51 protein-coding genes and 3 pseudogenes (1 of these 54 only partly in view) are annotated in these 57,671 nt (G+C 49.8%); 46 read left to right on the forward strand and 8 right to left on the reverse strand.

Annotation, left to right across the window (positions count from 1 at the left end; translation table 11 throughout):
* Positions 1-140: 140 nt before the first annotated feature.
* From B4113_RS13305 to B4113_RS13315, 3 genes and pseudogenes are all read left to right on the forward strand, one after another.
* A pseudogene (locus tag B4113_RS13305) lies at positions 141-1,103 on the forward strand (5'-nucleotidase C-terminal domain-containing protein); the annotation flags it as partial.
* A 201-nt stretch (positions 1,104-1,304) separates the two neighbouring features.
* Positions 1,305-1,913, forward strand: coding sequence for a type IV toxin-antitoxin system AbiEi family antitoxin domain-containing protein (locus B4113_RS13310; RefSeq protein ID WP_061912557.1), 609 nt, complete (start codon positions 1,305-1,307; stop codon positions 1,911-1,913).
* Positions 1,914-2,162: 249 nt separating this feature from the next.
* The gene (locus B4113_RS13315; protein ID WP_235598011.1) at positions 2,163-2,825 is read left to right on the forward strand and encodes a nucleotidyl transferase AbiEii/AbiGii toxin family protein; all 663 of its coding nucleotides are present in this window, start codon (positions 2,163-2,165) and stop codon (positions 2,823-2,825) included.
* 454 nt (positions 2,826-3,279) lie between these two features.
* On the opposite strand, the gene B4113_RS13320 is transcribed toward B4113_RS13315, so the two are convergent.
* On the reverse strand, positions 3,280-4,026 hold the full coding sequence (locus B4113_RS13320; RefSeq protein ID WP_033022553.1) for a hypothetical protein: 747 nt from the start codon (positions 4,024-4,026) through the stop codon (positions 3,280-3,282).
* A 221-nt stretch (positions 4,027-4,247) separates the two neighbouring features.
* Here B4113_RS13320 and B4113_RS20655 point away from each other — a divergent pair, with 221 nt between their 5' ends.
* The 6 genes and pseudogenes from B4113_RS20655 to B4113_RS13345 all read left to right on the forward strand — a co-directional run bounded on the left by B4113_RS20655 (position 4,248) and on the right by B4113_RS13345 (position 11,074).
* On the forward strand, positions 4,248-4,739 hold the full coding sequence (locus B4113_RS20655) for a hypothetical protein (RefSeq protein ID WP_235598009.1): 492 nt from the start codon (positions 4,248-4,250) through the stop codon (positions 4,737-4,739).
* 18 nt (positions 4,740-4,757) lie between these two features.
* Positions 4,758-5,480 (forward strand): annotated as a pseudogene (locus B4113_RS21250) (CAP domain-containing protein); the annotation flags it as partial.
* A gap of 148 nt (positions 5,481-5,628) precedes the next feature.
* On the forward strand, positions 5,629-7,587 hold the full coding sequence (locus tag B4113_RS13330; protein WP_033022549.1) for a phosphodiester glycosidase family protein: 1,959 nt from the start codon (positions 5,629-5,631) through the stop codon (positions 7,585-7,587).
* A gap of 749 nt (positions 7,588-8,336) precedes the next feature.
* Positions 8,337-8,738 carry a hypothetical protein gene (locus B4113_RS13335; RefSeq protein ID WP_033022547.1) on the forward strand — a complete coding sequence of 134 codons (402 nt, stop codon included), beginning with the start codon at positions 8,337-8,339 and terminating at the stop codon, positions 8,736-8,738.
* A gap of 166 nt (positions 8,739-8,904) precedes the next feature.
* Complete coding sequence (locus B4113_RS13340) at positions 8,905-9,645, forward strand: hypothetical protein (RefSeq protein ID WP_033022545.1); 741 nt, start codon at positions 8,905-8,907, stop codon at positions 9,643-9,645.
* 31 nt (positions 9,646-9,676) lie between these two features.
* Positions 9,677-11,074 (forward strand): S41 family peptidase, encoded by a 1,398-nt coding sequence (locus tag B4113_RS13345; RefSeq protein ID WP_033022544.1) that lies wholly within the window; start codon positions 9,677-9,679, stop codon positions 11,072-11,074.
* A gap of 172 nt (positions 11,075-11,246) precedes the next feature.
* Here B4113_RS13345 and B4113_RS13350 read toward each other — a convergent pair whose 3' ends face one another.
* The gene (locus tag B4113_RS13350) at positions 11,247-12,140 is read right to left on the reverse strand and encodes an accessory Sec system S-layer assembly protein (protein ID WP_033022543.1); all 894 of its coding nucleotides are present in this window, start codon (positions 12,138-12,140) and stop codon (positions 11,247-11,249) included.
* 38 nt (positions 12,141-12,178) lie between these two features.
* Positions 12,179-14,572, reverse strand: a complete 2,394-nt coding sequence (gene secA2, locus B4113_RS13355; RefSeq protein WP_061912558.1) for an accessory Sec system translocase SecA2 — start codon at positions 14,570-14,572, stop codon at positions 12,179-12,181.
* 271 nt (positions 14,573-14,843) lie between these two features.
* On the opposite strand from secA2, the gene B4113_RS13360 reads away from it, so the two are divergent.
* From B4113_RS13360 to B4113_RS13420, 13 genes are all read left to right on the forward strand, one after another.
* Complete coding sequence (locus B4113_RS13360; RefSeq protein WP_033843032.1) at positions 14,844-15,926, forward strand: glycosyltransferase family 4 protein; 1,083 nt, start codon at positions 14,844-14,846, stop codon at positions 15,924-15,926.
* Positions 15,927-16,164: 238 nt separating this feature from the next.
* Positions 16,165-17,283 carry a DegT/DnrJ/EryC1/StrS aminotransferase family protein gene (locus B4113_RS13365; RefSeq protein ID WP_033843033.1) on the forward strand — a complete coding sequence of 373 codons (1,119 nt, stop codon included), beginning with the start codon at positions 16,165-16,167 and terminating at the stop codon, positions 17,281-17,283.
* Between the two features lie 118 nt (positions 17,284-17,401).
* Positions 17,402-18,139 (forward strand): LPS biosynthesis protein, encoded by a 738-nt coding sequence (locus B4113_RS13370; protein WP_033022559.1) that lies wholly within the window; start codon positions 17,402-17,404, stop codon positions 18,137-18,139.
* Positions 18,136-19,149, forward strand: coding sequence for a Gfo/Idh/MocA family protein (locus B4113_RS13375; RefSeq protein WP_033843034.1), 1,014 nt, complete (start codon positions 18,136-18,138; stop codon positions 19,147-19,149). Before B4113_RS13370 ends, B4113_RS13375 begins: the two co-directional genes overlap by 4 nt.
* A gap of 16 nt (positions 19,150-19,165) precedes the next feature.
* Entirely contained in the window at positions 19,166-20,479 is a 1,314-nt protein-coding gene (locus B4113_RS13380; protein ID WP_033843035.1) for a nucleotide sugar dehydrogenase, read from the forward strand.
* 17 nt (positions 20,480-20,496) lie between these two features.
* Positions 20,497-21,228 carry an acyltransferase gene (locus tag B4113_RS13385; RefSeq protein ID WP_033843036.1) on the forward strand — a complete coding sequence of 244 codons (732 nt, stop codon included), beginning with the start codon at positions 20,497-20,499 and terminating at the stop codon, positions 21,226-21,228.
* Position 21,229: 1 nt separating this feature from the next.
* A complete protein-coding gene (locus B4113_RS13390; protein WP_033843037.1) occupies positions 21,230-22,678 on the forward strand; it encodes a lipopolysaccharide biosynthesis protein in 1,449 nt (482 codons plus the stop codon).
* Positions 22,679-22,710: 32 nt separating this feature from the next.
* Positions 22,711-23,769: a non-hydrolyzing UDP-N-acetylglucosamine 2-epimerase gene (wecB, locus tag B4113_RS13395; protein ID WP_033843038.1), complete on the forward strand. Its 1,059-nt coding sequence runs from the start codon at positions 22,711-22,713 to the stop codon at positions 23,767-23,769.
* 12 nt (positions 23,770-23,781) lie between these two features.
* Complete coding sequence (locus B4113_RS13400; RefSeq protein ID WP_033843039.1) at positions 23,782-25,170, forward strand: O-antigen polymerase; 1,389 nt, start codon at positions 23,782-23,784, stop codon at positions 25,168-25,170.
* Positions 25,171-26,286, forward strand: coding sequence for a glycosyltransferase (locus tag B4113_RS13405; protein ID WP_033843040.1), 1,116 nt, complete (start codon positions 25,171-25,173; stop codon positions 26,284-26,286).
* On the forward strand, positions 26,283-27,365 hold the full coding sequence (locus B4113_RS13410) for a glycosyltransferase (RefSeq protein WP_033843041.1): 1,083 nt from the start codon (positions 26,283-26,285) through the stop codon (positions 27,363-27,365). The genes B4113_RS13405 and B4113_RS13410 overlap by 4 nt, the downstream gene beginning before the upstream one ends.
* Positions 27,362-27,628 (forward strand): hypothetical protein, encoded by a 267-nt coding sequence (locus B4113_RS13415; protein ID WP_033843043.1) that lies wholly within the window; start codon positions 27,362-27,364, stop codon positions 27,626-27,628. Before B4113_RS13410 ends, B4113_RS13415 begins: the two co-directional genes overlap by 4 nt.
* The gene (locus B4113_RS13420; protein ID WP_033843045.1) at positions 27,625-28,881 is read left to right on the forward strand and encodes a glycosyltransferase family 4 protein; all 1,257 of its coding nucleotides are present in this window, start codon (positions 27,625-27,627) and stop codon (positions 28,879-28,881) included. The genes B4113_RS13415 and B4113_RS13420 overlap by 4 nt, the downstream gene beginning before the upstream one ends.
* 323 nt (positions 28,882-29,204) lie before the next feature.
* On the opposite strand, the gene B4113_RS13425 is transcribed toward B4113_RS13420, so the two are convergent.
* From B4113_RS13425 to B4113_RS13445, 5 genes are all read right to left on the reverse strand, one after another.
* Complete coding sequence (locus B4113_RS13425) at positions 29,205-30,539, reverse strand: SpoIID/LytB domain-containing protein (protein WP_033843047.1); 1,335 nt, start codon at positions 30,537-30,539, stop codon at positions 29,205-29,207.
* Between the two features lie 2 nt (positions 30,540-30,541).
* On the reverse strand, positions 30,542-31,219 hold the full coding sequence (locus tag B4113_RS13430; protein ID WP_033022521.1) for an SH3 domain-containing protein: 678 nt from the start codon (positions 31,217-31,219) through the stop codon (positions 30,542-30,544).
* A gap of 215 nt (positions 31,220-31,434) precedes the next feature.
* Positions 31,435-33,660 carry an SH3 domain-containing protein gene (locus B4113_RS13435; RefSeq protein ID WP_061912559.1) on the reverse strand — a complete coding sequence of 742 codons (2,226 nt, stop codon included), beginning with the start codon at positions 33,658-33,660 and terminating at the stop codon, positions 31,435-31,437.
* A 239-nt stretch (positions 33,661-33,899) separates the two neighbouring features.
* Positions 33,900-34,904: an LCP family protein gene (locus B4113_RS13440; RefSeq protein ID WP_033022518.1), complete on the reverse strand. Its 1,005-nt coding sequence runs from the start codon at positions 34,902-34,904 to the stop codon at positions 33,900-33,902.
* A gap of 19 nt (positions 34,905-34,923) precedes the next feature.
* Entirely contained in the window at positions 34,924-35,574 is a 651-nt protein-coding gene (locus B4113_RS13445; protein ID WP_061912560.1) for a YigZ family protein, read from the reverse strand.
* A gap of 203 nt (positions 35,575-35,777) precedes the next feature.
* On the opposite strand from B4113_RS13445, the gene B4113_RS13450 reads away from it, so the two are divergent.
* The 24 genes and pseudogenes from B4113_RS13450 to B4113_RS13560 all read left to right on the forward strand — a co-directional run.
* On the forward strand, positions 35,778-36,941 hold the full coding sequence (locus tag B4113_RS13450; protein ID WP_061912561.1) for a sensor histidine kinase: 1,164 nt from the start codon (positions 35,778-35,780) through the stop codon (positions 36,939-36,941).
* Positions 36,942-37,169: 228 nt separating this feature from the next.
* Positions 37,170-37,844, forward strand: a complete 675-nt coding sequence (locus B4113_RS13455; protein WP_033022515.1) for a response regulator transcription factor — start codon at positions 37,170-37,172, stop codon at positions 37,842-37,844.
* Positions 37,845-38,108: 264 nt separating this feature from the next.
* Positions 38,109-38,954 (forward strand): DegV family protein, encoded by an 846-nt coding sequence (locus tag B4113_RS13460; RefSeq protein WP_033022514.1) that lies wholly within the window; start codon positions 38,109-38,111, stop codon positions 38,952-38,954.
* Between the two features lie 867 nt (positions 38,955-39,821).
* Entirely contained in the window at positions 39,822-41,213 is a 1,392-nt protein-coding gene (locus B4113_RS13465; protein ID WP_033022510.1) for a DEAD/DEAH box helicase, read from the forward strand.
* A complete protein-coding gene (locus B4113_RS13470) occupies positions 41,210-41,902 on the forward strand; it encodes a ComF family protein (RefSeq protein ID WP_033022507.1) in 693 nt (230 codons plus the stop codon). The genes B4113_RS13465 and B4113_RS13470 overlap by 4 nt, the downstream gene beginning before the upstream one ends.
* 67 nt (positions 41,903-41,969) lie before the next feature.
* Positions 41,970-43,682, forward strand: coding sequence for a hypothetical protein (locus tag B4113_RS13475; RefSeq protein WP_131385771.1), 1,713 nt, complete (start codon positions 41,970-41,972; stop codon positions 43,680-43,682).
* A complete protein-coding gene (locus B4113_RS13480) occupies positions 43,679-43,942 on the forward strand; it encodes a hypothetical protein (RefSeq protein WP_131385768.1) in 264 nt (87 codons plus the stop codon). Before B4113_RS13475 ends, B4113_RS13480 begins: the two co-directional genes overlap by 4 nt.
* Entirely contained in the window at positions 43,929-44,369 is a 441-nt protein-coding gene (locus tag B4113_RS13485; RefSeq protein ID WP_033022503.1) for a YaaR family protein, read from the forward strand. Before B4113_RS13480 ends, B4113_RS13485 begins: the two co-directional genes overlap by 14 nt.
* Before the next feature lie 24 nt (positions 44,370-44,393).
* Entirely contained in the window at positions 44,394-44,804 is a 411-nt protein-coding gene (locus B4113_RS13490) for a TIGR03826 family flagellar region protein (protein ID WP_033022501.1), read from the forward strand.
* Positions 44,805-44,872: 68 nt separating this feature from the next.
* Positions 44,873-45,142 (forward strand): flagellar biosynthesis anti-sigma factor FlgM, encoded by a 270-nt coding sequence (gene flgM / locus B4113_RS13495; RefSeq protein WP_033022500.1) that lies wholly within the window; start codon positions 44,873-44,875, stop codon positions 45,140-45,142.
* Positions 45,139-45,666, forward strand: coding sequence for a flagellar protein FlgN (locus B4113_RS13500; RefSeq protein ID WP_051962606.1), 528 nt, complete (start codon positions 45,139-45,141; stop codon positions 45,664-45,666). The genes flgM and B4113_RS13500 overlap by 4 nt, the downstream gene beginning before the upstream one ends.
* A gap of 91 nt (positions 45,667-45,757) precedes the next feature.
* Positions 45,758-47,359 carry a flagellar hook-associated protein FlgK gene (gene flgK / locus B4113_RS13505; RefSeq protein ID WP_033022499.1) on the forward strand — a complete coding sequence of 534 codons (1,602 nt, stop codon included), beginning with the start codon at positions 45,758-45,760 and terminating at the stop codon, positions 47,357-47,359.
* 11 nt (positions 47,360-47,370) lie between these two features.
* Entirely contained in the window at positions 47,371-48,258 is an 888-nt protein-coding gene (gene flgL / locus B4113_RS13510) for a flagellar hook-associated protein FlgL (protein ID WP_061912562.1), read from the forward strand.
* A 22-nt stretch (positions 48,259-48,280) separates the two neighbouring features.
* A complete protein-coding gene (locus B4113_RS13515; RefSeq protein ID WP_033843051.1) occupies positions 48,281-48,835 on the forward strand; it encodes a DUF6470 family protein in 555 nt (184 codons plus the stop codon).
* A gap of 61 nt (positions 48,836-48,896) precedes the next feature.
* The gene (gene fliW, locus B4113_RS13520) at positions 48,897-49,340 is read left to right on the forward strand and encodes a flagellar assembly protein FliW (RefSeq protein WP_061912563.1); all 444 of its coding nucleotides are present in this window, start codon (positions 48,897-48,899) and stop codon (positions 49,338-49,340) included.
* Entirely contained in the window at positions 49,340-49,618 is a 279-nt protein-coding gene (csrA, locus tag B4113_RS13525; RefSeq protein ID WP_051962608.1) for a carbon storage regulator CsrA, read from the forward strand. Before fliW ends, csrA begins: the two co-directional genes overlap by 1 nt.
* Positions 49,619-49,679: 61 nt before the next feature.
* Positions 49,680-50,396 (forward strand): flagellin, encoded by a 717-nt coding sequence (locus B4113_RS13530; RefSeq protein WP_033843054.1) that lies wholly within the window; start codon positions 49,680-49,682, stop codon positions 50,394-50,396.
* A 347-nt stretch (positions 50,397-50,743) separates the two neighbouring features.
* A pseudogene (locus B4113_RS19000) lies at positions 50,744-50,860 on the forward strand (flagellin); the annotation flags it as partial.
* Positions 50,861-51,481: 621 nt separating this feature from the next.
* Positions 51,482-53,266 carry a motility associated factor glycosyltransferase family protein gene (locus tag B4113_RS13535; protein WP_033019610.1) on the forward strand — a complete coding sequence of 595 codons (1,785 nt, stop codon included), beginning with the start codon at positions 51,482-51,484 and terminating at the stop codon, positions 53,264-53,266.
* On the forward strand, positions 53,235-53,594 hold the full coding sequence (locus B4113_RS13540) for a hypothetical protein (protein ID WP_033019613.1): 360 nt from the start codon (positions 53,235-53,237) through the stop codon (positions 53,592-53,594). Before B4113_RS13535 ends, B4113_RS13540 begins: the two co-directional genes overlap by 32 nt.
* Entirely contained in the window at positions 53,591-54,934 is a 1,344-nt protein-coding gene (locus tag B4113_RS13545; RefSeq protein WP_051985074.1) for a motility associated factor glycosyltransferase family protein, read from the forward strand. Before B4113_RS13540 ends, B4113_RS13545 begins: the two co-directional genes overlap by 4 nt.
* A gap of 30 nt (positions 54,935-54,964) precedes the next feature.
* Entirely contained in the window at positions 54,965-55,939 is a 975-nt protein-coding gene (gene pseB / locus B4113_RS13550) for a UDP-N-acetylglucosamine 4,6-dehydratase (inverting) (protein WP_033019616.1), read from the forward strand.
* Between the two features lie 354 nt (positions 55,940-56,293).
* On the forward strand, positions 56,294-57,250 hold the full coding sequence (locus tag B4113_RS13555) for a Gfo/Idh/MocA family protein (RefSeq protein ID WP_061912564.1): 957 nt from the start codon (positions 56,294-56,296) through the stop codon (positions 57,248-57,250).
* 28 nt (positions 57,251-57,278) lie between these two features.
* Positions 57,279-57,671, forward strand: the start of a protein-coding gene (locus B4113_RS13560) for a glycosyltransferase (RefSeq protein WP_061912565.1). Its footprint extends 780 nt past the window's final position; the window shows 393 of its 1,173 coding nt (coding positions 1-393); the start codon lies at positions 57,279-57,281; its stop codon lies off the right edge, out of view.

The raw sequence follows: 57,671 nt of genomic DNA on the forward strand, positions 1-57,671 counted from the left end.
CCGGGATGGTGGATGGGTGTAAAAAAATGGATAGAAAAAACCCATCTCTAGATGAGGGATGAGAGTCCGAAAGCGCTTACGATATCAATTCCTAAAAATGGTCTACCAACGGGTGATTGACAACGCCCGTAGTAGACCGAAAAAATGTTCTCCACAAAGTCTTGACTGACTCTACCGTGTATGCGCTCAAAATTACGGGAGCCGAGTTGAAAGAATGGCTTGAGTGGTCGGCAGGGCAATTCAACCAAATCGACCCGAACAAGACAGACGTTCAGCCGCTTGTGAACAACGACTTTCCGACGTACAACTTCGACATTATTGATGGCGTGACGTACGAGATCGATATCACCGAGCCGGCGAAATACGACAAAAACCAAAATGTGATCAACCCGAACGCGAACCGCATTAAAAATTTGCGATTCCAAGGCAAGCCGGTGACGCCGAACATGGAGTTTATCGTTGCGACGAACAACTACCGGGCGACGACGAACCGGATCATCAATCCGGGCGGGAAAAACACGATTTTGGCCGCGCCGGATGAAAACCGGCAAGTCATCATCGATTACATTCGGGAAAACGGAACGATCAACCCGTTGGCGGATGGCAACTGGACCTTTGCGCCGGTGAAAGGGAAACAACCGGTGACCGTTTCTTTTGAATCGTCGCCGGAAGCGCAAAAATACTTGCCGCCAGACGGCAGCATCCGCTATGTCGCCAACTTGCCAAGCGGATTTGCCCAATATGAGTTTGCCTTGCCGCTTTGGAAGGAAGAAAAGCCCAATCCGCCAAAGCAGCCGGAAAAGCCAACCCCTCCTCGGGGGCACGTGAAAAAAGTCTACTGGGACGGCGTGGAGCTGAAAAAAGGGCAAATCGGCCGCTTGACGGTGCAAAAGCCGATCAATCTATGGAAACGGACGAAGGATGGGCGCCTTGTGTTCGTCCGCATCTTACAGCCTGGGGAAGTATACCGCGTCTACGGGTATGACGCGCGCTTCGGAGGACAGTACGCGGTCGGCGGCGGGTATTACGTGACCGACATCGACACGCACATCCGCTACGAAACGCCGTCAAAGGAGAAGTTGAAGTTGGTGAATGGGGAGTAAGCAAGAAAGCGGGGCTGTCCGAATGATAGGGCAGCCTCGCAAATAACGGTAAGAATTTTACTTATTGTCGGCATATAATAATAAGTGGATGCATTAAGGTGAAAAAAAGAGGGATATGGTGAGTAATCGAGAATAAGTATATTAAACGTTGGCAACAAATGATAAATGCCGACGTTTAGGTGAAAAGAGTGGTGATAATTAATGAATAAAGAAGTAAGTAAAATAATAAAAGATATTTTTGTGCGTCAAAAAGGATTTGCGAAGACAGAAGACTTAATCAGAGAAGGAGTGAGCAAATATTATATTCGAAAGTTCGAGCAAAATGGAGAAATCATCAGGATCAAACGTGGGCTGTATCGTTATGCTGCATTTGAAAATGATCAAAATGAAGAAGTGGTTGAAGTATCAAAAGTGATCCCGAATGGTGTTCTTTGTCTTTTGTCGGCGTTGTCTTTTTATGAGTTAACAACTTATAACCCGTGGGAGTACCAAATTGCTATTGAAAGAAAATCAAGGAAACCGAGTTTGCCCGATTATCCGCCAATTAAAATTTTCTATTTTTCAAAAAAACAGTTTGAATATGGAATTGAAGAAGTGGAAATAGGCGGCCATAAAATAAGCATTTATCATCGCGAAAAAACGATTTGCGACATTATTCGATACAGAGAAAAAATAGGAATCGATTTAATGAAAGAAGGTTTGCGAAATTATTTACAAAGTCCTGAAAAAAACATCAATAAACTGGTGGAATGTGCTGAGAAAATGCGCATCAAGACGGTTTTGTTGAAATACTTAGAGGTGCTTTTATAATGGGAAATGTTAAAAATATACCTGCTTCAGTTGGAGAAAGGCTAAAGAATATTGCTAAACAAAGCGGAAAAACCTTTGATTTCATTTTATTGTTGTATTTTCAAGAGAGGTTGCTATATCGACTCTCTATTTCTAATTATCGGGATAAATTTGTTCTAAAAGGCGGTCTCTTTATTATTTTCCTTAACACAATTTAAATCTAGGCCAACCAAAGATATTGACTTTTTAGCCAGACAAATTTCGAATGATATTCAATATATCAAAACTGCGTTTGAGTCCATTTGTACGTTAACTGCTGAAGAAGATGGAGTCGAATTTGATGTAAAGGGCATTACGGCTGAACGAATTAAAGAGGGTGCTGATTATGAAGGGATTCGTATTAAAATTCCGGCAGCACTTGGCAAAATAAAAAAGCAATTGCAACTGGATATTGGATTTGGTGATGTCGTGATCCCAAAACCACAAGAGATGCAGTATCCTACTTTATTAAATATGAAGCCCCCGGAAATTCGAGTCTACTCAACTTATTCAGTAATAGCTGAAAAGTTTGAAGCAATGATCTCACTATCTGTCGTCAACAGTAGAATGAAGGATTTTTATGATGTTTTCACGCTTTTATCAACCGAGAACTTTGATGGACGTGTTTTATGGGAAGCGATATTCGAAACCTTTCAAAGACGTCGAACGAATTTAGAAAAAGAACATCCTGTGTTTTCGTCTTCTTTTGTAGAAGATGAGAGCCGAAACAAACAGTGGAAGGCATTTTTGCAAAGAACGGGTATAAAAGAAGATCTACAGTTTCCCTTCGTCATGGAGAAAATTCGAGATTTTCTTTTTCCTGTATATGACTCAATTTTAAAAGAAAATGAATATTGGAAAATGTGGAATAGCCGGACTCTTAAATGGGAGTAAGACAGTACGCGGTCGGCGGCGGGTATTACGTGACCGACATCGATACGCACATCCGCTACGAAACGCCGTCAAAGGAGAAGTTGAACTCACATTTCGCACCCTGAATAAAAATTCGAAATAAGCCCGATTTGACCGAATAAAATAAGTAAATTTTTTCATAAAAGATTATTTTTATGCGAATATTTGCGTTATTTTTGGCTCTTCACCAAAAGTTGTACTTGATTTTTTTCATCACATACCTTACTTATGCAACCAAGAAAGAACAGGAAACCAATCATGTTTTGCATACACTTGTTCAGAGAAGCGAACCGTCTGTCAAGTACATGTTGCGGTGATGACCCTTATTTTTGTATATTATCCAAATATTTATAAATATGAGTTGAAATTGGTGAATGGGGAGTAAAAACAGAAAGCGAGGCAGTCCAAATCAAAGGGCAGCCTCGCTTTTTGCACGTTATTGTTCACCCGTGATCGTAATCGTCAACCCGTCCGCATCATAGGAAAGAGCAATCACAAGGCCGTTTTTGTGAAATGCGAGTCGAGGCGGATAGCCTTGATCAGAATCCGACTGTTCATATTGTTTTCCGAACAGTGTGATAAGCTGTTGTTTCAGATGATTGTAAATCGCTGTAAGCTGATCTTTCCCAAGCTTCTGCCCAGCATCAAATGAATAGCCGTAGAAAGCGAGTTTTTCATTTTCAAATCCATATACCAGCAATGTAGAATACCCGAAGAGGGAAGTAGAGTAGACCCAAGTATCGGTCCCATCTGCTTTTTCACGCTGTAGAAATTTCGCTGTTTCCAACTTCTTGACTTGAGAAGTGGGCATGCCCAGTTTTACTCCACGGAACAGCTGTTCTATTTTGACTTGATTGAGTTTTGCTTTGGACGGAGTTTCGTATTTTACTCGTCGAGCATCGCGATCGACATAATATCCGCCTCCTAAACCTAACATGCCCGGTTTAAACGTGTAAATGCGGTAGGTTCCGCCGGCTTTTAACGTTTTGACGTAGACTTTCTTCTCGCCTTGCAACTTATAAAGCTCTGTATCTTTTACAATGGTTAATTTGCCGATTTGTCCCTGTACTAATTCCATGCCATTCCACCAAACTTTTGCTTGCGCATCGTGGGCATGAAACGGTGACAGAAGGATTCCAGCGCTTAGCGCTGAGACGGCTAGAAATTTTTTCGTAATGTTCATAAAATGTGCTCCTCTCTCATGAAAATGGAAGAATAAATGATGATTTATTTTAACCTATCTTTTTCCCTTAGCCAAGTCCGATGAGAAGCTTGTTTGACGAAATGTTGACCTTTGCGCCACCAAAGCCCCCTCTTTTTCTTCGAAATCATTCTTTTTTCTCTTTTCTTTTGACGGAAAGATGTCTATGATGAAAGAAAAAGAGAAGGAAGGAGCGGACGGAGTTGAGGAAATGGGGGCAGACACTGACAATTGGAATACTGTTGGCGGCAGTCGGATGGCTTTGGGTGCCGAGTACATCCATGGTCAAGGCCGGGGGATGCGAAGAACGTGTTGGCACGGAGAAAGTGCGGTGGGCCGGTGCTGAACTGAAGCCTGGACAAATCGGCCGGGTGACGGTGGCGGCGCCGACAGAACTATGGTTGTCGACCAAAGCGGTAGAGACGCTGCCAAGCGGAGCGGTGTATCGGGTGTACGCGTTGGGCAACGGCTATTTCGATGTCGGCCAAGGATATGCGATTAAGAACGATGCCCGCGTCCGCTATGAAACGCCGGCAAAAGAGAAGTTGGTCGCTGCTTTATGCGTGCAGCAGGCGAAAACAAGCATGGCCGATGTCGCGATGAATGGGGTGGCGATCGGCGACTCGCGCGCCAAGGTCGAAGCGATGTACGGCAAGGCGAAGCGGAAGACGAAAAACGCCTACGGCCTATATTGAGAGGCGTATGATCAGGGGGGGTACAAAAACTTTTTGATGGTGAGCTATGAACGTGATCGGGTGGCGGCGATGTACACGAATCAGCCGATTGTACAAACGAAAAACGGAGTGGGGATCGGCACTGCGAAAACAGCGGTGAAAGTCCGTTATGGTCGCCCGCTCTCTTTTATCCAAAAAGAGAATGTTTACTACAACATTCAAAGCGAGGAATACGACACGTATCTTGTCAACGGTCGCTACCTTACCTTCTTTTATGACCGGTACAACAACAACCGGGTGGATGGCGTGCTTGTCGTCAATCGGGCGCTCGAGGATGAAAAGCCCGGGTTTTATGGAACGACGACAGAAGAACTGCGTGCGGCCTATGAATATCAAATTTTTGATTTGGCGAATGCCGCGCGCCGCTTGCACGGGCTTCCGGCGCTCGTGTGGGATGCGAAAGCGGCGGCGGCTGCTCGTGAGCATAGCGAAGATATGGCCGTTCACCGCTACTTTTCTCATACAAATTTGCAAGGATTGTCGCCGTATGATCGTTTAAAGCGCCACGGTATCGTTTATCATGTCGCAGGGGAAAACATTGCCTACGGCCAGTACGATGCGATTTTTGTCCATGAAGCGTGGATGCACTCGCTCGGACATCGGCAAAATCTTTTATATCCGAACTTTACCCGCCTCGGCGTCGGGGTGGCGTTCACTTCATTCCATCAACCCTACTATTCTCAAGAATTTTACGCTCCGTAATGGCGCGGTTTTCCATCTCTTAGGGGCCGTTCCGGCGCTGCCGGACGTTTTTTAAAACAAATGGAAAATAATCCTCCTTTTTGTAGAAGTTTGTCGTATAATAGAATCGATTGCAACAAAATGATAGAAAGAGAGGAAAAGAGGAACAGTGGGAACAGCGAAGAGCATTATCCGCATCGGGATCGGGGCGGTGTTGGCGGCATGGACGGCGCTGCAAGCGACAGAAGCGGATGCTGGGGCGAACATCGTCTACTGGGAAGGCATGCGCCTTGTGCCGGGGCAAATTGGAAAATTAGAGATCGTGAAACCGATTAATCTATGGAAACGGGAAAATGGGACAATGACGTTTGTTCGCGTGCTAGAGCCTGGAGAACAGTACCGGGTGTATTCGTACGATGAAGCGCTTGGCGGCCAATACGGGGTTGGCGGTGGATATTACGTCACCAATATCAAAGGGCATGTCTTGTATAAAACGCCGTCGAGGGAGAAGCTTAAACTTGTCAATCCGGGACGGTACGGAGCGAAACAGTTGGCTGTGGGCACAGTGGTGAAGGAAGCGTTGGCGCGCGTGGCGCCAGGGGTAGAAAAGGAAGAAATGGAGATTGTCGGCGTGCGCGGCAAGCAACACGTATACAAGCTTGACATCGATGCGGCGAATGAGAAGTTGGCCATCGAGACGGCGCTGTCCAATGATCAAGTGCTTGGCATTGAACCGGTGCTTCAGCAGGCCAAGCGCTATGATGGCCGCGACGGAATCGTGTTAGCGGCAGTGAATGGGGATTATTTCAAAGAGGACGGGTCACCGACCGATTTGATGGTGCACCGTGGGGAAATCGTGATGACGAATACGACGCCGGCGGCGGAACGGACGATTTTTGGCATCGGCGCTGATGGGAAGCCGATGATCGGCAATCCGGATGTCCAGATTCGAGTTCAAATGGGACAAGGAAGCCCTTATCCCATTGACGGCATCAATAAACCGCGGCGTGCTCATCAGTTGATTTTGTATACCCCGTATTTCGCTGCCTCCACGAAAACGAACGCTCTTGGGACGGAAGTCGTGTTGACGAACGTCCAAGGGGTGTTGAACGGGAATGGAACGGTCACTGCAACGGTGAAGAAGGTGGCTGTGAGTCAAGGAGATGAGCCGCTTCAGCCGGGGGAATTGGTGTTGTCGGGCCACGGACGGGCGAGCGACTATTTGCGGCAAGCGAAAGCGGGGGATACGGTGCAAATTTCCCTTCAGTATGACCAACCCCAATGGAGCGGGGTGAAAGAAGCGCTTGGCGGTCGATATCGATTGGTGGCAGGAGGGCAAGTGCAGTCGTTTGCGATCGCCGGTGCTCATCCTCGCACCGCTGTCGGCATTGATCGGGATGGAAATGTCATGCTCGTTGTTGTCGATGGTCGTCAGCCTGCTCATAGTCAAGGCATGACGTTGAACGAGATGGCCAAGTTGATGGGTGAGCTTGGCGCAGTCGATGCGATGACGCTGGATGGCGGTGGATCGTCGACATTGGTCGTCCGTCAGCCAAACGGGCAGCTCAAGGTCGAAAACAAACCATCTGATGGGTTCCCGCGGCCGGTGGCCAATGCGCTTCTTGTGGTGTACAAAGAGACGCAGGAGAACGGGGACAGCGAAGAAGTGCTTGACGATTTTGAAACGGAGTCGAAGTGGAAGGCAGCAGGCGTTAACGCTGTAGGGGCGGCGGTTGAGCGGACGATGGAGAAGGCGAAAGACGGAACGAAGGCGTTGAAAATTTCATACGATTTCCGCGGGATGCTGGGAACATCCGGCGTCTATGCTAGTCGGGAGGAAGCGATTTGGATTTCGAAACGGCCGCAAGCGATTGGTATGTGGGTGTATGGAGACGGAAGCGGCCATTGGCTGCGCGCCCAGCTCCGGGACGGAAGAGGACGGCGCTTTTGGATCGATTTTACCCGTCATGTTGATTGGGTGGGGTGGAAATACGTGCAGGCCGCCGTGCCTAGCGATGTTGTGCTTCCGCTCATGTTGGAGACGCCGGTGCGTTATATGGAAACAGACGCAGGGCGGAAAAACGCCGGGGTGATTTACATCGACGGTCTTCGCGCCATTTTCCGTTGATGCGCAGTCTGGAAAGACGGCGAACGAATAAGGGATGTTGGGCGCTCGTAAGAATTGCTATATAGACAGAATTTCATGAAGGAAAATTCGTCACCAATAAAAGAAACGGTCCCTGTATAATTTTGCGCATTTCCGAATTCGTGTATTTTTAGGAGGACGGGGAAAAACCGCTGATTCCTTTCATCAATGGGAGAATGGGCGAAAAGCAGGACCGATGTAACAAGGTTTTTCTAAATGAGAAATAACATTGTAAAGCGTTATACACGATTCAATCACCAGCCTCTTAGGACGCGATGAAGACGAGAAACCGATCTTTGATGGAGGTTGTCGATATTTGGCTGGCGAAGCAAGTCTGTGGCTTGCTTCGCCACACCAAGGTGTGGCGGAAGACCGAACCACCGTCTGCTTTATGAGTCTGGGAGCGGCGCGGTTCGTTCGCTAGCTCATGTATTATACATGCAACATGAAGAGTTCACCTCTCTGTTATCCTGCACACCCTAAGCGCTGCACATTTCCTCCAAAGATCCTGTGGCTCAACCTGCAAGCTGAGCCATGGGAGAGGAAGCTTGTTGCAGGAGAAGCCAAATGTTCATTTTTCAATGAGCATGTATATATATTATGCAAACAAAAAACTTCCAATCGCATCATCATGAATCGAGACCCCTTGCACGCTGTTCTGCGGGGCATTTGCATTTCTCTGAAAAGTATTGTATATATGTGGATAGGCAAACCGCAAGGGAGGCAAAAGCTTGACGATGGACGAACAAACGTTGTTGGAGCAGTTGCGGCAAAACCCGCCAAAGCTGGTCGGAGGATATAAAAAACAAGGATGGGCGATCAAGGTGTTGGAGAGAATCGCCAATCCGGATGTGGAAGAGGAAGAAGGCGGACGGGTGACAGCCAAAGCCGTGTTACAAGCGCAAGACGGCACGTATTATCCGGCTTTTTTAACGATTGATCTCCATCAACAAGGGAGAGTTGTTGGTGTCTATTTCATCGCCGAAAACAAGGAGCAGTTCGATTTGATTCCATTCGAATGGGCGAAAGAGTTTCTGGGAAAGCCAGAGCAGGCCATCATTCCGTTTCGCTACCGGACGCTAAGCAAAATCGAAGGAGATCAGCAGCAAACGAACTGGCCGCACTTTTGTTGATCTAGGCTGACTCTGACAGTCAATGGAAAGGCGACTGAAGAGTCAGCCTTATTTTTGCTTGGAAGGGGTTACGATGAATTTTTTTTCAGGGCCTATTTTCATTTTGCTTCTTTTCCAGTAAAATTGAAATACATGTTTTATATTTTGGTAGATAGCAGGTGAAAGCGTGAGGAGAAAACGGAGAAAAGCATTTTTCATCATCGGATGGCTGGCGGTGTTTTGGCTGTCTTTTTCACTGTTGGCCGTTCAGACGGAAGCGGCTCCGTTCCCGAATGTGGAGCGGCTTGAGCAGCATGCCGCCCAACTTGAGCGGGTGATGAAAGCCAATCAATGGTCCAAGCCGTACCGTCTCTTCAATCAAGTCAAAAGCGATTTTCAGGCGGCAAAAACAGAAGTGGCGCGCGTGCGTCCGCAAACGGCAAGGGCGCAGTTGGAAAAACGGATCGCTGCCGGAGAACAGACAATCAAAAAGGCTTCTGCCTATATCAGCGCTGTCGAAAGCGGGGAGCGATTGCGCGCCTTGACGGCCAACGTCGACCGGGCGCTGCGGACGGGGGATGTGGATGTCGTGTATGATTCCTATACCCTGTTGCAATACCAAATTCGCAAAACGGCGATTCTCATCGGCGGTGTTCCGGGAGCGGCGCTGCGCGAAAAGATGGAAGGATGGTTTCAACGCCCGGCTTTGGCTGTTCAGCAGCGCGCGTATGATCCCATCAATATTATGAAAGCCATGGACAAGCTGCTTGATGCGTATGATGAAGGGGATATCGCGCGGGCGGAGCGGCTGTTGTCGCTTTGCGACCGATGGCTGCCAAACGTGGTGGATGTGGCGACGCGCAAGCAGCTGGCGGTGTATATCGATGATTTTAAAGCGCCGGTTGTCTTAGATGTCGATATCGAGTAAACGGGCGCATCTCGGGAGAGGAGAGACGAATATGACGGTGATGCAACGATGGGTGGCGGCTCTTCTGTTGTTTGCGGCTCCATTTTTGGCTTGGAGCCCACCGGCGGAGGCGGCGCCGGCGTCAACGAAAGTGCTCGAAGAAGTGCGGGAGTTGGTTCGTCAGTATTATGTTGAACCCGTAGGCGATCGAGTGCTGAAAGCCAGCACTCCGCAAGAGATTGTCAAACAGCTTGACCCGTATTCTTCTTATATGACAAAACAAGAATACGAGGAATTTTTGAAGTGGATTGACATGGAGTCTGTTGGCATCGGTGTGATGATTGAGGAAGATGAGGACGGCGTTCACATCCTGTCTGTCTTGGACAATGGACCAGCCGCCCGCGCCGGACTGCAGCCGGGCGATGTCATTCGGACAGTTGATGGTCAGCCGGTAACAAATGAGACCACGGAAAAAGTATTGAGCTTGATCGCAGGGGAAGAAGGGACGACGGTGGCCGTAACCGTTTGGCGGCCGTCGACTGAGGAAACTTTCAGTGTCACCATCAAACGGGAAAAAATCGACTGGCCGAACGTTGAGTTCAAACGGCTGGCAGGGAATATCGGCTATATTCAGCTACATAGTTTTGACGAGACAGCGCCCAGTGAAATCGAACACGCCATCCGCTCCTTAAGCGGGGTGAAAGGGTGGATTTTGGACCTTCAGAACAATCCGGGAGGATATGTCGGAACAGCGCAGCAAATCGCCGGCTTTTTCCCAAATGTGAAGCAAGCGTTTCAGTTGCGCGACCGTTCGAATCGCCCGGAAGTGTATGCTGCTGTCAAACAGCCGGTGCAAATGACGGGGCCGATCCGGTTGCTTGTCAATGCGTCGAGCGCGAGCGCGTCGGAAATGTTGGCGGCGGCGGTGAAGGAGCAAAAGGCGGCTGTTTTGTACGGACAGCGGACGTTTGGCAAAGGATCGATGCAAGAAATGTTTGAGCTGTCGGACGGCAGTGTGTTGAAGTTGACCGTCGCCCACTTTTTCTCGCCAAAAGGGACGCCGATTCACCATGTTGGGGTGAAGCCGGATGTGCCGACGGTCGTTGGGAAAGAGCTGTACGCCGCTCACCGCGATTTGCTGATTGGTCAGCTGAAAGGGTATCAGTCGCTCGGCAAGCTGCGCAATGCGCCGGTCGATAAGACGTTTGTCGTCCGCTTCTCTCGTCCGCTCGCCAATACCGGGGTAAGCGGGGTGAAATTGTATCAATTAGGCGGACAGGAAGCAGCGGTGACGGCGCAAATCCGTCGGGGGACGGAGTTGGTGATCAAACCGGGAGCGAGGTTGGCCAAAGGGCAGAGCTATTTATTGGTCATTCCGCCGGTGTTGAAAAGCAAAGACGGCGTGGTAATGAAAAAAGGTGCTTACATGGAGATTCAAACTACGAAATAAGGCCCTCCCGTCGAGATGGGTTGGATAGCCGTCGTTCTTGATGATGCAACGTTCGGCTGTTACGTCTAAGGCTCAGCGGACAACGGGAGCGCGGCCGTTTTGAATGGAACGGTGCAAAGAAAGCTGGCCTCCATCGGTCGTTTGGCGACCATGGGGGCCAGCTTTTTGCCGGTTACTCCTCGCTTGATTGCGTTTCTTGCCTTTCGCTCTGTGCTGGGGGGGATGGGATCGCCACCTTCCAAGACGTCCAATCCGGTTCTGCTTTGCGCAGCAATTCCGGCGGGAAGAGGAACGTCCATGGTTTGCTGGTGTGGGCTTTCACTTCCAGATGGCAGGCAAACAATCCGCGAGCGACGATGTCGCCAGCATGATCCCGCACTTCAAGCGGGATTTGTTCAAAACGGATCTGCTGGTCGCTGCCGTTGCGAATGAGCAGCGTGACGGCTAGCTCGCCGGAAGGCAGCTGTTTCGCTTCAATGCCCATGAAGTTCACTTCCCCGCGAGCAGGAGGCGGAACCGAGTCGACAAGGGCTTGCAGCTGTTGGCGCTGTTCGACCGACAGCGACTGCTCCCAGCTTTCCTCCAGCTCGAGCCGGTGCTGTGGGGGCAGTTCAAAGGCGACCTTCCATCCGCCTTTAGGCAACTGGTCGACGAGCTTGTCCTCGGCGGCGAACAAGAACCGCCACGGACGGGCTGTCATCGGCGGCAGTTCGCCGAAAGCGCTCATATCAAACTCTTTGCGGGCGATCGCTGTGCCATCCTCGCCAAGCAGCAACAGGCGAATTCGTTCAAAGCGGACCGGTTTCGGCAGCGTATTGCGCAACATGGCGACAGCGACAAATCCATCATTGTATTCGACCAGCTTGACGCCCGAAATGGAAATTTGGTTTGGCTGAAGCGGCGGCAGCTGTTCGTGGTAAAAGCGATAGACGTACGTTTCTTCTGGAGACAGCTGCCAGTCCGGATGAAACGACAGCGTTGTTTTCGTTCCGACCTCCGGCTGTTCGACATGTTGTGCCGGCAGCTCGGCCTCCGGTTGCGTGCGTTGTTTTTTTCGAAAAATCATCGAACCCCCTCCTTTACGGGGCGGCGTGCTGCGCCGCGTTATGGCTGGTTCGCGGCGGCGGCCGCTTCGTCATCAATGACAAACTGGCTTTTCAAATAGTTCATGGCGGCGATGGAGACGCCGGCGTCGATCGCTTGCTGGAGCGCGACGAATTCGCGATAAGCGTCCATTTCAAAGGCGCGGTACGGATCCTCTTGGCCATAGCTGCGCAAATGAATGCCCTCTTTTAATACATTCAGTTGATTTAAGTGGCGAATCCAGTGGGCATCGATGGTTTCAACCATCAAATGCTTAAGCCGCATGGTTTGTTCTTCGTCGCACGGAAGATCGGTGAGTGCTGCTTCAAGCGATTGGTATTCGTCCCAAACGAGCCGGGCGATTTCTTCTTTTTGCTTATGGCGCAGATCATCAATCAGATAAGCAAACCGGAAAAAGGCAAGGCGCAGCTCGTTGTGCAATCCTTCGATGTTCCACTCTTCAAAAAAGACGTTTTCCGGACAGTAACGGTCGATCGTTTGCGTGATATAGCGATGGATGTGCCGAAGGAGCTCGGACAGCACCTCTGCCTGTTTCAGCGCCAAGGCGCGATCACGCATATGGTAGATGACTTTGCTTTGTTGGTCGATCACGGTGTCCAATTTCAATAAATGCAATCGCGCCGAATAATGGGCGTTTTCGATCGTTGTTTGCACTTTTTGGACGAACTTGATCGGGTCAGGCGACACAATGAGCCCGGTGTCATCCGTCTTGACTTTGCTTCGCCATTTTTCCAGTTCCTCTTGATCGTACAACCGAAATAAATCATCCTCCAGCGAAATGATAAACTGGGAAGACCCCGGATCCCCTTGGCGTCCTGCGCGGCCGCGCAGCTGCATATCAATGCGATGGCTTTCATGTCGCTCTGTGCCGATGATGTGCAGCCCGCCCAGTTCCTTGACGCCTTCCCCAAGCAAAATATCCGTTCCGCGCCCGGCCATATTGGTGGCGATCATCACTTGCCCTTTCTGCCCGGCGGTCGCGATGATGCGCGCCTCTTCCTCCTCCGTTTTGGCATTGAGCAGGTGGTGAGGGATGTCTGCTTTGGCAAACTCCGCTGATAACCGTTCCGACTGAGCGACTGACGTCGTGCCGATGAGAACGGGGCGGCCGATGGCATTCATTTTCTTTACTTCGTCAACAATTTTCCGCACTTTTGCCTCATGCGTCTGGTAGACGAGGTCGTCCCAGTCGGTGCGGCGGGATGGACGGTTTGTCGGAATTGCGATCACGCGTAGCCGGTACGTTTGCCAAAATTCTTCTTTCGACGGCGTAGCGCTGCCCGTCATCCCGGCTAGCTTTTCATACATCCGAAAATAGTTTTGGATCGTAATCGTTGCTTGGATGTCGTTTTCTTCGGTGATGTCCACGCCTTCTTTCGCCTCGATCGCTTGATGCAGACCATCGCTGAATGAGCGCCCTTCCATCACCCGACCGGTGAACGGGTCAACGATCATAACTTTGCCGTTTTTGACGATGTAATCGACATCCCGCCGCATGATAAACCAAGCGCGCAGCGATTGCATCGCATGGTGAAGCAGCACGTGATGCTCCCAGTCGTATAGGTTGTCGATGCCAAACGCCCGTTCAAGTTTTTGCGCTCCTTCTTCCGTGAGAAAAATTTGCTTTGTCTCGAGTGAGCGCTCATAGTCGTTTCCTTCTTGAAAGGTGCAGACGATCCGCGCCATAATCGGGAACAGTTCGGCCCCGATGCCCGATTTGTTGGCGATGATGAGCGGGGTGCGCGCTTCGTCGATTAAAATGCTGTCAATTTCATCGATAATGGCGTAATACAGCGGGCGCTGCACTTTATCTTCGAGGCGGTACACCATGTTGTCGCGCAAATAATCAAAGCCGAACTCGGTGCCGGTGCCGTACGTGATATCAGCCGCATACGCTTCTTTTTTTTCGCTCGCCGTCATTTGCGACACATTCAGGCCGACGGTTAAGCCGAGGAAGCGGAACACACGGCCCATTTGTTCGCAGTCGCGGCGCGCTAAATATTCGTTGGCTGTAATAATGTGGACGCCTTTCCCAAGGAGGGCGTGCAAGTAGCTTGGCAAAGTGGCTGCCAGCGTCTTTCCTTCCCCGGTCTGCATTTCGGCGATGTTTCCTTCATGCATCGCCAATCCGCCCATCAGTTGCACGTCGTAATGGCGCAGCCCGAGCACGCGCCGGGCCGCTTCCCGGACGACGGCAAACGCCTCGGTTTTTATGTCGTCGAGCGTCTCGCCGCTTTCGAGCCGTTCTTTGAAGGCAACCGTTTTTTGACGCAGTTGTTCGTCGCTGAGCGAAGAAATGGTGGGCTCCCATTCATTGACTTGCGCCACCAGTTTAGCAAGACGCTGCACTTCTCGAGCGCTTTCGTCAAATAGTTGCTTTACTTTTGTCAACATATTGTCCATTCCTCTCCTAGACAGGCATGATTCACACCAAGTGCTCTAAAACCTAATTATAACACAATGCGTTCGTTTTTGAGGCAAAATGTAAAATGTGGAATGATTCGTCGAGTTGGTGTTCGGAGTTTCACAAAAGGAAGGGGAAAAGAAATTTTCCATCCTTGGGGACAAAAAGTGGTGTAAAAAAAGATTGATTTACTCATCGTATATGGTAACATAAAGATGATGTGTGTTTCTCCGATTTTTTATAAGGCCAAGGTGATTGCACATGAATACGGAAGCATTTTTCGCATGTTTCGCTTCGTTTATTGCGGTATTGGTCATCACCCCGTTTGTGATCAAGCTCGCTATCAAAATGGGCGCGGTTGATCGGCCAAACGGGAGGAAAGTGCACACAAAAGTCATGCCAAGGCTTGGCGGATTGGCTATTTTTGTTGGTGTGGCCGTCGGCTATTTTGTCGGTGGGGTGTACAAAGAACAAGTAACGGGGATAACAATTGGGGCCCTCATCATTGTCCTCGTTGGGGTGCTTGACGATTTGTACGAGCTGTCTCCCAAGGTGAAGCTGGCCGGACAGTTGCTGGCGGCGTTCGTCGTTGTCGCTTCGGGACTCAAGGTCGATCTTTTGACCGTCCCGTTTGTCGGCACCTTTGAGTTGGGACTGTGGAGCTACCCGATTACGATATTTTGGATTGTGGCGATCACGAACGCCATCAACTTGATCGATGGGTTGGATGGATTGTCCGCGGGCATTTCCGCCATTGGGATTGCGGCCATTGCCGTCATGGCGGGCATGGCGGGCAAAACGCTCATTTTCACCCTTTGTTTGATCATCCTAGGCAGCGTCATCGCTTTCTTGTTTTACAACTTCCACCCAGCGAAAATTTTCATGGGGGATACCGGTGCGTTGTTTTTAGGTTATGCCATTTCTGTTTTGTCGGTGCTAGGCCTTTACAAAAGCGTGACGCTCTTCAGCTTCGTCGTTCCGGTGATCATTTTGGGCGTGCCGATTTTCGATACGACGTTTGCCATTATCCGCCGCATTGTGAACAAGCGGCCGATCTCGGCGCCCGATAAGTCGCATCTCCATCATCGGTTGCTCGCTCTCGGGTTTTCGCACCGCAACACGGTCTTGTTGATTTATGCGTTTGGCTTGATGTTTGCGGTCAGCGCTATTTTGTTCTCCGCCTCGACGTTATGGCAGTCCATTCTCATCGTTTTTGCCTTGATCGTCTTCGGGGAGCTGCTGGCTGAGCTGATCGGCTTGGTCAATGACCAGTACAAGCCGTTTATGACTTTTATTCGCAAGTTGCTTCGGGGGAGCCGAAAAGTATACGGAAATGACCGATAAATAAATAGCAAAGGGGCCGTTTGTGTCATATAAAAGGACAAACGGCTTTTTTCAGGAATTGCCCGTCTTTGGAAAATTATACCCTTCTTTTTCGTTGTTTATGCAGTTTATACAATTCTATCGCTGATTTTTTACGGCAAGGCCAAGATTGCCACAAAACTGTCATTATATATTGTCACAAATGTGATAAACTAAACATGTTTATTCGATATATTTTTTGGATTTGGAGGAACTTGCGATGAACGTGCCTATGTTGGATTTGAGCGAACAGTATGAACAATTGAAGCCGGAGATTTTGCGTGTATTGGACGAGGTGATGCGTTCTTCCCGCTTTATTTTAGGGGACTATGTAAAGAAAATGGAAGCGGAAATTGCCGCCTACAGCCGGGCGAAACACGGAATCGGCTGCGGCAACGGAAGCGATGCGATACATATTGCTTTGCAAGCAGCCGGCGTCGGGCCAGAGGACGAAGTCATTACCACATCGTTCACGTTTTTTGCGACGGCTGGAGCCATCGCGCGGCTTGGCGCCAAACCGGTGTTTGTCGATATCGATCCAGTGACGTTCAACATCGACCCTAGACAAATCGAAGCTGCGGTAACAGAGAAAACGAAAGCCATCATCCCGGTGCATTTATACGGGCAAATGGCGGATATGGAGGCGATCGCTGCGATTGCCAAACGTCATGGGTTGGTTGTCATTGAGGACGCCGCCCAAGCCATCGGCGCCAAATACCACGGGAAGTGCGTTGGCGAGCTGGGGACGGCGGCGACGTACAGCTTCTTCCCGACGAAAAACTTGGGCGCCTACGGGGATGGCGGCATGATCATTACGAACGATGATGAATTGGCGGAAAAATGCAGGGTGATCCGCGTTCATGGCAGCAAGCCGAAATATTACCATCATGTGCTTGGCTACAACAGCCGTCTCGATGAGATGCAAGCGGCGATTTTAAGCGTTAAATTCCCACATCTGGATCATTGGACGGAACAGCGGCGCCAGCATGCGGCGACGTATACGCGCCTGCTGCAGGAGGCGGTCGGCGACCTTGTCGTGACGCCGAAAGAGGTCGAGGGGTGCTATCATGTGTTCCATCAATACACGATTCGCGTGCCGAAGCGTGACGAGCTGCAGGCGTTTTTGAAAGAACAGGGGATCGCGACGATGGTGTACTATCCGCTGCCGTTGCATTTGCAGCCGGTGTTTGCTTCGCTCGGGTATAAGGAAGGGCAGTTGCCGGAGGCGGAAAAAGCAGCGAAAGAAGCGCTGTCGCTCCCGATGTTCCCAGAGCTGAAAGAGGAGCAGCAACGATACGTCGTGGAGAAAATCGCAGAATTTTACCGTCATTTCGTTTGATCGTCCAACCTGTCAAAGGAAACGTCACTTGCATACAGCGATGGCGTTTTCTTTGGCGTTGGATCGTTTGTTTTGTTCACAACACTTTGTTATTTTATGATAAGGGATGGTGGCCGGATTGACGGCAGAAAAACGACCGTTTGTGCTATACGAATATTTGCGCTTTTTTTGGCAGCGAAAATGGTGGTTTCTTCTCATTCCGCTTGCGACGATCGTGTTGACCGTCATCGCAGGCAGGCTTTTGTTGCTGGGGGAGAAGTATACGGGGAAAGCTGTCGTGTTTACCGGATCCATTGACGTAAAAGAGTTAACGGATCCGAAAAATATAGAAGCGAAGTTTCCTGAGGCGAAAAACTTGGACATCGTCGTTCCTGAAGAACAGTACGTACAAATCAAGGTCAAAGGCGACAATGAACAAGCGGTGAGCCGGGAATTGAAGCATGTAGTGTCCGAATACAGCCGGGAGCTTGAGCGCCATTCACAAGAGCGGATTGATGTCACCACGAAATACTTGCATGCGTTGGAAGAGCGTGAGCGCGCATTGCAGCAAAAAGTTGATTATTATAGCAAACAAGTCCAGTCGGGCCGCTTGAATCCGGAACAGCTCGATGACATCAGTGACTTGTTGGTTGAGTCGGAAAACAATTTGACCGAAGTGATGGAGCGCGTCAATCGCATCCGCGGCAATCTTGTCTTTTACGAAAAACCGGCCGTATTGTCGGAAACGGTGGGGAAATCGAACACGTATACCGGGCAGCTTGCGGCGATCGGTCTTGTCCTCGGCCTGTTTTTGACGGTCGTTTGGCTGACACTTTGGAAGTATGTATTGGACGCGAGGAGGTACTATTCTTCATGATCCGTTTTGCTATTGTCGGCATGGGGCATATCGCGAAAAAACATATCGATGCTATTGAAAAGGCGGATGGCGCTGAGCTGGCGGCCGTGTGCGACACGAACCCGGAGCGGCTGCGCGACGTCTCGGGTGTTCCGATTTATACTGATATGGAGACGATGTTGAAGGAGAACGAACAGATCGATGTTGTCAACATTTGTGTTCCGTCCGGATTGCATGCGCCGTTGACGAGGTTAGCGGCCCGTTATCGCCGTCATATCATTGTGGAAAAGCCGATGGCGCTCTGCACGAACGATGCTGAAGAGATGATCGAGGCGGCGAAAGAATACGGCGTGAAGCTCGCGGTCGTTCATCCGAACCGCTTCCGTCCGGCCATTCGGAAGCTGAAAGAGGCGATGGAGCGCGGGATGTTCGGAAAACTGAGCCACGCGAACGCCACGGTGCGCTGGAATCGAAATCAAGCCTATTACGATCAGGCGGCGTGGCGAGGGACGAAAGCGTTCGATGGCGGCGTTTTGATGAACCAAGCGATTCACAATTTGGATTTGCTGCTTTGGCTGATGGGGCCGGTCAAGGCGGTGCAAGCGATGGTGGCGACTCGTCTGCGCAAGATTGAGACGGAAGACGTCGCGGCGGCGGTCGTGGAGTTTGAAAGCGGAGCGCTTGGCGTTATCGAAGCAGCGACGACGATTTACCCGCAAAACTTAGAGGAATCGATCGCCATTTTCGGCGAAACGGCATCAGTGAAAATCGGCGGCCGAACGGCGAACTTTATCGAAACGTGGGAAGCGGAAGGCGTCAGTGAGGAAGAGCGAGCCAAGCTCATCGATGAGATCAACGCCGACCCGTTTGGCAAGTCAGGGCACCAATGGATCATTGAAGATATGGTGCAAGCGATTCGCGAAAACCGCGAGCCGATCGTCAATGGTTGGGACGGACTGGCTCCTGTTCGGCTGATCGAAGCCATTTTGCGTTCGGCGGAAACCGGGGCAAGAGTGCCATTATCTCAGTAAGAAAGGAATGAGAAGAATGAACTGCGCGGAACGGCTGTTGCAAAAGTTTGAGAAACGCGACGCGGTGATCGGCGTGGTTGGGCTTGGCTACGTCGGGCTGCCGCTGGCAGTCGAAAAAGCAAAAGCAGGGTTTCATGTCATCGGCTTTGACATCCAACAAAGCCGCGTCGATCAAGTGAACAATGGCATCAACTACATTGGCGATGTCGTTGATGAAGATCTGCATGAAATGGTCAAACAAGGGCGGCTGGTAGCGACGACCGATTACGCCCGGATCGCGGAAGTCGATGCCGTGGCGATCGCGGTGCCGACCCCGCTTGATGAGCATCATCAGCCGGATACGTCGTACGTCGAAAACTCGGCGAAGGAAATCGCGAAATATGCCCATGAGGGGATGCTCGTCGTTTTGGAATCAACCACCTATCCAGGGACGACGGAAGAAATTGTAAAGCCGGCGCTGGAACAAAAAGGACTTGTCGTCGGGGAAACGGTGTTCGTCGCCTATTCGCCGGAGCGGGTGGACCCGGGCAACAAGCAGTTTAAGACGAAAAACACGCCGAAAGTCGTCGGCGGCGTGACAAAGACGTGCACGAAAGTGGCGGCGGCGATGTATCGAGCCGTGCTTGAAGGCGATGTCCATGAAGTGTCGAGTCCAGCGGTGGCGGAAATGGAGAAAATTTTTGAAAACACGTTCCGCCATATCAACATCGCGTTGGCGAACGAAATGGCCATTTTGTGCGAACGGATGGGTATTGATGTCTGGGAAGTCATCGATGCAGCGAAAACGAAGCCGTATGGATTTATGGCGTTTTATCCGGGTCCGGGGCTTGGCGGCCACTGCATTCCGATCGACCCGTTTTATTTGACATGGAAAGCGCGCGAATACAACTACCATACGCGCTTGATCGAGCTGGCTGGCGAAATTAACAACGCCATGCCGGAATATGTCGTCAACCGCGCGATGCTCATTTTGAACGAAGAAGGGAAGGCGCTGCGCGGTTCGAAAGTGACGGTGCTCGGCGTCGCCTACAAAAAAGACATTGATGATGTGCGCGAATCGCCAGTGTTGAAAATCGTCGAACTGCTCGAGCAATACGGAGCGGAGTTTGCGGTCGTCGACCCGTATGTTCCGTCGTTCCGGGCGTGCAACCGGGTGGTGGAGACGGTCGAGCTGACGCCGGAATTGCTGGAGCAGTCGGATCTTGTCTTGATTGCGACCGACCATTCCAACATCGACTATGAAATGGTCGCTCGTCACAGCCGCGTCGTGTTTGACACACGCAACGCTATGAACGATGTGTCGAAACCAGCCAAATACGTCAAATTGTAAGCGAAGGAGACGAAACGATGCATATTGTCGATCCCTCTGTTGTTTGCGGTGAACGTGTCGAAATCGGCCATTTCACTGTCATCGAGGCGAATGTAAAAATCGGGAATGACGTTAAAATCGGCCATCGCGTCACGATTCACGAAGGAACGGTCATTGGGGACGGCGTGACGATCGCCGACGGCGCGGTGCTCGGCAAACCGCCGAAGCCGGCGAAAACGAGCACCGTCAAGCTGTCCGGTGAGCTGTCGCCGCTTGTCATTGGCGACCATTGCACGATCGGCGCCAACGCTGTCATCTATCGAGGTGCAACGATCGGCGCCTACACATTGATCGCGGATTTGGCGAGCGTGCGCGAAAACGTACACATCGGTCAATATGTGATCGTCGGGCGCGGGGTGTGCGTCGAAAACCACGTCCAAATCGGCGATCGGACGAAAATCCAGTCCAACTCCTACATCACGGCGTACACGACGCTCGAAGATCATGTGTTCATCGCCCCGTGCGTCACGACGACCAACGACAACTACATGGGGCGGACGGAGGAGCGATTTGCGAAAATCAAAGGAGCGACCATCAAGCGCGGGGCGCGTGTTGGCGGCGGCGCGATTTTGCTGCCGGGCGTGACGGTGGCGGAAGAAACGTTCGTCGCCGCCGGAGCGCTCGTAACAAAAGATACGGAGCCGAAAACCGTTGTCAAAGGATTCCCGGCCCGTTTCAGCAAAATGGTGGACGAGCGGGAGTTGTTGTAAATTGTTCGCAGCATTCAAGCGTTTAGGAGCGGATTCGCTCCTTTACGCGTTTATGAACGTCGGCACGAAGCTGATCGCGTTTTTGATGCTGCCGGTTTATACAAGCTATTTGTCCAAGGCGCAGTACGGAGCGGTCTACTTGATTGACCAATGGACGTCGATGCTGACGTTTCTCGTCATTTTTGGAACGGATTCGGCGCTCTCTTTTTATTATTATGATACCGATGACAAAGAGAAGCGCCTTTTGTATGTGCGGAACGTCATGTATGTTCGCCTGTTCATAGTCGCTCTCTTGTTTCTCCCTGTCGTGGTGGCTGGACCATGGATAGCGCATGCCCTGTTGGATGAGCCTAGCGATGTCGATTTGTTGTATCTGAGTCTTATAACTTTGTTGCTTGATACGATTTTCGTTGTAGCGACAACGGTCATGCGCTTTGAATTTCGGACGAAATCGGTCGTTATCTGGACGCTTTTGAAAATGATGTTGGTCGCTGTGCTGTCGTACGCGGCACTCCGTTGGTTGGCGGCCACTCCCGAAGGATTGCTGATGGGCCGCCTAGTCAGCAGCGCACTCGTCTTTTTGTTGATGCTTCACTTCACGGTAAAGTACATGGTGTGGCGTGTGCGTTGGGATATAGTCAAGCAGCTTTTGGCTTACGGGGCGCCGCTTGTGCCGACTTCGCTCGCTTTTTGGGCGATCGCCAATGTCAGCACATTGTTTCTCAAACATTTTGCCTCATTGGAGGAAGTGGGAGTGTTTGGGGTAGCCTTACGGTTGGCAGCGGTGATTACTTTGATTACGAGCGGGGTGCAAATGGCTTGGCGGCCGTATTCGATGTCGATGAAAGCTCGCCCTGGACACCGTGAGTTGTTTGCGAAAGTGTATATGGCGCTTCTTGTCATCGGAGCCATGGGTTTGGTGGCGATCGCGACGGTAAGCCCGTGGCTGGTCGAGACGTTTTTCAAGCCGGAATATCGGGAAGCCTCCGCTTATATCCCGTTTTTGTCGGCCGTGACCTTTTTGAATTTTTATTATTTGATTTTGTCCACCGGTTTGTTTTTGACAAAGGAAACCGGCTATATTTCACGAGTGTTCACGTTAGCAGCGCTTCTTCACCTTGGATTGAACGCCGTTTTGGTGCCGCTTTGGCTCAGCTGGGGGGCGGTTGCAGCCAGCCTGATCACATATCTGATTGCTGTGGTTTTCATTTTTCGCAAAAGCCAGCAAGTGTATCCCGTGCCGGTGTCATGGAAAAAGATGAATTTTATTTTGGTTGCTACCTTGCTCGCCCTCATCGTCATCGTCTATGTCCAGCAGACGCCGCTTGCTGACGGTTGGGTGCTGGCTGGTTGGGGCTTGTTTGCCGCCACGCTGTTTGCCACCCGAGTTGATCGTGATTTGCGGCGTCCGGTGCGCACGATCGAGGGAGAAAATGTGCAAAATACTTGATAATCGGTCATCTGATCTAGGAGGTGTTTCAGATGAAAATTGCCACCGTGTTGGGCGCCAGACCGCAGTTTATCAAGGCTGCCCCCGTCTCGCGCGTCTTGCGAAAACAATATACCGAAGTGCTGATCCATACCGGGCAGCACTATGATCCCAATATGTCGGCCATTTTTTTTGAGGAGTTGAACATTCCGACGCCTGACTACTATCTTGGGGTAGGCTCAGGCAGCCATGGAAAGCAAACAGGGGAAATGCTCATCAAAATTGAGGAAATCGTTCTGAAGGAAAAACCGGATTATGTGCTCGTCTATGGCGATACCAACTCGACGCTCGCGGGCGCTCTTGTCGCGGCGAAGCTCCATATTCCCGTCATCCATGTCGAAGCCGGACTGCGCAGCTTCAACAAGCAGATGCCGGAAGAAATCAACCGCATTATGACCGATCATGTCTCTGAGCTCTTATTTTGCCCAACGGAGACAGCCGTGGAAAATTTACGCAAAGAAAACATTACGCGAAACGTCTGGAATGTCGGCGACGTCATGTATGACGCCATTTTGTACAACAAAGCGCTCGCACAGCGCCAATCGACGATTTTGGCTGATTTGTCGCTGGCCGAACAATCCTACTACTTGATCACCATTCACCGAGCGGAAAATACCGATGACCCCGACAAATTGAAAGCCATTTTGGCTGCCTTTGCGGACATCGACGGCACGAAAGTGTGGCCGATTCATCCGCGGACGCGGCATAAGCTGGAAGAATACGGGTTGGACGTCTCAACGATCCCCGGGCTTCGGCTGATCGATCCGGTCGGTTATTTGGACATGCTGAGGCTGGAGAGCGGCGCGAAAAAAATCATCACCGATTCAGGCGGCGTGCAAAAGGAAGCCTATTTCCTGCGCGTGCCTTGCGTAACGGTACGCGAACAAACTGAATGGGTGGAAACGCTCGAAAGGGGAGCGAACATCTTAACCGGCACGGACCGCGAGAAGATCGTCGCAGCGGTTCGCAGGGAAGTCGCCCCCGTTTATGCGGACGTCTTTGGCGATGGGCATGCGGCGGAGAAAATCGTGGCGGCGATCGGGCAGCGATAAGGGTGCGTCGGCATGTTGGACGTGTTGATCTGGTTGATCGTTTTTGTCGCCTCCACCTTGATGTTTCGCTATGCAGCGGGGACACTTTCATTGACGGCGCCGAACCTAGTGTCGATGGTGTACTATTACTCGTTTCTTCTGTCGAGCTTCATTGGCGTGTTGCTGATCGCATTAGGAATCGATCATTACTATATGATTCGCAAATTGTTTCGGCCCGAAGAATACCGACAGATCGGGTTTTTCGTCGTCAGCTTTGTGATGATTCTGTTCCCGTTGTCGATGGTGGTCGTTTCTAAGCTGTTCGGATTTGAAGCTAGGCAGGAGTTTCGCGCTTATATGCGCAAGCCGCTTTCCCCGCTGACCGGAGCGACAGGCAATCAAGTGTTTTATTCATTTTTGGCCCTGTCCTTGCTCAGTTTTGCCGCCATTGCGTACATGATTTGGAAAACGCCGACGATTCCAGTGTTCGCGCTATTTACTGGGACAGACGAAAGCTTGGCGGCGTTGCGCATTGAGGCATCGCGCCACTTTGCCGGAAATGTGCTGTTCCGCAATATTTTTGCCATTACGCTTACGCCGCTGTTATCACTGGCCGCCTATTTGTTTGCTGTGCTCACAAACGAATGGCGGTGGAAGTTGTTGTTTCTTGGCCTGCTCGTCGGAGCGGTATTCGTCAATGTGTATGATTTGGCGAAATCACCGATTTTCTTTTATGTAATGATGTTTTTGCTCCTGCGCATTTATGTGGGAAAAACAAAGCTATCGGCGGCGAAACTAGCGCTCTGCGGTGGGGCGGGGGCGCTCGTGCTCATCGTCATGTACATGGTCATCCAAGGGGTGCGGGACATTGACACGTTTTTGTCTTATAATAAAGGTCCTATTGGCCGTATGATTTTCGCGCAAATCGCGCCGACGTTTCTGCATTTGAACATGTTCGGCGAAGCGCTGCCGTTTCTTTATGGGAAAAGTCTTCCATCCTTTTTGACCAACTTGTTTGATGTTGAGAATGTTCGCTCCGCCCGCCTCGTGATGGCGCACGTATTCCCGGAGCGGATCGAAGATGGGACAGGAGGAGTGCTCAACACGCTTTTTGTCGCTGAGGCGTATGCGAACTTCGGCTATGTGGGAATCGTCGTCGGCACGCTCTATGTCGGCGTTGTGACGCAGCTGTTGTACATTGGGTTTCTACGTCTTCCGAAAAATCCTTTGTTTTTAAGCTTGTTCGTGTATTTTTCCATTAACATCCCCCGCACCCTTGTCGGTGGGTTCACCGATTTTTTGTTCAATCCGACTTGGGTGCTGATCGTGGCGTTGTTTGGCGGAATGGCGCTATGGCTGCGGGTGCAGGGGGACTTACGGGCATGGCTTGCAGCGAAAAGGCGAATCACGGATGAGGGATGAATGATGAAAACTGTATTGATTTATTACCCGTTTTCACTCGCCGCGGAACGAAACAGCGGGTCTAAGCTGCGGCCGTATGAAATGCATCAGGCGTTTTTGCGTTGGGGAGCGAAGGAGGGAGTGGACGTTCTTCTAATCGCTGGCACGTCCGCCGAGCGGGAAAAGCAATTTCAAGAGCTCCGCAGCCAAGGCAAGCTCGATGATGTCTTGTTTTGCTATATGGAAAACCAGACGATTCCGCTTTGGCTCACTGACCCGGGACACCGGCCGCAGCGTCCGTTCGTCGATCGCGATGTGCTCCGCTACCTGAAAGGCCGCAACGTTCCCATTGGCGTCTTTTACCGCGACGTCTATTGGAAGTTCCCTGATTTGTATCCGCTCCGCGGCTGGAAAAAAGCGGCCATGCAAATGATATACCGTTGGGAAGAACGGTTTTATGAGCGGTACTGCGATGTCATCTTTTTGCCGAGCCTCGAAATGGGAACATACGTCGCGATCCGCCGCCCGATGGCCGATTTGCCGCCGGGAGGGAAGCAAAAGCCGTTTCAGCGGTCTAGGACGGCAAAACAGCCGTTGAATGCCATTTATGTCGGCGGCATCAACAATGCCGATTACGGGCTTCCGCTCCTGCTTGAGGCGATTCGCCTAGCCAACCGCCGTGAGCCGCTTGTTTCGCTCACCGTCGTCTGCCGAAAAGACGAGTACGAGCGGCAGCCGCTTGCGGTGAAAGAAGAGCTTGCCGACCTGCAAGTGCGCGTCGAGCACGTCAGCGGTGAAGCGCTCGACCGTTTGTATGCGGAGATGGATTTCGCCTTCATCCCGCGGCGGCGGAGCGAGTACAATGATTTTTCCGTTCCCGTCAAACTGGTCGACTATCTGTCGAGCGGCCTGCCGATTGTTGCCACCGCTTGTTCGGCGCAAAAGCGATTGATTGAGGCGGATGGGTATGGCGTCATTTGCGACGACAACCCGTCGTCGATGGCAGAAGCGATCGCCAAGATGGCGGACATGCTCGAGCAGTGCCGCTTGCGCATTGCGCAGACGTTTATGGCGAAACATTCATGGGAAGCGAGAGTGGAAAAGGTGAAAGAAACGTTGGTGGGGGGCCTCCGATGAAAGTCGCCTTATTGGCTCCAAGCAAATCGATCCATACGCATAAGTGGGCCCGCTTTTACCACACGCAAGGCATCGACGTGAAAGTCGTGACGTTTAAAGACCATTACGGGGCGGAGCAAGCGAAAGAAGTCGAGACAGTCGTGCTGCCGAAATGGCTGCCGGGGAAGTTGTCGTATTTTTCCACTGTCTTTGCACTAAAGCGCCTGCTCGCTTCGTTTCAACCAGATATTTTGCACGCTCATTATGCCTCCAGCTACGGGTTGATTGGGGCGCTTGCGAGGTATCATCCGTTTTACGTCTCCGTCTGGGGGCGCGATGTGTATCAGTTTCCGAATGCCCATCGCTGGAACCGACGGATGCTTGAATATACATTGCAGCGAGCGGACGTCATTTGTTCGACAAGTTATGTGATGGCGAAAGAAACCGGAAAGTATACGGACAAACCGATCGAGGTGACACCGTTTGGGGTGGATGTCGCCCGCTTCAAACCGTTGCCGAAACAGCCGAAACGGACCGTGACGATCGGCACAGTGAAAGCTCTTTCCGACAAGTACGGGATCGCTGATTTGATTCGAGCGTTTGCCGTTGTGCACGAGCGGCATCCACAAACGGAGCTGTTGATCGTCGGCGATGGACCGCAGCGAAGTGAATACGAGGAGCTGTGCGCCCGCCTCGGCATCCAATCCGTGACGACGTTTGTCGGCAAAGTTCCGAACGAACAAGTGCCACTGTACATCAATCAAATGGATATTTTCGCCGTGCCTTCGACGGAAGACAGCGAAAGTTTTGGCGTTGCCGCCGTCGAGGCGATGGCGTGCGGCGTTCCTGTTGTCGTCTCCAACGTCGGTGGGTTGCCGGAAGTCGTCCGTGAGGGAACAACGGGGTTGATTGTGCCGAAAAACAGTCCGGAAAAGCTAGCGGAGGCGTTCAAACAGCTGTTGCTTGATGAGAGGCTGCGGCAACGAATGGGGGAAAACGGCGTCAATCATGTTCATGAACATTACGATTGGACGGAAAATGCGATGCGCATGATCCGATTATATGAACAAACGTTGAAAGGCGGTGGAGGGAGTCGATGAGGAACAAAGCCGTCATATCAGCTGCTGCGGTTGGTGCTCGTTGGTTGCCGAAAGCGGCGGCTAGGACGCGAAGCCGGCGGATTTATGTTGGCAAGCTCGTGATGGCCGTTGGCTTGCGGCAACGACTATACATCCAAGGACAGCGCAACGATGCCAGAGGGGCGTTGCCCATTTTCCACGCCTCGTTTGCGCTCACCTCTTGGCGCTCGAAATGGAACGTTTGTTGGCGATTGTGGGGGAAAGTGGTGGGGAGCGGACGATGAGGATCATTTACCTATGCCAACACTTCCCACCGGAAACGGGCGCACCGCAAATTCGTGTGTATGAGGTGAGCAAAGAGCTGATCAAACGGGGGCATCAAGTGGAAGTGCTCACGGCATTCCCGCATCATCCGCACGGCGTGATCCCGGAGCCATACCGCGGCCTGTTTTATTTGTTTGAACAATGGGACGGCATTCCCGTTCATCGGACATGGATTTATCCGTCGCCAAAGGGGAGCTTTTGGAAACGACTCGCTTCGTATTTTTCATTTACGTTCAGCTCGTTTTATTCATTGCTTGTGAAAGCGAAGCCGACGGATGTGATCATTTGCAATTCCCCGCCGTTGTTTTTAGGGATCACCGGGTACGTGGGCGCGAAGTGGAAACGGGCGAAGTTTGTTTTCAACGTCGCTGACATTTGGCCGGAATCGGCCGTTGAGCTCGGCATTTTGAAAAATCGGCTGTTCATCCGAATGGCGAGATGGCTCGAGCTGTTTTTATACCGGAAGGCTTGGAAAATCGCGGCTGCGACAGAAGGCATTCGCGATTATATGATTGAACAAGGAAAGGCTCCCGAGGATGTCTTTTTATTGCCGAACGGCGTCAACACGGATGTGTTTCGCCCGCTGCCGAAAAACAAAGAGTTGCTTGCGGAATTAGGGCTCGAAGGAAAAGTGGTGTTTACGTACGCCGGAACGATGGGATACGCCCAAGGGCTCGATTCGGTATTGCGGGCGGCGGCCATCGTCAAAGCAAAAGATGAACGGGCGCATTTCCTGTTTGTCGGCGACGGCCAAGAGCGAGAAACGTTGATGGCGTTAAAGGAAGAGCTTGGCCTTGACAACGTGACGTTTTACGGATCCGTTCCGGTTGAGAAGATGCCAGCGATTTTCTCCATCACCGATTACAGCATCGTTTCGTTGCGCAATATCGATTTGTTTAAAGGAGCAAGGCCGTCGAAAATTTTCCCAGCGATCGCCACCGGAACCCCGGTGCTGTATTGCGGCGAAGGGGAGAGCGCAGAGATTTTAGAAACATACCATTGTGGAAAAATCGCTCCTCCGGAAAATCCTGAACAGATCGCTGCCGCGGTTCTCGAGTTGCTTTGCCTTCCGAGCGAGGAATACGAAAAGATGGCGAAAAATGGGCGCAAGTTGGCGGTGGAGCAATATTCTTGGAAGCGAATTGTTGATGATTTGCTTCACGCCCTTAGCGATGAAACAAATCGGGAATCCGTTTGGAAGGCAGAACAATAAAAAAGAAAGGGCATCCAGCTTATAAGCTGACGCCCTTTCTTTTCTTTTCGAGACAAGGTGGCATGTTTCGCCTGGATAGATGCAACGAAGACGTAGAACAAATTCTTGACGAAAAAACGGTTCGTCCATGTTCGACTGGCAAAAGCAAGCCAAGGCGTGACGGAAGACCGAACAACCGCCCGCTTCACAGACTCCCCGATTGTGGAAGCGGCGTGGTTCGGGCGCTCGACAGTCGATCTCGTCCTCAGTAAAAACTGCACGGGAAATCTTCAAACATGGCCTCTATATCGAATGATTGTGTTCTTTATCCAAGGGCTATGCGATCACTCGAACGAGACTTCCGCCCCACGGAAGTAATGCTCTAAAATTTGCTCCGCCGTCCATCCGCGCTCGGCGAATGCTTTTGCTCCGTATTGGCTCATGCCGATCCGGTGTCCCCATCCTTTTCCAGTGACAGTGATCGAGCGAACCCCTGACGGCGAGGCAGAAAGCGGCACGATGCCATCCGTTGTTTGCACCTTGATTCCTTCGACGCCGGCGAGCGAAACGGTTCCGCTCCCTGTTTGGACGGAGTAAGACGACAAGGAAGAGGCAGCGATGTTGCCGCTGGCCGTTTGAATCGACACGGATGGTCCGTTTTTTTGCACTTGAATGTCAAACCAGTTGGACGGCAAGATGCCGTAAAATTGATTGCCGTCTAGCGGGAACAGTTTGCGGATGGTCGTCTCATTGCCTTTCACCGTTTTTTCGCCTGCCGAGGTTTCAATCGTGACGGCACCCACTTCTCCGTTCGCGCCGGTTTTGGCAATCGAAACATCGTATAAAACGACTGATGGATCGGTGAACCCGAACGAACGCAACAGCACAGTTGGGGAGAAGGTGAATGACCATCGGCTGTATGGCGATGATTCATACGGGTCATCGACGCTCGCTAAATATGGGTAGGCGGTTTGCGACGAGTTCCAGACGTCGCTTACATTGGCGGTTTTGCCGCCGCTTGTCGAATGGTAATACGTTTCAACGACACTGCCATTATATTTCAGATACAATCCTCTTGTCGCATCCACTGCTGCGTTCGATCGTGGAGATTCTCCATCAAATCCTTTATACGTCTGTGTGTTTGGATTGGTCGTCAAACTTGTTTTATGTTTATAGGCATAGTTTCGGGCCGCAATGGCTTGCGCCTTCAGTGCTTCGAGCGGCCAAGAGGCGGGCATCTCGCTCGGTACGACTCCTTTTAAGTAATCTTCCATATCTAAAATATTGACAGCATACAAGGCGTTGCTTTGCAAGCGAATGTCGACGCTGCCGCGATAACGGGTTCGATTCACTTTCACCAGCGATAACGGCGCAGTGCCGATCGTTTCTTGAATGGTAAATCCCGTGCTTGAAAAATCCGTTTTTCCGTTGTACGTGACAAACATGGTCGAAGAGGAAGGCCCGAATGTCAGGCTTGTCCCGCTTGGCAGCGGGGTGATCGTCAACGTCTCTTTATTGACGATTTGATAGTTTCCTTCGACGGCGACTGTCAGCGATGTCCCTTTATATACAAGGACTTGCACGGGATTGTTGTACGTTTTCACCCCAGCGGCGTTCGAAGCGGAAGGAGAGATGATGAGCAAAAACAGGCCGACGGCCAACCACGCTAATTTTTTCACCGTCACTTCACCTCACCAAATTCAGCGGCCATCCAGCCCCGACGCCCATCAGACAGTTGCACGTTGTACCATTTCTCCCCTTTGCTGTCGGTAAACGGTTGAATATAGACCATCACGGTTCCCTTTGGGACGGTCGCAATAATCGGATAAGACGTCGTCGCTCCTTTTCGAATATTAACGGCAGCTAGGGCGATGACATGCTTGGTGCTGTCGCTGCTGACAGCGGATGTCGAGACATCGCCGGAATAGATCCAACCTTTCGACGAAGAGGAGAGAACGATGTTGTACCACAACCCTTGGGAAGTAAGGTGTGCTCCGACTACTTGCAGGGAAGCTCCTGTCTGTTTATAAGTGATGACGCGATAGCTCGTTGACGCTCCGCTGCGGATGGCCGCATTGTTTTTCACTACATAGACGACCGAAGGTAAAGACGGCGAAGCAGGCTTGCTGGCAAGTTGTTGTTGAAGTTGTTGAATTTGTTGTTGCTGGGCGTTCAGTTGCGCTTTCAAGTTGGCAATGTCGTTTTTCATTGGGTTGAGTTGGGAAGTCACCCAGTCGACGCTGGCTAACACGACTTCTTCCGATGCTTTCATTGCTGATGGCGTAAACAAGAGAGCGCCTGCTGTCATTCCGACCGCTAGGCTGGCAGCAATGGCCCATTTGGATTTTCGTTTCATCATGTTCATCTCCCCCGTTTTTCGATATGGCAAAGAAAGGAGAATAATAGCTTTCCTAACGAAAAGGCCGGTGAGCTCCAACCGATTCGCTCGGTTCATGAGAAATCGCGAGGAATGACAATGCGATGTTGTCATGTCCCTCGGTTTGACGAACTAAAGATTTGCGGTCGCTTGCGTTACCGGCCTTCTCATGCTATTATTCTCCGAATACGAACAAACTAGAATTGACTGAAATACTCTTCCAATCCTTCGCGAATGCCGACGGCTGCTTTTTGGCGGAACGCTTTGGTTTTCAGCAGCGCCTCCTCATTTGGATTGGAGAGGAAGGCGAGCTCAACAAGAATGCTTGGCAGCGCGTTTTTTCGGTTGACGTAATAGTCTTGTGTTTTATGGCCGCGGTTGTACGTTCCGAGCTGTTGGACAAGATGTTTTTGTACAATGGCGGCCAACTGCTTGCTTTTTGGTCCATTGAAGTTGCTTGATACGTTGTAGTACGTTGTCGTTCCGCGAGATGTCCGCGAGTACGAGTCGGCGTGAATGCTGATAAAGGCGTCGAAATCGGAACTGTTGGCGATCCATGTCCGTTCAGACAGCTCTAAAAAGATGTCGGTGCTCCGCGTCAATTTGACGATGGCCCCGGCGCGTTCCAATTCTTCTTTTAGCAATAAGGCGGTGTCGAGAGTAATATCTTTTTCCCGCGTGCCGCTAGGACCGATCGTTCCCGTGTCGTGTGCTCCATGTCCTGCGTCAATGATGATTTTTTTGCCTTTAAGCCCGGTCTCGAGAATTTTCAGCGCCAATCGGTCGCTATAATGGCGAAGGGTGAACGTGTACCCCGGTTCAAAGGTGATGAGCAGGCTGCTGCCGGTCCATTCCACCGTTTGTATGCCGGGAATATCGGTCGACGGGACTTCGGCGTAGGAAAACGAGCCGGTGATTTTCAGTCGATTGCCCGGCAACAACGAATAGGAGATGCGGAAATTGGAAGTTTTTCTCCATATCAAATAGGCATCTTCGTTGACGGTTGAAAAGGTTGGTTCAACGAGACTATTTAAGGCGACGGTAGAGGTGCTCGATTTCTCAACCCATCCGCGCACTCCATTGGATGTTTCGACATTCAGCCACCCATGATATTCGTACAGGACAGCAATCCGCTCATTCGCTGCCAACGCCTTCAACGATGGATAGTTCGAAGATGCACCTCGTCGTAATAGAGTGTTAGCCTGTTTGACATATACGTAGGATGGGGCTTTTACTTCAAACGCCGGCATCCATCCCGTTTTTCCCGATGCAGAGGTGACTTGCACCCAGCCGAACGGAGACCCGTCTGTCGTCTTCAAAACCGTGACCGTTCTGTTTTTCGCAATCCGCTCGATGACTGCGGCGCTCAAGGAAGGTTCGGCAAACAGCGCCGCATTAACGGTTGTCACCTGTTTTTGCATCCCTTCGCTGGCTGGTGGGGAAAGGTACGACTTGGTTACGACCGTCTCGTGCACCCAGCCGAGCGTTTTTCCATTGAGAGACACTTTGTACCAAAGCGCTCCCGACGCATCTTTGGCGCTTGACAGGCTGTTCAGTTTGGTCCCCTTTTTCAGTTGGGTGACGACTTTGGCTTTTAAAGATGGAGCTTGCCGTACATTAGCGAACGACACGCTGACCGTCAGCGGCTGGCCTGAGATGCTGGACGTGTCCGAGACACCGCTTGGAACCGAAATCGTTGATGACATCGACAACACTTTTTCCGACACCCATCCCCGGACGTGTCCGAGATCAACGCGGTACCAAAGCTCCTGACCATGTGTGACGAATAAATCGATCACCTTGACGGATTGACCGCGTGACACTGTGGCGACGGCTTGGTAATGGACGCTCGCCCCGCGGCGAACCGGGGAGGACTGCACAACGTTCATGAATGCCGGCAAAAGTGTCGGAAGCTGTTCTGGTATGTAGATCTGTTCCGCTTTTATCCATCCTTTGACCCCCGCCCATTCCACACGCACATACTGTTCCCCGAGCGAATTGGTGAACTGGGCAATGATCGAGACGACATCGCCGTTAGACAGTGTTTTCACGATTGGATAGTAAGGGGATGCCCCCTTGCGCATCGCAATGTCGTTAGCGGCGATGACTGCCCGCTTTCCGACGAGCATAGAAGGCGGTTGGTTCGAAAAGCGGTCGGCCCGCGCCCAGCCGGTGACGCCTCCATATTCGATGCGGTACCACGTTTCGCCAGCAGCATTTTGGAACTTGTCGATGATCTTCACTTGTTGGCCAGCGGGAATCGATCCGACGACTTGATATGAATCGGTCGCTCCCCTCCTAAGCAAAGAGTTCTGCTCAGCGACCATCAGGGACGATGAGGACGGACTCCCATCTGCAGCTAAGACGGCTGACGGCCATAGCGGGCAAGTCGCCAACAAGACGGAAAGAAGCGTTTTTTTCAAGGATTCGATCCCCTCCTTTTTTCAAGTTTACGTTTTCTCTACTATCATAGCGAATTTTGCCGTTTTATCCAACCCGAATTCAGTCCTATTATGAGGAAAAATGAAATGTTTTGTTGAAAAAGGGAGAATGAGAGGACGATGACGGTTGCGGAAGACGAGAAATCTCATATGTGTGTGGTGGTTAAAACAGGAAAAAAGGTGCCCGGCTGAGGTTTTTGGACACCTTTTCTTACAGACTGTTAATTTTCGCTTTGCACCGACGGCGAATCGTTGCGTGTGAGGGAGACGTTGGACGTCTCAAGCGCTTGCTGAAGCGTTTCATTGATTGAGCTAACCGATTGCTCATCCGGGATGTAGTAGTATACGCCGTTGATCGTTTCGTCGTATCCTTTTAGATGCAAATTTTCGACATCCGCGTTCTTCATTTTTTGATAGACATAGATAAACGACAACAAATCGGACGGAGGGATGTTCGTCCGCACGTGATCCCCTAAATCGGCGATGACGTCATCTAGCTTCGGCAGCGAGGTGATGGACGTGCTTTTGTCAATAATGGCCCGGATGACTTGTTTTTGCCGCTCATTGCGGCCGAAGTCGCCGCGGGGGTCGGATTTTCTCATGCGCACATAGGCGAGCGCTTCATTGCCGTTCAACTCTTGTTTGCCTTTATGGAACGTATGCCATTTGAGTGAACCTGTCAGTTGGGCTTTGAATGTGAACGGAACATCCACCGTGACGCCGCCTAACGAATCGACAATTTTTTCGAACCCTTCAAAATCAGTCGTCACGTAATAGTCGATCGGAACATCAATCAGCTTATTGACGGCTTCTATTGTCGATTGAATGCCCCCATAGCTATAGGAGTGGGTGATTTTGTCCTTCCGTCCTTCGCTTGGAATGTATACCCTAGTGTCACGGGGGATGCTCAACAAGTACACTTTGTTCGTTTTTGGGTTGACGGTCAGCAGCATGACGACATCCGATCGCCCTTTCTCATCATGATACTGGTTTTCGACTCCTACCAGCAGGACGGTAAATGGATCTTTGCGCATTTCAATGTGATCTTTCCGACTACCCGGTGGTTTGAGCGCTTCATAAATCTTGTCCGATGCTTTTTTTGTCTCGGAGTAAATGTTATAGCCAAAAGCCCCTACTCCGCCGATTAAAAGAAGAAACAAGAGCAGCACGAATCGGCGAAGTCGCTTCTTTTTCTTTCGTTTTCTTGTCGATTTTCTCGTATTCATAGTTATTACCCTTCTTTCCTTACAGTTTCGTTTCAGACGGGAGCAGCCGTTCCCTATATTCAGCTGCGCCCACTACGAGGTCCGCTCTTCCATTGGTCAATTCTGTCACCCATTCAGCAAACAACGATTGTCCATCTTCAGGAACAAGCACCTCAAAGGTGACACGATCGGCGTAATGGATGTTTTTGATCATATAGGTTGACGCCCGCAATTCGTTTTCCACTTTTCCGAGCCATGGATAGTCGATCGTGACATGCATGACGCGCATGAGACAGCGTTCGACGATGCCGGCGGCTTTTAGCCCTTCGGTGACGGCGCGGCTGTAGGCGCGTACCAATCCTCCGGCGCCAAGTTTGATGCCGCCGAAATAGCGGGTGACGACGGCAACGGTGTCCTTTAGTCCTTTTTTCTTCAATACTTCCAGCATTGGCACGCCCGCAGTGCCGCTTGGTTCTCCGTCATCGTTAGCTTTTTGAATCTGGTCGTGTTCGCCGATAAGGTAAGCCGAGCAATTATGGGTTGCGTCCCAATGCTTCTTTTTGATTTGCTGGATGAAGGCGATGGCTTCTTCCTCCGTCTCGGCGCGGCTGATATAGCAAATAAACCGTGATTTTTCAATCACGATTTCTTGTTCGCCATACCCTTTGACGGTGTAATACGATGGCAGCAACGCCAACCCCCCCCGATCGTTAAGAAGGTATGCGATGATTTTGCTGAAAAAGGTAGCGATTTGCGCTGACTATGGTAAACTGAAAATACAAGAGTTGCAGACAGGGCATGCTTTTACTATTATAAATCGACAACTTTTTTCCTTCAAATAAATTTTGATGGCGCTCGTGCGCACGGCTTGGCAGCGCTGCTGGAGGTTGGCAAATGGCTGGGGAAAAACGTTGGGATGTCAAACAGTTGGATGAAATTGTCGAAAAAATGATCGACACCGTTCAACATAGCAAAGACGAAATTTTCCACATTGGCGAGCAGTCAAGGCAAGAACATGATCACTTATTGCGGGAACTCGAAGAAGTGAAACGGTTGACGGCCGAGACGATCGAAGAGGCGGATCGTTTGGAAGGGGAAGCGCGGCAGGCGCGCCGTCGCCTGTCGGAAGTGAGCCAAAACTTTTCCTCCCATTCTGAACGGTATATTCGCCAAGCGTATGAAGCCGCCCATGAGCTACACGTCAAGCTGGCGATGGTGCGTGAACGCGAAAAGCAATTGCGCCTGCGCCGCGATGAACTCGAGCGGCGGCTGGCGAGCCTTTCTCAAATCATCGCGCGCGCTGACCATTTAGTTGGGCAAATCACCGTTGTCCTCAACTATTTAAACAGCGATTTTCGCCACGTGAGCGAAATGATTGAGGGAGTTAGACAAAAGCAAGAATTCGGTTTGAAAATCATCGAAGCGCAAGAAGAAGAACGACGGCGTCTGTCGCGGGAAATTCATGACGGTCCCGCACAAATGCTCGCCCATGTGCTTCTTCGCTCCGATTTGGTGGAAAAGGTAATCAAAGAGCGAGGAACCGAAGAAGCGATCGCCGAAATTCGCGATTTTCGCAAAATGGTGTATTCGGCTTTGTCGGAAGTGCGTCGTATTATTTATGACTTGCGGCCGATGGCATTGGATGACCTTGGACTCGTGCCGACACTTAAAAAATACTTACAGACGGCCGAAGAATATAGTAAGGGAGTCCATATTTCTTTTGTACATATCGGCGAAGAAGTTCGGCTGCCGTCGCGGATGGAGGCGGCCGTGTTTCGGCTTGTCCAAGAATCGGTGCAAAATGCTTTGAAACATGCTGAAGCGCGCCGCATTGATGTTAAGCTGGAAGTGGCGTGCGGAGACGTATTGGTCAGCGTCAAGGACGACGGCAAAGGGTTCGACCCGGCCGTCAAAAAAGAAAACGCGTTCGGTCTGATCGGCATGCGAGAGCGGGTCGAGCTTCTTGGCGGTACATTGACGATCCGTTCGAAACCTGGCCGCGGAACGACGGTGTTCATCCGCATCCCGCTGGACCGTACCGTTTCGGAAGACAGGTAATGGGCTGACTGGCCATGTGCGGTGGGGTCAATAAGGAACACAGGCCGCGCTTTTGGAATAAGGCGGAGCGACCCCCGACATGTTGCCGCGCCAAGTCAGTAAGGAACACAAACCGTTCTTGCGTGATGCCGATGCACAACGGGAATGGAATTGGGTATCCCTAATTGATCAGCACGGAAGAACTCGAGTGAACGTTCGACAAATACATCTTAAGGAGGAGAGGAACCGATGAAAACACGCATTGCCATCATTGACGATCACCAGCTGTTTCGTGAAGGCATTAAGCGCATTTTGGAGTTTGAGGGCGACTTTGAAGTCGTGGCGGAAGGAAGCGGCGGGAGCGAAGCGCTTTCGATCGTGGAAACACATCGCCCGGATTTGGTGCTGATGGACATTAACATGCCGGACATCAACGGCGTTGAAGCGACGAAACAGCTGATTGAAGCCTACCCTGATACGAAAGTGGTCGTCCTGTCGATTCATGACGATGAAAACTATGTCATGCGCGCTTTACAGACCGGAGCGACCGGCTACTTGCTTAAAGAGATGGACGCCGATACGCTGATCGAAGCTGTGCGGGTCGTAGCGGAGGGCGGTTCCTATTTGCATCCGAAAGTGACGCACAATTTGATTCGCGAATACCGCCGTTTGGCGATGGAAAAAAGAGGGGGGTCAGTCAAGCGAGAAGTGCGCCGTCCGTTCCATTTATTGACGCGACGCGAATGCGAAGTGCTCCAACTGTTGGCGGATGGAAAAAGCAACCGCGCCATCGGTGAGGCGCTGTGCATTAGCGAGAAAACGGTGAAAAACCATGTCAGCAGCATTTTGCAAAAATTAAATGTCAATGATCGGACGCAAGCGGTCGTTGTGGCGATCAAAAACGGCTGGGTGGAAGTGCGCTGACCGCCTTGGGCGTTGGCGATCGGAGGCTGGCGGTCCCGCTTCCCGCATCGTTTGTTTTCGTTCGGTGGCGCGAAAACGGCATTCCCGCTTTTGGGATCGGAGGACGAAAGCGAACGGGCAGCGCCAAGAACAACAAGCGGTTAGAGACGTCAGCGGGCATCTGTTGTTTCCGTTTCATCCTGCGCGCTCGCTAGTAAGAGTGGTAGGCCGTCCGCCTTTTTGGTATAATGGAATTAAATTCCCGGTCAGGAAGGAAGGGAGTTTGTGAAAACCGCAATTGTTACTGACAGTACGGCCTATTTGCCAAAAGACGTGCGCGAGAGGTTGGGCATTCGCCTCATTCCGCTCAGCGTCATTTTTGGCGAGGAAGCGTATCGTGAAGAAATCGACATGACCGCTGACGAATTTTTCGCCAAAATGAAAACACATTCTGTGTTGCCGACGACGTCTCAACCATCGGTCGGCGAGTTCGTTGACTTGTTCACCGCCATTCGTGAGGAAGGGTACGATGCGGTTATCAGCATCCACCTTTCAAGCGGCATCAGCGGCACGTATCAAGGGGCGGTTACGGCGGGAACGATGGTCGAAGGATTGAGCGTTTACGCCTACGACTCGGAAATCAGCTGCATGGCGCAAGGATTTTACGCCATCGAGGCGGCGGAGATGGCGCAGGCGGGGAAAACGCCGGACGAGATCCTCGCCCGCCTCGATGAAATGAAGCGAACGTTGCGCGCTTATTTTATGGTTGATGACTTGTCCCACCTGCAGCGCGGCGGACGGCTGACCGGGGCGCAGGCGTTCATCGGTGGCCTCTTGCAAATCAAGCCGCTTCTTCGCTTTGAAAACAAAGTGATCGTGCCGTTTGAAAAAATCCGCACGCGCAAAAAGGCGGTCAAACGAATCGAAGAATTGTTCGCCGAAGATGCCGCCAAAGGCGTGCCGCTCAAAGCTGCCATCATCCATGCCAACCAGCCGGATGAGGCGAACCGCTGGCGCGACGAGCTGTCCGCTCGCTATCCGCACGTCGAGTTTTCGATCAGTTATTTCGGTCCGGTCATCGCCACCCATGTCGGCGAAGGCGCGCTCGGGTTGACGTGGTATGAGCTGTGAATTGGGGTGCCAAGCGCGCCTCAAGGAGGCTGGTGAAAAACGGCTGCCACGAGCAAATCAGCGACATGGCGCCAAAAAAGAAGGCTGATTTCGCTAGGCTTTTCTAACTGATAAAAGCAGTATTTTGTACTAAATCACCGCCCTTCTAGGCTCGAGGGCCGGGCGCAAGGAGGAACGGTTCGCTCCGCCTTGCGCTACGGCGAATCGGTTGGCTACTTTGTTTGTCTTGTCACACCCTGTTTGGTTTTCATGGGACGGAATGAGCGTTGAGCAATATGGGGTTGTTATTCATGGAACTTTCCGTTTTTTCTCCCGCCTTCGCTGCTCTCCTATGTTGTGAGCCGTTCTCCCTCGACTGTATTCCCCATCGCCGCGTGCTTTCATTCATTGCTACATCGTTTTTTCCTCTCTCCTCCTTCTCAACGAGAAGGCTGGCCGAACTTGTCGAACGGTTCTTTCCTGAAAAATGTGTCACTATTTCCCCGGGAATGTTGTCGAAGCGCGTTGTCGATCACTTTGATGACTCTTTGAGGCTTTTTAATAGTGTCGGATTTCATCGCATCCATTTCTTTCGAAGGTCGATATGTCGTGAAAAAGAGGGTCCAACCACATCTTAACTCTATTCGGAAAAACGTTTTTGCCTCCACTTTCTTTTCTGATCGAAGGTTGCCACGTTGTGCTTCCTACCCTTTTTTAGGAAAAAAGAGCATTGTTAGCTCCCTCTTTCTCCATAACACTGGTTCATTGATGCGCTCAAAATCTTTCACCTTGGGGGGCACGTTTTTACCGCATCACTGCGCTGTCCGCTCTTTTTGGCTCCCAGCTCGGGAACATGCTTTTCTTGAATTTTAAAAGGAGTGATGCTCATTGTACATTCTCCCATCTTCCGTTGCTTCGCCGCTCGTTTCCTGGCTGAACGGCCAGCGTCTCCTGCGGGAGCAGCTGCCGTTTCCCGATGAAGACATCGCCGCCGCCGTTCAGGCCGGTTTGCTTCACGAACAACCCGGGCTTATCAAAACAGCGCGCGCCTGGCGCTGCGTCCGCTGCGGAAATGACGATCCCCATCTTTTTGCCTCATTTCCGTGCGCCCGCTGCGGATCGGACTGCACGTATTGCCGCAAGTGCTTAGTGATGGGGCGCATCGGCACTTGCACTCGCCTTGTTCATGCGGCGCTTCTGCTTCCATCCGAGCGTTATGAAGCGCCGTTCACTTGGGACGGGGAACTATCCGCCGCCCAAGCGGAGGCCGCGCAGGCTGTCTGCCAGGCGGTGCTTGACCGAAGCGAGCTCACCGTTTGGGCGGTATGCGGGGCGGGAAAGACGGAAATTCTCTTTCCCGCTATCGCTGCGGCGCTTGAGAACGGCGAACGCGTTTGCCTTGCCACGCCGCGGATCGATGTTGTCCGCGAGCTCGCTCCTCGCTTTCGCCAAGCGTTTCCCCGCGTTCCACTCGCCGTTTGGCACGGAGGAAGCGAAGAGCGCGGACGAATCGCTCCGCTTGTTCTCTCCACGACCCATCAGTTGTTGCGCGCCTACCGCGCGTTTGACGTCATGATCATTGATGAAGTGGATGCGTTCCCCTACTCGGTTGAACCGATGCTCGAATACGCCGCCAGTCAAGCGCGAAAAGAACAGTCGAGCCTTATTTATCTGACCGCCACCCCATCGCGTGTTTGGCAGCTCGACATTCGGCGCGGGCGGCGGAATGCCGCCGTCATCCCCGCCCGCTACCACGGCTGTCCGCTTCCCGTCCCCGCGTTCGAATGGTGCGGCAATTGGCGCAAGCGGTTAGAGCGCGGCCGCTTGCCCCAGAACGTCCTTGCGTGGGTGCTCCGTCGTTTGGAGCAGGGAAAACAAGCGTTTTTGTTTGTTCCTCGTATCGATGAGCTTGAAGCTGTCACCCGCCTCTTGCAGCGCGTCAATCCCACCATCGTCGGCGTTCATGCCGAAGCCCCAGACAGAGCCGAGCACGTTCAGGCGTTTCGCGATGGGCGCGTGCCGCTGTTGGTGACCACAACGATTCTTGAACGGGGCGTGACGGTGCCGAACATCGACGTGGCCGTTCTCGGCGCCGAAGACCGCATCTTCACGGAAAGCGCTCTCGTGCAAATCGCCGGCCGCGTGGGCCGCCACGCCGCGTTTCCGGATGGCGATGTCCGCTTTTTTCATCACGGAAAAACGAACGCGATGGTGCGAGCGCGCCGCCATATCCTCCGCATGAATGAAGAAGCGAAGAAACGGGGGTTATTGCGCCGATGAACTGCCTTCTTTGCCATTCCCCGTACAATCCGATTGCGAACTGGCGCCAGCTTCTTTTCCTCGAAGACTTTGACGTCCTTTGCCCGCGCTGCCGGGGGGCGTTCCAACTCATTGACGGCCGCCTTTGCGAGATGTGCGGCCGCTCGCTCGAGGAGTCGGCGCCTTCGATATGCGCCGACTGCCTCGACTGGGAGGAAGATGAGCGCTGGCGCGGAGTGCTTGCGAAAAACCGTTCCGTATACGTATACAACGAGTGGATGAAAGAAGTCATTGCTTTATGGAAATTTCGTGGAGACTATGTGGTGGCGGAGGCGTTCCGTCAGCCCTTGACCGCCGTTTTTCGCCGCGATTTTGGGTCGGGGTGGCAACTCGTTCCGATTCCGCTCAGCGCCGAACGGCTGCATGAACGCGGCTTCAACCAAGCGGAAGCGCTCGCCCGCCTGCTTCCGTTGCCGTCCGTTCCTTGGCTGGCCCGCAAACACTCTGAAAAACAATCGAAAAAATCGCGCCGCGAGCGGCTTGAAACGGACAATCCGTTTTTTCTCTCCGGACATCCGCCGATCAATGGGAAGCGAATCGTCCTCATCGATGACATTTACACGACGGGCGTCACCGTTCGCCACGCGGCCCGTGTGCTGCTGGAGGCGGGGGCGGCCGAGGTGGGATCACTGACGCTAGTGAGGGCGTGAGCGGGCTAAACATTTGCCGATGGGATGCCGATATAAACAGTAAGAGAACAATGAGCGAGGAAACATGATGATGCGTATTCGTCACGATCAACGATCGAATGAAATCCCCACACCGGCTGTTTCCTTCCAGCCGGAGAGTGTGCAGATGGCGGTAATGAAAGAAAAGCTTACCGATCAGGAGGCCGTGGTCACCATCGGTCAACAGGATGTCCGCGTCCGCTTTGTGGATGGTGTGCCGAGTGACCGTTCGTTTATGGTGCGGCTTGTGAAGCAAGAAGGGGGGACGTGGGTGGCGCAAGCGGTGCCCCTGTCGTCTATAGGGCGGTTTGTGCCAGCTTCATTGGACGATGGAATCGACCTATGGCTGTCAGCCCGTGGCATTCGCCTGACCGAAAAGGAAAAGGAAGCCGTTCGTCGCTTTTGGGAGACGGAAGGCGGCTCGATCAAACAAAAGCAAGAAACGGTCGCTGCTTTGACGGCGAAACAGCTCGAGGTGACCGAGATACATTTGCGCCTAGCGCATGAAGCGCTCCACGGCCCGCCGCTCGGCGACCTGTTGGCGCCGTTGTTGACGAAAACAGAAGAACCGGAAGAAACCGATGAAGCAAAAGCGGCGCCTGTTCGCGAACAGACGGAGCGATGGGAAGGTTCGCGTGCGTACGCAGCTGCATCGGAGCTCGTTCTTCCCCCGGCAGAGACGCGGACGTTTGTCATGACGGCAGTGACAGAAAAAATGAAGGAATTGGTCCACGATTTTCGCGTTTGGCAGCGTGATATGGCCCGTCAGCTGGAACAATTTGCGCATGCCGCGGCCCAGAAGACGCCAGAGCGAGCCGTGCCGCTTGTCGAGTCGCTCATTCATTCGCTTGACCGGATGTTGTTAAACGGGGACTGGCTGTTGTTTACCGATATGAAAACGGAAACGAAGCTGCTGGAGGCGGGGGCGAAGTTGGCAGAGGCGAAACGCGGCCTTGCGGAAGGAAAGATGGACGAAGCCGCCAAGACGGTGCGTGAAGTGAAAGCGTTGTTGGAGTCGCTTCGCTTTCAGCCGTCCGAGCAAAAGGTGATGCGCTTTTTTCTCGAATCGGACGAGCGGCAAGGTACGAAGCCGCACGAGCAGCTGTCGCGCATACTGAAACAAGCGTCCCAAGCGGCTCGTGACAACGCATTATCGGCGAGAGGCGTCGTTGAATCGCTGCGCCGCCTCGGCTTTTTCCATGAGCAAGAAGCGGCCCAGGCACTCTTGAGCGGAGAGCGGTTACCACCGGTCGAGAATTTGAAATCGCTGCTGCTGTCATGGGTGGAGGAAGGAACCGCACCCGCGCAGGCGGAACGGGTGCTCATGAATCTTACCGGCCAACAGCTGCTCAACAAATTTACTGTTGACAGCCACACGCAAACGATGTTGTACCAGTGGCCGCTCTCGCTTCATGGTGAGATGGCAACCGTGCATGTGCACGTCAACGCTCGCAGCGGTAACGGACAGCTTGACTGGCAAAACTGCCGCCTCTACTTTTTGTTGGATACGAATCAAGGCAAAGTGGGGATTTCTTTGCAGGCGATCGAACGGCAGCTGTCCGTGACGGTGGAAACAGAATCCGAGAAATTGGCGGAAGTATTGCAGTCATACGCTTCGACAGTCAAAGATCATCTGGAACAGATCGGTTATCGGGTGCAACGCCTCGCTTTTCAACCGATGGACACCGAAGACGAAGAGCGAGCAGCGACAGACAGAATGAAGACGGAAAACGAAACGAGCCAGTGGGAGTGGACGATATGAACAGGCGCCGTTACGTCCCTGCGTTTACGTCGTATGAGCAACATCTCAGCCGGCAGCCCCGGCAGCTCGCTGATAAGGTGGCCGACAAGGCGGAGCGGGCGGGCATTCCGCTGCCTCGCGACCGGGAGTTGCTCAGACAGCTGGCCGATCCGGTGCTGCGCGTCCCGCCGCAGCTTTACGCGGTGATCGGGGAAGTTTTACAATGGATTCAGAAGCTTGATGAACAAGACGGTAGGAGCGAAGGAGATGGAGATCAATAAAATTGCCAACACCCCATCGGTGCCAATCGGCAAAAAAGCGGCCGCTTCTTTTTCGCCTTCTGTGTCATTTGCCGAGCTGACCGCCAAGGAGCAGGAAAAGCTGCGCAACGAGCGGTTGAAGCAGCTGGCGGATGAAATCGAACAGCAAGGACAAAAACTGGCCAAGTCGCGGACGGTTGACGATTTGCGGCGGTATAAGCAGCTCGTCAAACAATTGCTTGATGAAGCGGTGAACCATGGATTGAAGCTGACGGAACAGTATGGGTTCCATTGGAGCGGCCGTTCTCGCGTTTATCAGATCGTCAAAACGATCGACCAAAAGCTGCTGGACGTCACCAATGCGGTGCTCGAACAAGAACGGCCGCGGATGGATTTGCTGCAGACGCTGGGGGAAATTCAAGGATTGATCATCAACTTGTATACGTAATGGCCACATGTGGGAGGGAGAAGGATGGGTTTAGAAAATTGCCCGGCTTGCGGTCGTCTGTTTGTCCGCTCGCTGGTCCGCGATGTTTGTCCAGCTTGCCGTGAAGAAGAAGAACGGCAATTTCAAATCGTAGCCCAATTTTTGCGGCGCCGGGAAAATCGGTTGGCCACGATGGAGCAGATCGTTGCGGCAACCGGGGTTTCTGAAATGTTGTTGACAAAATTCATCAAAAGCGGTCGATTAACGTTGGCGCAGTTGCCGAACTTAGGATATCCGTGCGACCGTTGCGGCAAGCTGATCCGTGAAGGAAGAATGTGCGCCGACTGTTCAAAAGATTTGCAAAGGCAGCTAGAAATGGTAAAGAAAGAGGAAGAGCAGAAGAAACAACAAGCGTTTCGCACGTATTACACCGATAAAGGGCGAAACGGCCGCTAAACAAATGAACGGATTGACCGATAATAGTAGTAAGACAACAATGTGCGGAACCGATAGGAGGAATCGCAGTGAGAATCGATCACCGGTTTTCGATGGGCGTTCATCCCTACCGTCAGTACGCGGGCATCCCTGAAGGAAAAACAGGGCAACCCGGACGGCGGGATCGGGTTGAAATTTCTGAGGAGGCAAAAGAACTGCAGCACCGCTCCACTTGGGCTGCCGAGCGGGAAGAGAAAGTGCGCCGGTTGAAGGAGCAAATCGACAGCGGAACGTATGAGATCGATGCCCGCGCTATCGCGGAGAAACTATACAAGTTCTATAAGGGCGATGGCCAATGAACACAAGGATAGAAAATCAGCGAACCGATGATGAACAGCGTGTGCCAGCATTGCGGCTGATGGCGATCCTTGACCGGCATCTGGCGCTGCACCGGCATTTGCTTCAATTGGCCTATCAAAAAACGGACGTATTAAAACGAGGAGATACGGACGGATTAATGCGGCTGATCCAAAAAGAACAACCGGCGATCGCCGCCATCCAGCAGCTCGAGCGCGAGCGAGCACAGCTCGTTGCCGCATGGTCTGGCGATGAGAATCCGCCATCATTAGCCGATTGCCTGCCGAAAATAGGCGGGGAGGAGCGGCAAAAAGTCGAACGGTTGGCAGACGAGCTCCTTGCCGTCATCCGCGAACTTCAAGCGGCCAACGAGCTGAACGGGCAGCTCATCCGCCAGTCGCTGCAATGGGTGACGCTTATGCTCGACCAATGGCTGCCGCAGCCGCCCAACGTGACCTATACGGCGCCAAATCAGAACGCTGCCGCGCACGAGCGCGCGCGTTCACTCTTTGATTCGAAAGCATAGCAACGATCCGACGGGCGGCCAAAAGGAAAGCAACTGGAGCCGCTAAACAGAAAACTACACCCCATTATGGAAGGGGAAAAGGAGGAGCACGATGGGATCAACATTTCACGGGCTGGAAGTCGCCAAGCGCGGCATGGCCGTGCAGCAAATGGCGCTGTACACGACCGGCCATAACATTGCCAACGCCAACACGCCCGGCTATTCACGTCAGCGCGTCAACTTTGTCCAAAGCGAGCCGTACCCTCCAGCGTCCATGAACCGCCCGCAAATTCCGGGACAGATGGGGACGGGGGTCGAAGCGGGGTCGATTGAGCGGGTGCGCGATCACTTTTTAGATTATCAATATCGCAATGAAGCAAGCAAATCAGGCTATTGGAGCGCTCGTTCCGAAACTATTGCAAAAATGGAAGAGATTATGAATGAACCGAGCGAATTTGGTCTTGGCAAGGCGTTGACACAGTTTTGGGAATCTTTGCAAGATTTAAGTGCCAATCCTGAAAATGAGGGAGCACGTGCTGTCGTGCGCCAGCGCGGCATAGCGGTCGCAGAATCGTTTCATTATCTAAATACTTCTTTATCGCAAATTCGTACGGATATAGGACAAGAAATTAAAACAGGCTTATTGGCAGTCAATTCAATTTTGAAGCAGATCAGCGAACTAAATGACCAGATCAAAACTGTCGAACCCAATGGGTATTTACCTAATGATCTTTATGATAAACGCGATGCTCTTGTGGATGAACTGTCAAAGTACTTTCAGGTAAAGGTGGAAACCGTTCCCTCTGGCGGAAATGCTCTTGATATTGCAGAAGGTGTATATGAGATTTCTTTAGTCAATCAAGATGGGTCCACAATAAAAGTGGTGGCGAAAGATGGCTATTCCAAATTATTTGTTGAACCATCCGTCAACCCTGTTAACGATCGTACGAACCCGGACGGCTATGTTTCCAAAATACAAATTGAAGGCGCCAGTGGAGCCATCACAACAATAAGCGATAGCGATTTCGGTAACTTAGCGAACGGTAGAATTAAATCATTGATTGAGCTATATGGCTATGGTCCTAATCGTGATAATGTAAAAGGCTACTATCCGGATATGCTTGCCGACCTGGATAAAATGGCGTATTCTTTCGCCGCTATATTCAATGCTCAACATCGCCAAGGGTACGGTCTAAACAATTCAAACGGAATTGATTTTTTTGAGCTAAACGCCGATAATACGACAGGAAAAGGGGCGGCAGGTTCGATTAAAGTGTCAGATGTCATTGTGAATGATCTTAGTCAAATAGCTGCATCTGCAAAGAGCGGGGAGTCAGGTAATGGAAATAATGCCCTTTATTTATCCATGATAAAAGACGTTCAAATCACGAACAGGTTAGCTCCTCTGCCGAGTGGAAACGGAGCGACGGTGAGCGTGCCCATTATTGGCGGAACGGTACAAACATTTTATCAAGGATTGATTGGCAAAATAGGGGTTGATGGACAGCAAGCGGAGAGAATGAAAACGAACGCTGAGACGCTTGCTGCTTATGTGGATAATAACCGTCAATCAGTTAGTTCTGTTTCCTTGGATGAAGAAATGACCAATATGATTAAATTTCAGCATGCGTATAATGCCGCTGCCCGCATGATTACAACAATTGATGAAATGCTCGATAAAATCATTAATAATATGGGTGTGTCTGGAAGGTAGGTGAACGATAGATGAGAGTGACACAATTTATGCTGGCCAATAATATGCTTCGCAACTTATCAAACAGTTATGACCGGCTTGGAAAATATCAAGAACAATTGACAACAGGAAAGAAGATTACTCGTCCTTCAGATGACCCGGTCGTGGCAATGAAGGGAATAGCCTACCGAGAAGAGTTGGCGCGTGTCAAGCAATATCAACGCAATATTGGAGAAGTTCGCAACTGGATTGATAGCGCAGATGATGCATTAGATAAAGTCGGGCTCGCTTTACAGCGCATTCAAGAACTTGTTGTTCAAGCATCGACTGACACAGCTACCCCAGAAGATCGCAAAAAAATCGCTGATGAAATTGATCAGATTCAAAAGCACGTGGTTGATATCGCCAATACGAAAATCGGGGATAAATATATTTTTAACGGAGCTGATACGAAAAATCCGTTATTTATCGGCTACCCAGGGCAACCGGGCTTTGCAGTCAACGGCAATCAAGGCGATGTGGAGATTGAGGTGTTTGGCGGGATTAAGTTAGATGTCAATATTGACGGGAAAACATTGTTTACCGGGATGATCGGGATGCTGGATCAATTAAAAACGGCTTTGAATGATCCAAGCAGCAACGGAAAAGCGATTGAAGGTTATTTAAGCCGGATTGAAACGCAACAAAACGCTTTGTTATCGGCCCGTTCGGAGCTTGGTGCCAAACAAAATCGAGTGGAAATGATGGAAAACCGCTTAGCCACTCAAGAAGAAATCGCGACAAAATTAATGTCCAACAATGAAGATATCGAATACGAAAAAGCGATTACCGACTTGATTACCCAAGAGAGCGTGCATCGCGCTGCTTTAAGTGTGGGCGCCCGCATCATTCAGCCTACATTGGTTGATTTTCTCCGTTAACAAACGGAAAGGGTGAGCAAACATGAATTTCCCGCAAATACAAATTCACACTACAAAAGCGATTCTTGGTTTACACATGGAAAAGCCGATCCAGCACATCGAGCAGCCGAAAGCCGACTTGTCCATTGAACAGAAACCGGCAACGCTCACAATCGACTCTCAACCGGCCCGGTTGACGATTGATCAGTCAAAAGCATGGAGAGATATGGGGCTGCTTGATCCATTTGATTCTACAAGAAAGTTTGCAGAGGAAGGCCGCGAAGCGTTGTTGGAAGGCATTGCCCGCCGCGCGCAGGAAGGAGACCAGCTCATGAAGATTGAAAATAGAGGCAATGCCATTGCAGCGATGGCGGCTGAAAAAGGCTTCCATCCTTATAAACAACTTGGAATAACATTTATTCCATCTGTTCATAGTGTAGATATTGGCTATCAACCAAGTTATTTGGATATGAAAATCGATGCAAATAAGCCAATCATTAAGGCAAACGTAAATAGACCGATTCATGAATACAAGCCGGGGAACGTCTCTGCCTATATGATTCAATACCCAACTATCAAAATGGATGTGAAATATTAACAAAAAGCGGTACTGATGATGTACCGCTTTTTTTGCGAAAATGAGAAAGGAGCTTTTTGCTATGAAAATAACATCAAAATTTTTCGGGGAAATTGAAATAAATGAAGAACAAATTATCCATTTTCCCAACGGGATCCCTGGATTTGAAGAAGAAAAACAATTTGTCATTTTGCCATTAGAAGAACAATCGCCGTTTGCGATTTTGCAGTCGATTCATCACGGCCATGTCGGCTTTGTCATTGCTTATCCATTCTCTTTCTACCCCGATTATGCGTTTGATTTAACAGAAGAAGATATTGAAAAGCTGAAATTGAATTCTCCTGATGATTGCTTGACATATACGATGATGACGCTAAAAGAGCCGTTTGCTCATTCCACCATTAACTTAAAAGCGCCAATCGTTATTAACGTGAAAGAAAAAATAGGAAAGCAGCTCATTCTTCATGACAGCGTCTATCCGATCCGTTTTCCGTTGTCCGAGGTGAGCGGGAAGGAGGGAAAATAATGCTTGTTCTCACCCGCAAGAAAAATGAATCGATCATGATTGGCGATTCAATCGAGATTAAAGTGCTTGCCATCGAAGGAGAACAAATCAAACTCGGCATTATTGCACCAAAGCATATCGACATTTACAGAAAAGAGATCTATGCAGCGATCCAAAAAGAAAACAAGCTGGCGGCCAATGTTCAAGCAATTTTGCTGCAACAACTAAAAAATAATAAAAAAACCACTAAACATTCCATAAATGTTTCCGATATTAAAAATGTAGACAGGGAACAATAAGCGGCCGCCCCTGTCAAATTTCTACAAGGATGTAGAAAAAACGATTCAAGGAGGAAGGAACATGAGAATCCAACACAACATCTCTGCGTTAAACACGTATCGCCAACTGTCATTCAACAACACGCAAGCGGCGAAAAACTTGGAAAAACTGTCTTCGGGTTACCGCATCAACCGCGCTGGTGACGATGCAGCAGGCCTTGCCATCTCTGAAAAAATGCGCGGCCAAATCCGCGGTCTGGAAATGGCATCAAAAAACGCGCAAGACGGCATCTCGTTGATCCAAACCGCTGAAGGTGCGTTAAACGAGACACATGCGATCCTTCAACGCATGCGCGAACTTGCCGTTCAGGCCGCAAACGATACGAACGTAAGTGCTGACCGTAGTGCAATCCAAGCGGAGATTAGTGCTCTTTCATTGGAAATTACTCGTATCGCCAATAACACGGAATTCAACACGCAAAAACTTCTGAATGGTAGCTTTTCGGCGAAAATGTTCCAAATCGGGGCAAATAGCGGCCAATCGATCACATTATCAATTGCCAATATGGGTGCAGCTGCGCTCTCGGTAAACGGGTTAAGCGTAACGAAGGCATCAAGCGCAAATGCCGCGATTTCGAAAATTAACAATGCAATTGAAAAAGTGTCGAGAGAACGCTCGAAGCTTGGGGCTGTTCAAAATCGTCTGGAGCATACGATCAACAACCTCGGGGCAACGGCGGAAAATCTGTCTGCTGCTGAATCCCGTATTCGCGACGTTGATTATGCCTTAGCTGCATAAGCGGCGACAGGCACAGTCGTCCTAGCTGGAAACGGCTAGGAGTATGACCGGGTGAATTGCTGGAACCCCCTTAGAGCCTTTGGCGCCACAACGGAGCTGGAAACGGCAGACGTGATGGCCGGAAAAGCCAAAGGATTGGGCAACCAGCAGCCAAGCTCCTGTCCCGAAAGGGTGGAGAAGGTTCAACGACTAGGGCATACCACCTAAGGCGCATTCGCTATGGTGATGAAGTCCGTAGGGGAGCGGAATTTCCATCGTTCTGAATTCCCCGAAGTGCCCGGCCCCTCACTAGCGGTAAGCTAGCGGGTGAAGAGATAGTCTAGTCATTTGCGAAAGCAAATGTTCGCACGATGGCGAAAGAAATGATGGAATTCACGAAAAACAACATCTTAATGCAAGCGGCGCAAGCGATGTTGGCTCAGGCCAATCAGCAGCCGCAAGGAGTGCTTCAATTACTCCGATAATTGTCGTCAAGGAAAAGAGGAGTGTCCCACAAGGATTGGGAAACTCCTCTTTCGTTGCTATATACACGTATGGACTGCTTTTGTCGCACGATACATTGCGCCAATCCTGAAAACACGAGTTAAGAAAAAGGGTTCCCTCGTCCTCAGAATTCATTTCCAAAGACAGGTGTTCCAATAGATCGTTCATCCGTATGCACTTGCTTTTTTTCAGTTTCACTTCGCCCCCTTCGCTCTAAGAAGCTGGTGACGTAATCGCGGCTGCGGCCTTACAATGTCATTTCTCAATGAGAAAAACCTGTTTTTCACGTATTCTCCCATTGATGAAGAGGATCAGCGTTTTTTCACCGGCCTTCTAACCGTTTCACCGTTCACTGCACGTGTTGCCAATCCCAGTCGACTATCTCCTGAACATACGTGAATTCGAAAAAATGTGCCAAGGTATGTTCATCTTTCTGATGGTGACGAACTTTTTTGCCCTAGAAGTTGATCTTGAAGACAGACACCCTTTTGACTCAACCTCCTTTTCATCGCCATCAGCTTGACAATTTCCATAAAAAGTTTGTCTTTGCACGTATTTAAGAAAAGAAAGAAACAGCCGATAATATAAGTGAGGTGCTAATGATGGACAACAAGCTGAAAAAGTACGAAATCATCGAGGAAACTGCTAAAAGCGGACAGCGGATTTATAAAGTCAACAACTATTATCTGCACAGCAAGTATGATCCGATTCGAGAAGCTGCCCAATTTGCCGAACGCCATTATAAAAAGAATTATCTTCATATTTTGTTCGGCGTCGGTTCAGGATATATTGCAAAAGCGCTAAGTGAAAAAATGACAGAGGAAGAATTTCTCATTGTCGTTGAGCCCATCGAGTGGATCGCTGATCACCATTTGGAAGAAAACGGCCAAGTCGAGCGGTGCATTTTGATGAAAGGGAGCGATCAAGAGCTTTTTGATCATATTTACGAAGCGCTTAGAAATACATTCGGTAATCGAGTTGCTGTGATTTGTTCTCCTAATTATGACAAAATTTGTCCAAGTGACTATCATGCCCTATTAAAAACAGTCAAAGATCGCATTTACATACACCAAGTCCATACCAATACGCTCAAATGCTATTCGAAGGAATGGCAAAAGAATTTTACCTTGAATTTGTTTTATGCACATGATGATGTGCCATTACAATGTTTGAAACAATTTTATAACGTGCCAGTGGTTGTTGCTTCTGGCGGTCCGTCACTGACAAAGCAAATCCCTTTATTAAAAAAGGTGAGAAATCATATTTTGCTCATTTCCTCTGGATCGACAATTAATTCTTTGCTTCAATACGATCTTGAACCTGACTTTGTCGTGACAATTGATGGAGGCATCAACAACTACAGGCATTTTGAAGCCATAGAGCTGAAACAAGCAAGCATCATATATTCCTTATCGAATCATGAAAAAATCAGAGAGAAGTTCAAGCGAAGATCATTTGTTTTTATCCCCAGCCTCGATGAGCGTTTAACACAATATGCACAAAAATTAGTAAATAAAAAAATAGATGATGTATTAGGAGGCGCCTCCGTCGCGGTTTTTGCTTTACATATAGCTTATATGATTTCAAATGGGCCTATTGCTTTGATCGGTCAGGATTTGGCCTATACCGATAACAAAACTCATGCAGAAAACAATAGGAATTTCATGGAAATAAACGAAGCCTATATAAAAGAAAGACGAATGTTCCATATCAAGGGGTATTATGGCGATCAAGTTTTAACAGATTATGCTTTCTTAACCATGAAGCATAATTTTGAAAAGCTCCTACAAACGTTGTCGCATCCTGAGAGGATCTACAATTGCACCGAAGGCGGAGCGAAGCTAGATGGCTACCAGCAACTTTCTTTTCGAGAGTTTTGCAATAAGTATGTAGACATAACTACAAAGGTACCAATGTTTGCTATCGATGCATACCCGCATAGGGATCTTCAAGCATGGAGAGAGTTTCTTGTTCGGGTTGAACAGGAAATAAAGCTGCATGATAAAGTGCGCCGTCTTGCCGAAGAAGCTTTGTTGTTGTTAAAAAGCAATGGTTTTGATACGCGGTTTGATGCTAAAATAGTAAAGAAGCTAGACAAGATTGATCAACAGCTAAAAACGATCTTCGATGAAGGAATCATGGCGTTCATTACTCAACCTATCGTTGTCGATACGTTTACCAATTACTTGCCGAAAGAAAATGAAACAGAACAAGAAATGTATCAACGAGTATACACTCGCTCCATGGACTTGTATTCACGTTTGCAAGAAGCTGCCCTTGATTCAAAAGCTCATTTTATGCAACTAAAAGAGAAAATCAAAAGTCAAATTCATTCGATGGATAAGAGGGAGAAAGATGACGGATCTCATTTACGAAACTCAACATAGCTTCTATCAATATATTGAGCGTGTGGCGGCAGGAACGCAAATGATCGCTGACTATTTGCGCGAAGATAAAGTGGGAGAAGCGATGCAGCTGATCACACAGTTTAGCGAAGGAGTTGTTTGGCTGACAAAGGTCATGGCATTGATGCAGCAGCATCAATATGATATTCGTATCAATCCGAACCAAATTAACGAATTTTTGCTTGAAATCAATGATGGCTTGGAACGCCAAGACTATATCATTGTTGCTGACATGTTTGAATATGAAATCAAGCCTTTTTTTGAAGAGGCAGCGAAAGAACGATTTTATCAGAAGGAAGAGGAAAATTGACTGTTCCAGACCGCAATCTTGCTGCAATCAATAACACAGTAGCTGAAACGCCGATTGAGGTGGAGATTCATCCATCCAAAAAAGGGCCGCCAACAATGAAAGTGAACGGCCATTACTTGTATAGTCGCTACGATCCATGGAAAGAGGCCGAGCGTTTTATCGAGTCGCAAATCGACAGAGACACCAATCACTACTGTCTTTTTGGGCTTGGGCTCGGATACCATGTGCAAAAATTGCTGGAAAAAGAGCCGAATAAACAGATAGTCGTTTTGGAGCCTTCTTTGTCTATTCTCCAAAAAGTGGCTGAACATACGGATTTATCCTATATATTTTCGCATCCGAATGTGGAAATTTTCTTCCTTGACCAAGAACAAACTGTGATTCGTACATTGAATGAGTTGGCGAAGCAGCACACTAGATGGATTATACCGAATGCTTGGTTAAAAGCCTTGCCGCCAACCTATCCGTTAAAATGGTTTTTCGAAGAAATAAAAATTCAAGACATGTCCTTTCAGCGATTTTCAGCTTTAATGGAGCGTAATTTCAAAGAAAATGTAAAATGTATGGATCCAAATGTAGGAAAACTGTTCGCTAAATTTAATGATCAAAAAGCGGTATTGGTATCGGCCGGCCCTTCACTAGATGAAGTGGTCCATTCTTTACAAAAGCTGCAGAACAAATATTTTATTTTATCAGTTGGCTCGGCTTTTCAGGTTCTTAAAGCAAACCGCATTGCTCCCGATGCTGTGATAATCACAGATCCGCAAGAATTTGTCTGCCAACAATTAGAGGGCTTGGACGATACATTGACGTTACTGTATTTGTCCACCGCCTGTCATTTCGCTGTAGCAAATCATAAAGGACCGAGAATGATCGCATTTCAAAAAGGGTATCTTCAAGCCGAGCGTTATGCTCGCCAAAAACATTTTCCTCTCGTCGATACCGGGGGATCTGTGGCGACAGCAGCGCTTGATCTATTAATCAAAATGGGATTCTCTGAAATTGTGTTGGCGGGGCAAGATTTGGCTTACGGCAAAAACAAAAGTCATGCTTTACATTCGACATCAGGGATAGATGTAGCATCAAACGAAAACTTGCTGTCTGTGCAAGCGAATGATGGAACAATTGTGAAAACGACGACCATTTTATCGATTTATCGAAGATGGTTTGAACGAAAAGTCGCCGAAACGCAGCATGTAACTTTTCAAAACACAGCAGAAAAAGGTGCTGTTATTCAAGGAGTACCTTTCGTTCATATCTCTCAAATTGTGTCACAGTCCGAATATCTTATGACATGCAATTTTAAAGAAAAACTGCAACGCATCATCAACCAATGCTAAAATTCACTTTACTTCAAAGGAGCTTATGCGATGGAGTTTTGGCGGAATCAAACAGTCCTTGTTACCGGAGGAACTGGATCATTCGGAAAAAAATTTGTAAAAAAAATACTAGACTATGATGTAAAAAAGGTGATTGTATTTAGCCGTGATGAATTAAAACAATATGAAATGGCACAGGAATGTACGGATCCACGAATTCGCTTCTTTATTGGTGACGTGCGAGATAAAGATCGTCTATATCGCGCATTTGATGGCGTCGATTATGTTGTTCATGCCGCAGCGATGAAGCAAGTGCCTGCATGTGAATACAATCCGTTTGAAGCGGTAAAAACCAACATTTACGGTGCGCAAAACGTGATTGAAGCGGCGATTGACCGTGGAGTAAAACGGGTCATTGCATTAAGTACCGACAAGGCTGCGGCCCCCATCAATTTATACGGTGCGACAAAACTAGCGTCCGATAAACTATTTGTAGCGGCCAACTCTTATGTCGGCGGAAAGGAAACGCGGTTTGCCGTAGTGCGCTATGGAAATGTAGTTGGGAGCCGTGGAAGCGTCGTTCCATTTTTTAAAAAAATGGCAGCTGAAGGCAAGAAACTGCCAATCACAGATGAACGGATGACTCGCTTCTGGATTACGCTTGACCAAGGTGTTCAGTTTGTCATTGATTCCCTTGCAAGGATGAAAGGCGGGGAAATTTTCGTTCCGAAAATCCCTAGCATGAAAGTGATAGATCTTGCAAAAGCAATCGCACCGGAAGCAGAAATTGAAATCATCGGCATCCGCCCGGGCGAAAAGCTTCATGAAACGATGATTACCGAAGATGATGCCAGACATACAGTTGAGTTTGATAATTATTATGTCATTATCCCTGAGTTTCCGTGGTGTCCACAAGAATATGAAAAATATGGAATATATTTACCGGAAGGATTTAAATATACAAGTGATACGAATACGGAATGGTTGACGGTGGAGGAGTTACGTATGTTAGTGGAAGAAGTATGATTGTTTTTCTAGTTTAAAAGAGAACATCACTATAATAAGTTGCCATTTTGTTTCACATAGAATTATTGGATCTTATTTCCACGGCGCCAGATTGTCGGGTGATAAAGACGGAACATGGAGATCGGAAATTCTTTTTTACAACATAATAATATGAGATTTAGCGAAAAAGTTATTGAAGACAAGCGGAGAAATTTTTTGGGGCCAGTGATGGAGAAAAGCATATGGATTTTTTGAGAAAAGTCCCATGGAAAGCGGATCTGCTCCTCCACCCGGGGATGAAAATCGCCGCTTGTCGGCGTGGGATTTTCACAGAAAGTGCGGTGGAGTTTTTGTCGAAGGAAGTGAGCGGAAATTATGAAAAGGTATAATAAGGGTTTAAATGTTGGTGTAGTCGGTCTTGGACAAATGGGGAAGAATCATGTAAGGGTACTATCACAAATAGGTGTATTGAATGTGGTTTACGATATTTCTCAACGTTTAACGCAAAAAGTTGCAGAGCAATATAATGTTATACCGGCTACATCAATGGATGAATTAATCGGGCTATCTGATGCGGTTTTTGTAGTAACTCCAACTTCAACTCATTTTGATTTAGCAAAACAAGCTCTAATGCAGAATAAGCATGTTTTTATTGAAAAACCTATTACTCTTACCGTTAAAGAGGCTAGGGAACTAATTGGGTTGGCTCAACAAAATAAGAAAATATTGCAGGTAGGTCATATAGAGCGTTTTAATCCTGTTGTGATGGAATTAAAAAAAATTATTCAAAATGATCAAGTTATTAGTGTTGATATAAAGCGATTAAGTAGTTACGATGTTAGAATCAAAGATACAGATGTTATTTTTGATTTGATGATCCATGACATTGATTTACTTTATTATCTATTTAACGAAGAGATTTTCATTAAAGGTGTTTTAAAGAAAAGTATTCATCGACCAGAATCGGCTGACCATGTTTGTGTTTTAGCGGAAACTATGTCTGGGATTATGATTGCTGTGACTTCAAGTAGGGTAACAGAAGAAAAGATACGCTCGATTTCAATTACTACTTTAAGATCTTATATCTATGCAGATTATTTAACTAGAAATATCTATATTCATCGTAGAACAAACTTACAGACACAGTTTGGAGAAGCAACATATAGACAGGAGAACATTGTAGAGAAAGTTTATGTTCCGAATCATGAGCCTCTATATCTGCAAAATTATCGTTTTGTTGAAGCTGTTGTTAGTGAGTCAGATCCACTAGTTTCAGGATGGGATGGACTTAGAGCGATACAGTTGGCTCAACAAATACAAGGTTATAATTAAATACTTGTATTAGGTAGGGTGTTTGAGAGTGAAAAAACCTATAATTTCTGTTATTATGCCAGTTTACAATGGAGAGAAATACTTAGCTGAAGCTATTGATAGCGTTCTATCTCAAACTTTCGATGGTTTTGAATTCATTGTTGTAAATGACGGTAGTACAGATCGAACAGCAAAGATTCTGGAAAAATATAAAAATGAGTATCCTTGGGTAAAAATCGTAAATCTTGAATCAAACAGAGGAATTTCCAAGGCTATAAATATTGGATTAGCTTATGCAAACGCTGAGTATGTCTGTTTTGTTGCTGCTGATGATATTCAATATCCAAATCGGTTGGAAGATTCGTATCGAGAAATGGTGTTAAAGAATTTAGATATTTTATTATTTGAGTTTGATATGATTGATCATACAGGAAAACCCTTG

Source organism: Geobacillus sp. B4113_201601 (genome assembly GCF_001587475.1).
Taxonomy (GTDB): domain Bacteria; phylum Bacillota; class Bacilli; order Bacillales; family Anoxybacillaceae; genus Geobacillus; species Geobacillus icigianus.

Excerpts from the sequence above, each read along its gene's own strand:
- B4113_RS13310 (WP_061912557.1), top strand. The coding sequence starts at position 1,305 with ATGAATAAAGAAGTAAGTAAAATAATAAAAGATATTTTTGTGCGTCAA.
- B4113_RS13320 (WP_033022553.1), bottom strand. The coding sequence starts at position 4,026 with ATGAACATTACGAAAAAATTTCTAGCCGTCTCAGCGCTAAGCGCTGGA.
- B4113_RS13345 (WP_033022544.1), top strand. The coding sequence starts at position 9,677 with ATGACGGTGATGCAACGATGGGTGGCGGCTCTTCTGTTGTTTGCGGCT.
- B4113_RS13350 (WP_033022543.1), bottom strand. The coding sequence starts at position 12,140 with ATGATTTTTCGAAAAAAACAACGCACGCAACCGGAGGCCGAGCTGCCG.
- secA2 (WP_061912558.1), bottom strand. The coding sequence starts at position 14,572 with ATGTTGACAAAAGTAAAGCAACTATTTGACGAAAGCGCTCGAGAAGTG.
- B4113_RS13360 (WP_033843032.1), top strand. The coding sequence starts at position 14,844 with ATGAATACGGAAGCATTTTTCGCATGTTTCGCTTCGTTTATTGCGGTA.
- B4113_RS13365 (WP_033843033.1), top strand. The coding sequence starts at position 16,165 with ATGAACGTGCCTATGTTGGATTTGAGCGAACAGTATGAACAATTGAAG.
- B4113_RS13375 (WP_033843034.1), top strand. The coding sequence starts at position 18,136 with ATGATCCGTTTTGCTATTGTCGGCATGGGGCATATCGCGAAAAAACAT.
- B4113_RS13380 (WP_033843035.1), top strand. The coding sequence starts at position 19,166 with ATGAACTGCGCGGAACGGCTGTTGCAAAAGTTTGAGAAACGCGACGCG.
- B4113_RS13385 (WP_033843036.1), top strand. The coding sequence starts at position 20,497 with ATGCATATTGTCGATCCCTCTGTTGTTTGCGGTGAACGTGTCGAAATC.
- wecB (WP_033843038.1), top strand. The coding sequence starts at position 22,711 with ATGAAAATTGCCACCGTGTTGGGCGCCAGACCGCAGTTTATCAAGGCT.
- B4113_RS13400 (WP_033843039.1), top strand. The coding sequence starts at position 23,782 with ATGTTGGACGTGTTGATCTGGTTGATCGTTTTTGTCGCCTCCACCTTG.
- B4113_RS13405 (WP_033843040.1), top strand. The coding sequence starts at position 25,171 with ATGATGAAAACTGTATTGATTTATTACCCGTTTTCACTCGCCGCGGAA.
- B4113_RS13410 (WP_033843041.1), top strand. The coding sequence starts at position 26,283 with ATGAAAGTCGCCTTATTGGCTCCAAGCAAATCGATCCATACGCATAAG.
- B4113_RS13415 (WP_033843043.1), top strand. The coding sequence starts at position 27,362 with ATGAGGAACAAAGCCGTCATATCAGCTGCTGCGGTTGGTGCTCGTTGG.
- B4113_RS13420 (WP_033843045.1), top strand. The coding sequence starts at position 27,625 with ATGAGGATCATTTACCTATGCCAACACTTCCCACCGGAAACGGGCGCA.
- B4113_RS13430 (WP_033022521.1), bottom strand. The coding sequence starts at position 31,219 with ATGATGAAACGAAAATCCAAATGGGCCATTGCTGCCAGCCTAGCGGTC.
- B4113_RS13440 (WP_033022518.1), bottom strand. The coding sequence starts at position 34,904 with ATGAATACGAGAAAATCGACAAGAAAACGAAAGAAAAAGAAGCGACTT.
- B4113_RS13450 (WP_061912561.1), top strand. The coding sequence starts at position 35,778 with ATGGCTGGGGAAAAACGTTGGGATGTCAAACAGTTGGATGAAATTGTC.
- B4113_RS13455 (WP_033022515.1), top strand. The coding sequence starts at position 37,170 with ATGAAAACACGCATTGCCATCATTGACGATCACCAGCTGTTTCGTGAA.
- B4113_RS13470 (WP_033022507.1), top strand. The coding sequence starts at position 41,210 with ATGAACTGCCTTCTTTGCCATTCCCCGTACAATCCGATTGCGAACTGG.
- B4113_RS13475 (WP_131385771.1), top strand. The coding sequence starts at position 41,970 with ATGATGCGTATTCGTCACGATCAACGATCGAATGAAATCCCCACACCG.
- B4113_RS13480 (WP_131385768.1), top strand. The coding sequence starts at position 43,679 with ATGAACAGGCGCCGTTACGTCCCTGCGTTTACGTCGTATGAGCAACAT.
- B4113_RS13485 (WP_033022503.1), top strand. The coding sequence starts at position 43,929 with ATGGAGATCAATAAAATTGCCAACACCCCATCGGTGCCAATCGGCAAA.
- B4113_RS13490 (WP_033022501.1), top strand. The coding sequence starts at position 44,394 with ATGGGTTTAGAAAATTGCCCGGCTTGCGGTCGTCTGTTTGTCCGCTCG.
- B4113_RS13500 (WP_051962606.1), top strand. The coding sequence starts at position 45,139 with ATGAACACAAGGATAGAAAATCAGCGAACCGATGATGAACAGCGTGTG.
- flgK (WP_033022499.1), top strand. The coding sequence starts at position 45,758 with ATGGGATCAACATTTCACGGGCTGGAAGTCGCCAAGCGCGGCATGGCC.
- flgL (WP_061912562.1), top strand. The coding sequence starts at position 47,371 with ATGAGAGTGACACAATTTATGCTGGCCAATAATATGCTTCGCAACTTA.
- B4113_RS13515 (WP_033843051.1), top strand. The coding sequence starts at position 48,281 with ATGAATTTCCCGCAAATACAAATTCACACTACAAAAGCGATTCTTGGT.
- fliW (WP_061912563.1), top strand. The coding sequence starts at position 48,897 with ATGAAAATAACATCAAAATTTTTCGGGGAAATTGAAATAAATGAAGAA.
- csrA (WP_051962608.1), top strand. The coding sequence starts at position 49,340 with ATGCTTGTTCTCACCCGCAAGAAAAATGAATCGATCATGATTGGCGAT.
- B4113_RS13530 (WP_033843054.1), top strand. The coding sequence starts at position 49,680 with ATGAGAATCCAACACAACATCTCTGCGTTAAACACGTATCGCCAACTG.
- B4113_RS13535 (WP_033019610.1), top strand. The coding sequence starts at position 51,482 with ATGGACAACAAGCTGAAAAAGTACGAAATCATCGAGGAAACTGCTAAA.
- B4113_RS13540 (WP_033019613.1), top strand. The coding sequence starts at position 53,235 with ATGACGGATCTCATTTACGAAACTCAACATAGCTTCTATCAATATATT.
- pseB (WP_033019616.1), top strand. The coding sequence starts at position 54,965 with ATGGAGTTTTGGCGGAATCAAACAGTCCTTGTTACCGGAGGAACTGGA.
- B4113_RS13555 (WP_061912564.1), top strand. The coding sequence starts at position 56,294 with ATGAAAAGGTATAATAAGGGTTTAAATGTTGGTGTAGTCGGTCTTGGA.